General features: G+C 39.3%; 53 protein-coding genes and 1 other annotated feature (1 of these 54 cut by a window edge). Of the genes, 16 read left to right on the forward strand and 37 right to left on the reverse strand.

The features are described 5' to 3' along the window. The 7 genes from ccpC to KMHG_RS02725 all read right to left on the reverse strand — a co-directional run. A protein-coding gene (ccpC, locus tag KMHG_RS02695; RefSeq protein WP_010286670.1) for a transcriptional regulator CcpC crosses the window boundary here: on the reverse strand, nt 1-802 show its 5' portion. It extends 95 nt beyond the left edge of the window; 802 of the gene's 897 nt are visible here — the first part of the coding sequence; its start codon is at nt 800-802; its stop codon lies beyond the left edge, outside the window. Nucleotides 803-878: 76 nt separating this feature from the next. Next, entirely contained in the window at nt 879-1316 is a 438-nt protein-coding gene (cbpB, locus tag KMHG_RS02700; RefSeq protein WP_010286671.1) for a cyclic-di-AMP-binding protein CbpB, read from the reverse strand. A 180-nt stretch (nt 1317-1496) separates the two neighbouring features. Beyond that, complete coding sequence (locus KMHG_RS02705) at nt 1497-3608, reverse strand: RNA degradosome polyphosphate kinase (RefSeq protein ID WP_010286676.1); 2112 nt, start codon at nt 3606-3608, stop codon at nt 1497-1499. A gap of 2 nt (nt 3609-3610) precedes the next feature. Continuing rightward, entirely contained in the window at nt 3611-5149 is a 1539-nt protein-coding gene (locus KMHG_RS02710) for a Ppx/GppA family phosphatase (RefSeq protein ID WP_010286677.1), read from the reverse strand. Between the two features lie 194 nt (nt 5150-5343). After that, nucleotides 5344-6246 carry a chemotaxis protein gene (locus tag KMHG_RS02715; protein ID WP_010286678.1) on the reverse strand — a complete coding sequence of 301 codons (903 nt, stop codon included), beginning with the start codon at nt 6244-6246 and terminating at the stop codon, nt 5344-5346. Nucleotides 6247-6473: 227 nt separating this feature from the next. Then, nucleotides 6474-7340: an NAD(P)-dependent oxidoreductase gene (locus KMHG_RS02720; protein WP_187116261.1), complete on the reverse strand. Its 867-nt coding sequence runs from the start codon at nt 7338-7340 to the stop codon at nt 6474-6476. Between the two features lie 287 nt (nt 7341-7627). Then, complete coding sequence (locus KMHG_RS02725; RefSeq protein WP_010286680.1) at nt 7628-9019, reverse strand: YfcC family protein; 1392 nt, start codon at nt 9017-9019, stop codon at nt 7628-7630. A 158-nt stretch (nt 9020-9177) separates the two neighbouring features. Here KMHG_RS02725 and KMHG_RS02730 point away from each other — a divergent pair, with 158 nt between their 5' ends. Further along, complete coding sequence (locus KMHG_RS02730; RefSeq protein WP_010286681.1) at nt 9178-9663, forward strand: GNAT family N-acetyltransferase; 486 nt, start codon at nt 9178-9180, stop codon at nt 9661-9663. Nucleotides 9664-9748: 85 nt separating this feature from the next. On the opposite strand, the gene KMHG_RS02735 is transcribed toward KMHG_RS02730, so the two are convergent. Both KMHG_RS02735 and ykzS read right to left on the reverse strand, forming a co-directional pair. Next, nucleotides 9749-9931: an aspartyl-phosphate phosphatase Spo0E family protein gene (locus tag KMHG_RS02735; RefSeq protein ID WP_010286682.1), complete on the reverse strand. Its 183-nt coding sequence runs from the start codon at nt 9929-9931 to the stop codon at nt 9749-9751. A 111-nt stretch (nt 9932-10042) separates the two neighbouring features. Next, nucleotides 10043-10231: a protein YkzS gene (ykzS, locus tag KMHG_RS02740; RefSeq protein ID WP_010286683.1), complete on the reverse strand. Its 189-nt coding sequence runs from the start codon at nt 10229-10231 to the stop codon at nt 10043-10045. Nucleotides 10232-10334: 103 nt separating this feature from the next. On the opposite strand from ykzS, the gene KMHG_RS02745 reads away from it, so the two are divergent. Then, on the forward strand, nt 10335-10532 hold the full coding sequence (locus tag KMHG_RS02745) for a YkvS family protein (RefSeq protein ID WP_010286684.1): 198 nt from the start codon (nt 10335-10337) through the stop codon (nt 10530-10532). 169 nt (nt 10533-10701) lie between these two features. On the opposite strand, the gene KMHG_RS02750 is transcribed toward KMHG_RS02745, so the two are convergent. After that, nucleotides 10702-11151 (reverse strand): MarR family winged helix-turn-helix transcriptional regulator, encoded by a 450-nt coding sequence (locus tag KMHG_RS02750; protein WP_010286685.1) that lies wholly within the window; start codon nt 11149-11151, stop codon nt 10702-10704. Between the two features lie 134 nt (nt 11152-11285). Between KMHG_RS02750 and KMHG_RS02755 the strand changes: the two genes are divergently transcribed. Then, nucleotides 11286-13007, forward strand: a complete 1722-nt coding sequence (locus KMHG_RS02755) for a B12-binding domain-containing radical SAM protein (RefSeq protein ID WP_010286687.1) — start codon at nt 11286-11288, stop codon at nt 13005-13007. A 42-nt stretch (nt 13008-13049) separates the two neighbouring features. On the opposite strand, the gene KMHG_RS02760 is transcribed toward KMHG_RS02755, so the two are convergent. Beyond that, nucleotides 13050-14408 (reverse strand): TrkH family potassium uptake protein, encoded by a 1359-nt coding sequence (locus KMHG_RS02760; protein ID WP_010286688.1) that lies wholly within the window; start codon nt 14406-14408, stop codon nt 13050-13052. Between the two features lie 162 nt (nt 14409-14570). After that, nucleotides 14571-15341 (reverse strand): TerC family protein, encoded by a 771-nt coding sequence (locus tag KMHG_RS02765; protein WP_010286690.1) that lies wholly within the window; start codon nt 15339-15341, stop codon nt 14571-14573. Nucleotides 15342-15751: 410 nt separating this feature from the next. On the opposite strand from KMHG_RS02765, the gene KMHG_RS02770 reads away from it, so the two are divergent. Then, nucleotides 15752-16414, forward strand: coding sequence for a hypothetical protein (locus KMHG_RS02770; protein WP_010286691.1), 663 nt, complete (start codon nt 15752-15754; stop codon nt 16412-16414). Between the two features lie 17 nt (nt 16415-16431). Further along, nucleotides 16432-17784 carry a hypothetical protein gene (locus KMHG_RS02775; RefSeq protein ID WP_010286692.1) on the forward strand — a complete coding sequence of 451 codons (1353 nt, stop codon included), beginning with the start codon at nt 16432-16434 and terminating at the stop codon, nt 17782-17784. A 52-nt stretch (nt 17785-17836) separates the two neighbouring features. On the opposite strand, the gene KMHG_RS02780 is transcribed toward KMHG_RS02775, so the two are convergent. From KMHG_RS02780 to KMHG_RS02795, 4 genes are all read right to left on the reverse strand, one after another. Further along, on the reverse strand, nt 17837-19408 hold the full coding sequence (locus KMHG_RS02780) for a peptide chain release factor 3 (protein WP_010286695.1): 1572 nt from the start codon (nt 19406-19408) through the stop codon (nt 17837-17839). 173 nt (nt 19409-19581) lie between these two features. Next, complete coding sequence (locus KMHG_RS17260; protein WP_010286700.1) at nt 19582-20835, reverse strand: LysM peptidoglycan-binding domain-containing protein; 1254 nt, start codon at nt 20833-20835, stop codon at nt 19582-19584. A gap of 150 nt (nt 20836-20985) precedes the next feature. Next, complete coding sequence (locus KMHG_RS02790) at nt 20986-22458, reverse strand: UDP-N-acetylmuramoyl-L-alanyl-D-glutamate--2,6-diaminopimelate ligase (protein WP_010286701.1); 1473 nt, start codon at nt 22456-22458, stop codon at nt 20986-20988. A gap of 2 nt (nt 22459-22460) precedes the next feature. Further along, complete coding sequence (locus tag KMHG_RS02795; RefSeq protein ID WP_010286702.1) at nt 22461-23522, reverse strand: M42 family metallopeptidase; 1062 nt, start codon at nt 23520-23522, stop codon at nt 22461-22463. 128 nt (nt 23523-23650) lie between these two features. Between KMHG_RS02795 and KMHG_RS02800 the strand changes: the two genes are divergently transcribed. Then, nucleotides 23651-25243, forward strand: coding sequence for a two-component system sensor histidine kinase NtrB (locus KMHG_RS02800; protein ID WP_026021982.1), 1593 nt, complete (start codon nt 23651-23653; stop codon nt 25241-25243). Between the two features lie 36 nt (nt 25244-25279). Here the strand turns inward: KMHG_RS02800 and KMHG_RS02805 are convergent, their stop codons facing one another. Continuing rightward, entirely contained in the window at nt 25280-26656 is a 1377-nt protein-coding gene (locus KMHG_RS02805) for an aldehyde dehydrogenase (RefSeq protein WP_010286704.1), read from the reverse strand. 154 nt (nt 26657-26810) lie between these two features. Here KMHG_RS02805 and KMHG_RS02810 point away from each other — a divergent pair, with 154 nt between their 5' ends. Further along, entirely contained in the window at nt 26811-27236 is a 426-nt protein-coding gene (locus KMHG_RS02810) for an organic hydroperoxide resistance protein (protein WP_010286707.1), read from the forward strand. A gap of 232 nt (nt 27237-27468) precedes the next feature. On the opposite strand, the gene KMHG_RS02815 is transcribed toward KMHG_RS02810, so the two are convergent. The 5 genes from KMHG_RS02815 to KMHG_RS17265 all read right to left on the reverse strand — a co-directional run bounded on the left by KMHG_RS02815 (nt 27469) and on the right by KMHG_RS17265 (nt 31554). Then, a complete protein-coding gene (locus tag KMHG_RS02815; protein ID WP_010286711.1) occupies nt 27469-28473 on the reverse strand; it encodes an inorganic phosphate transporter in 1005 nt (334 codons plus the stop codon). 16 nt (nt 28474-28489) lie between these two features. Then, nucleotides 28490-29110, reverse strand: coding sequence for a DUF47 domain-containing protein (locus tag KMHG_RS02820; RefSeq protein ID WP_010286716.1), 621 nt, complete (start codon nt 29108-29110; stop codon nt 28490-28492). Nucleotides 29111-29433: 323 nt separating this feature from the next. Further along, the gene (locus tag KMHG_RS02825) at nt 29434-30006 is read right to left on the reverse strand and encodes a histidine phosphatase family protein (RefSeq protein WP_010286717.1); all 573 of its coding nucleotides are present in this window, start codon (nt 30004-30006) and stop codon (nt 29434-29436) included. A gap of 111 nt (nt 30007-30117) precedes the next feature. After that, complete coding sequence (locus tag KMHG_RS02830) at nt 30118-30945, reverse strand: thermonuclease family protein (protein ID WP_010286718.1); 828 nt, start codon at nt 30943-30945, stop codon at nt 30118-30120. Between the two features lie 63 nt (nt 30946-31008). Next, entirely contained in the window at nt 31009-31554 is a 546-nt protein-coding gene (locus KMHG_RS17265) for a phosphatidylglycerophosphatase A family protein (RefSeq protein WP_010286720.1), read from the reverse strand. Nucleotides 31555-31661: 107 nt separating this feature from the next. On the opposite strand from KMHG_RS17265, the gene KMHG_RS02840 reads away from it, so the two are divergent. From KMHG_RS02840 to KMHG_RS02850, 3 genes are all read left to right on the forward strand, one after another. Beyond that, complete coding sequence (locus KMHG_RS02840; protein ID WP_010286722.1) at nt 31662-32384, forward strand: alpha/beta hydrolase; 723 nt, start codon at nt 31662-31664, stop codon at nt 32382-32384. Between the two features lie 84 nt (nt 32385-32468). Continuing rightward, a complete protein-coding gene (locus KMHG_RS02845) occupies nt 32469-32984 on the forward strand; it encodes a YjcG family protein (protein WP_010286724.1) in 516 nt (171 codons plus the stop codon). A gap of 1 nt (nt 32985) precedes the next feature. Further along, nucleotides 32986-33432, forward strand: a complete 447-nt coding sequence (locus tag KMHG_RS02850; protein ID WP_010286727.1) for a GNAT family N-acetyltransferase — start codon at nt 32986-32988, stop codon at nt 33430-33432. A 70-nt stretch (nt 33433-33502) separates the two neighbouring features. Here KMHG_RS02850 and KMHG_RS02855 read toward each other — a convergent pair whose 3' ends face one another. From KMHG_RS02855 to KMHG_RS02880, 6 genes are all read right to left on the reverse strand, one after another. Next, complete coding sequence (locus KMHG_RS02855; protein WP_010286731.1) at nt 33503-33808, reverse strand: hypothetical protein; 306 nt, start codon at nt 33806-33808, stop codon at nt 33503-33505. 142 nt (nt 33809-33950) lie between these two features. Beyond that, entirely contained in the window at nt 33951-35327 is a 1377-nt protein-coding gene (gene mgtE / locus KMHG_RS02860) for a magnesium transporter (RefSeq protein ID WP_010286736.1), read from the reverse strand. Between the two features lie 83 nt (nt 35328-35410). Continuing rightward, nucleotides 35411-36319, reverse strand: a complete 909-nt coding sequence (locus KMHG_RS02865) for an RluA family pseudouridine synthase (protein WP_010286738.1) — start codon at nt 36317-36319, stop codon at nt 35411-35413. Between the two features lie 3 nt (nt 36320-36322). Beyond that, entirely contained in the window at nt 36323-37129 is an 807-nt protein-coding gene (locus KMHG_RS02870) for an NAD kinase (protein WP_010286740.1), read from the reverse strand. Continuing rightward, a complete protein-coding gene (gene yjbM / locus KMHG_RS02875; protein ID WP_010286743.1) occupies nt 37126-37806 on the reverse strand; it encodes a GTP diphosphokinase in 681 nt (226 codons plus the stop codon). Before yjbM ends, KMHG_RS02870 begins: the two co-directional genes overlap by 4 nt. 18 nt (nt 37807-37824) lie before the next feature. Further along, nucleotides 37825-38205, reverse strand: a complete 381-nt coding sequence (locus KMHG_RS02880; protein ID WP_010286745.1) for a UPF0738 family protein — start codon at nt 38203-38205, stop codon at nt 37825-37827. A gap of 141 nt (nt 38206-38346) precedes the next feature. On the opposite strand from KMHG_RS02880, the gene KMHG_RS02885 reads away from it, so the two are divergent. The 4 genes from KMHG_RS02885 (at nt 38347) to KMHG_RS02900 (ending at nt 41168) form a co-directional block, all read left to right on the forward strand. Further along, nucleotides 38347-38940, forward strand: a complete 594-nt coding sequence (locus tag KMHG_RS02885; RefSeq protein WP_010286748.1) for a CYTH domain-containing protein — start codon at nt 38347-38349, stop codon at nt 38938-38940. Continuing rightward, entirely contained in the window at nt 38941-39795 is an 855-nt protein-coding gene (locus tag KMHG_RS18280) for a lytic transglycosylase domain-containing protein (protein WP_010286750.1), read from the forward strand. It abuts the gene before it with no gap. A 159-nt stretch (nt 39796-39954) separates the two neighbouring features. Further along, nucleotides 39955-40350, forward strand: coding sequence for a globin domain-containing protein (locus tag KMHG_RS02895; protein ID WP_010286752.1), 396 nt, complete (start codon nt 39955-39957; stop codon nt 40348-40350). A 2-nt stretch (nt 40351-40352) separates the two neighbouring features. After that, entirely contained in the window at nt 40353-41168 is an 816-nt protein-coding gene (locus KMHG_RS02900) for a DsbA family protein (protein WP_010286753.1), read from the forward strand. Between the two features lie 511 nt (nt 41169-41679). On the opposite strand, the gene KMHG_RS02905 is transcribed toward KMHG_RS02900, so the two are convergent. The 5 genes from KMHG_RS02905 to spxA form a co-directional block, all read right to left on the reverse strand. Beyond that, nucleotides 41680-43476 (reverse strand): sensor domain-containing diguanylate cyclase, encoded by a 1797-nt coding sequence (locus tag KMHG_RS02905; RefSeq protein ID WP_010286754.1) that lies wholly within the window; start codon nt 43474-43476, stop codon nt 41680-41682. 176 nt (nt 43477-43652) lie between these two features. Continuing rightward, complete coding sequence (gene pepF, locus KMHG_RS02910) at nt 43653-45464, reverse strand: oligoendopeptidase F (protein WP_010286755.1); 1812 nt, start codon at nt 45462-45464, stop codon at nt 43653-43655. 56 nt (nt 45465-45520) lie between these two features. Beyond that, entirely contained in the window at nt 45521-46549 is a 1029-nt protein-coding gene (locus KMHG_RS02915; protein ID WP_010286758.1) for a competence protein CoiA, read from the reverse strand. Between the two features lie 83 nt (nt 46550-46632). Then, nucleotides 46633-47289 (reverse strand): adaptor protein MecA, encoded by a 657-nt coding sequence (gene mecA / locus KMHG_RS02920; protein ID WP_010286765.1) that lies wholly within the window; start codon nt 47287-47289, stop codon nt 46633-46635. Nucleotides 47290-47468: 179 nt separating this feature from the next. Beyond that, nucleotides 47469-47864 (reverse strand): transcriptional regulator SpxA, encoded by a 396-nt coding sequence (spxA, locus tag KMHG_RS02925; protein ID WP_010286768.1) that lies wholly within the window; start codon nt 47862-47864, stop codon nt 47469-47471. Between the two features lie 455 nt (nt 47865-48319). Further along, nucleotides 48320-48532 (forward strand) — a binding site (T-box leader). A 40-nt stretch (nt 48533-48572) separates the two neighbouring features. On the opposite strand from spxA, the gene trpS reads away from it, so the two are divergent. Beyond that, nucleotides 48573-49577 carry a tryptophan--tRNA ligase gene (trpS, locus tag KMHG_RS02930; RefSeq protein WP_010286770.1) on the forward strand — a complete coding sequence of 335 codons (1005 nt, stop codon included), beginning with the start codon at nt 48573-48575 and terminating at the stop codon, nt 49575-49577. Between the two features lie 95 nt (nt 49578-49672). On the opposite strand, the gene fabF is transcribed toward trpS, so the two are convergent. Continuing rightward, nucleotides 49673-50914: a beta-ketoacyl-ACP synthase II gene (gene fabF / locus KMHG_RS02935; protein ID WP_010286772.1), complete on the reverse strand. Its 1242-nt coding sequence runs from the start codon at nt 50912-50914 to the stop codon at nt 49673-49675. Between the two features lie 19 nt (nt 50915-50933). Next, complete coding sequence (locus tag KMHG_RS02940) at nt 50934-51872, reverse strand: beta-ketoacyl-ACP synthase III (protein WP_010286773.1); 939 nt, start codon at nt 51870-51872, stop codon at nt 50934-50936. 191 nt (nt 51873-52063) lie between these two features. Here KMHG_RS02940 and KMHG_RS02945 point away from each other — a divergent pair, with 191 nt between their 5' ends. Continuing rightward, nucleotides 52064-52264 carry a YjzD family protein gene (locus tag KMHG_RS02945; protein ID WP_010286775.1) on the forward strand — a complete coding sequence of 67 codons (201 nt, stop codon included), beginning with the start codon at nt 52064-52066 and terminating at the stop codon, nt 52262-52264. Nucleotides 52265-52318: 54 nt separating this feature from the next. Here the strand turns inward: KMHG_RS02945 and KMHG_RS17275 are convergent, their stop codons facing one another. Both KMHG_RS17275 and KMHG_RS17280 read right to left on the reverse strand, forming a co-directional pair. Next, entirely contained in the window at nt 52319-54457 is a 2139-nt protein-coding gene (locus KMHG_RS17275; protein ID WP_010286781.1) for an ATP-dependent Clp protease ATP-binding subunit, read from the reverse strand. A 228-nt stretch (nt 54458-54685) separates the two neighbouring features. Then, on the reverse strand, nt 54686-55166 hold a 481-nt coding region (locus tag KMHG_RS17280; RefSeq protein WP_147608064.1), incomplete at its 5' end, for an ATP-binding cassette domain-containing protein.

Below are 55166 nucleotides of genomic sequence, written 5' to 3' on the forward strand. Positions count from 1 at the left end.
AACCAATGAGCCACGTATCACGTGTCAGTTCAAAGTCTTGTGTATCTGCATTCAAATTAATTTTATGAATGTTTTCATGTCCGCTTAACGTAATCGACGGTAAGATTGCATAGCCAATCCCATTGAGCGCCATCTGTTTACACGTTTCAATTTGATCGACTAAAATTTGATGTTTCGGATTCGACGTAAAATGACGTTGCCACCATTGTTGGATTTCTTGGAAGTAGTTCGAGTCACTTTTAAATTGAATAAATGGACGTTCTGTTTCAAACACTTCTTCCAGCGTTTCAATTTCCGTATCGACTAAATAAAGCGTATCGCGGAATAAATGTTCTTTCGGACCTTTCCAGTCGGTGTTTCCACGAATAATGCCGATATGCGCTTCACCTTCATAAATCGCTTTTAAAATTTCAGAGCTCCATCCTGTAATTAAAGATACTTTCGCATCAGGATATTGCGTAACGAATTCTTTTAATACTTTCGGCAACCACGTATGACCAACGATTGATGCACAGGCGATTTTCAGCGTACCGTGTACTTTCGAATTTAATGCTTGCAACGTTTCAAATACTTCTTCGCGACGGGTAATCATTTCGTTCGCATATTGGATAACGAGTTCCCCTGCTGGCGTCGCTGTTAGTCCCTTTTGCGAACGTAAAAACAACTTCGCTCCCCAATCTTTTTCAATCGTTTGGAGGCGCTGTGATAGTGCGGGCTGTGATAAAAATAATCGCTCCGCAGCACGGCGCATATTGCCTTCTTCTGCGAGGATTTTCATAATTTCTGCTTCAGACGTAGTCATGCCATTCACTCCTTGCTTCTTACCTCTATTCTATCAGAGCATGAAAAAAGAGGCACCAATAGATGCCTCTGAATGTTTAAGATTGATATACGTATTTTTTCAACTGTTTTAAAATGACACGTCTCGTCATAATGCCGACGAATGTACCGTCGTCATCAATGACACATAAAAACGCATGGTTAATGACTAAATCTAATGCTTTTTGGAATGTTTCATGAATATTTAATGTCGCAATGTTTTCGTCCATCACGTCATTCACTTTACGGTCCGCTAATTTATCGTATTCGATACGTTCTAAGCCTAAAATGGAATCCATAATCATACGCGCACTAATGAGACCACAAAATCGGAAAGTTGGATCGAGTACGGGAATCGCCGAGTAACCACTCTTCGTGAGAACGAGTAGTGCATGTTCGACATCATTGCCGAGTTGAACGTGCGCTACTTTTTCAGCAGGAATGATAAACTCTTCTACGGGCATATCTAAAAATTCTTGTTTGCTCAAAGAAATCATATCCCTCTACCCCTTCTATCTATTTGTTAAAAATTTTGATATTGTTTTCCATTTTATCATATCATAGAAACGTACATTCTCCCTAATTAAAACGTCTCCAAATAGCATTTTCATACAAATATTAGCAAAATAATACATACGAAAAAGAACCGTAAATTGAGCGATTCCTATTTTGGTAATTTATTCTTCGTCGTTTAACACGCGGTATGCTTGCTTCAAGAAAATCGCTTGGCTATCAATTTCTTTTTCACCTTGTTTTGGCTTTTTATAATGATAGACACCATTTGCATCTTGCAAGCGTGCTTTAACGTTGTCCGATAATTCTAGTCGTACAGCGTCCATAATACGCGTTTTAATGACCTCATCAAAAATTGGGAATAAAATTTCAACGCGTTTAATCATATTGCGTGTCATCATATCGGCTGATGATAAATACAATTTGTTCGCACCGTTATGATGGAACCAATAAATGCGTGAGTGTTCTAAAAAGCGACCGACGATGCTATTTACCGTAATGTTTTCACTAATGCCTGGGATACCTGGACGCAAGCAACAAATACCGCGAATCATCAATTCAATGCGCACCCCTGCAATCGATGCTTCATACAATTTCATAATTAAATCTTTATCCGTGAGCGAGTTCATTTTTGCACGAATATAGCCATTACCAAACTGTTGTTGGAACGCAATTTCTTCGTCGATTAATTCAATAAACGCATCGCGAATATCAAACGGTGACACGACTAAATGACCGAAATCTGGTTTTTCTGTATAGCCACTTAAATAATTAAAGAAATTTGTCGCGTCGTTACCGATTTTTTTATTCGCTGTAATAATGCCCATGTCCGTATAAATTTTTGCCGTTGCATCGTTATAATTACCCGTACCGAGATGAACGAAGCGCTCGATATGTCCTTGACGTTTACGTACGACGAGGGTGATTTTCGAGTGCGTTTTTAAATTGTGCATACCGTAAATAACGAGGCAGCCCGCTTGCTCTAATTCCTTCGCCCAATGCACGTTATTTTCTTCATCAAATCGCGCTTTCAATTCAACGAGTACCGTCACTTGTTTGCCATTTTCAGCTGCTTGTTTCAATGCGTGAATAACCGGTGAATTCCCACTGACACGATAGAGCGTTTGCTTAATCGCAAGTACGTCTGGATCACTCGCCGCTTCGGTAACGAAATCGACAATCGGTTGGAACGATTCGTACGGATGGTGGAAAAATAAATCTTCTTTAAGTGCTTTCTCAAATAAATCTTCATCTGATTCAAGTGACAATGGGACTTGAGGAATGAAACTTTCATACTCTAACTGCTCGCGACCTTCTGCAATCATTTTACAAAAACCGAATAAAAATGTTAAATCCAGCGGTCCATCTAAACGGAAAATTTGCGCATCCCAATCTTCAAGTTCTTCTAATAAAAACTCCAGTACATTTTCATCCATTTCCCCTGAACGTACTTCGATGCGTGTCGTTGCACCCCATTTACGTTTTTTCAGTTCTTTTTCAATTTCGACTAATAAATCACGTGCCCCTTCTTCGTGAATCGTCAAATCGGCATTACGCGTTAAACGGAACGCTTGCACAGAACGTACTTTATAACCACGGAACATATCTTCAATGTTTTGTACGATAACTTCTTCTAACAGTACTCCGCGAATTTCGTCCGGTGTTGAAGGTACTTTAATAAAACGGTCTAATACAGAAGGCACTTGCACGATTGCCATTTTTTCACGCAACTCTTCATCTGGTTCATCTTCACGTTCTAATAGCACGATTAAATTTTGCGTTTTATTTAACAACGTCGGAAATGGACGATATGCATCGACCGCAATCGGTGTTAATACTGGGAAAATAATCTCTTCAAAATATTGTTGAACGTACTGTTTTTGCGCCTCCGTTAGTTCTGATACTTTTTGAATGTAGACGCCCTCTTTCGGCAATTGGTCTAATACAAGCTCTTTATACACATCCATTTGACGTGTAATTAATTGACGCGTACGTGCTTCAATACGTGCAAGCTGTTCTTTCGGTGTTAACCCTGATTTATTTTCCGGCTTATGAAATCCAGCTTTCACTTGGTCTTGAAGACCGGCTACGCGCACCATAAAAAACTCATCTAAATTAGAGCTGAAAATCGCCAAAAAACGAAGACGTTCTAATAACGGATTGCGTTCATCTTCCGCTTCTTCTAATACGCGCTCATTAAATGCCAACCAACTTAATTCTCGATTATTGTAATATTTCGGTAATGCAATTTCTTCTAATGTAGCTAACTTCTCCATACTTATCCTTCCTCTTCTATAAAGTGTAAATGAATCGGCTTTTTCACGACGCGCTCTAAATGTTTCGTTTGACGATTCGAACGGTATTGTTCCGCAAGTGAATTGCTGTTCGTGTAAATATGCATCTCTACAAAATCCCCTTTATCGAAAAGACGCATTTTACGTACAACATTTCGTTTCGTCGCATCTAGCGCATATGTGAATTTTAAAATCGAGCCGAGTTCTTGATACGTTTTTAATTCATCTGGTGAATACCAAGCCGTAAATGGTGAGACGTACCGTTTAAAATTATCTTTATTTTTATAAGATGCAAGCAATGCGAGTCGCAAACGTTCTTTATGATTTAATCCATCGATTGCACGGTTCGATAAAATATAGAACGTATGCTGACTTGCCGCATCTTTATCAATATATTCACCGATAAAATAAACTTTGGCAGCATCTGATAAATAGCGCATATTTTGCGGTTGCGCATCCATGAAGTTTAAGTCGGCCAATTGTTGATACAACATTTTTGCTAAATACTCATGGTGTTTAATTTGACCATCATCTTTCCCAAACTCTGCACATAAAAATTTAGCAGTCGTTGAAAAGACATCATAGCGATCAAAAGCATGTGGATGTTGCTTTAAAATGCGGTGAATGACAAGGCCTTCACGCAAACCTTTGCGACTAAATTGGAATTTTTGCGCCCCAACGACGTCCATCAATGCGTGAAATACTTCAATAACAGGGCCGATAATATCAGCGCGGTCACTTGATAAACCGTCTAATTTTTGCAATTGGCTCAAAGATAACGACGTTAGTTTATTCGCAATATCGATAAAATCTTCACGTGTAATACGATATTGATGCACACCTGATAGTGGATAATTTTTACGATGTTGATCGTATGTCGCCATGTTTCTTGCGCTCCCACCGATACCGATAACAGGCAATTGTAGATTTTTCAACCATTCAATCGCTTCAAATTGCGCACGCGCGAAATCATAAACACGTTGACGTTCTTGTTCATTCATTATTTCACCTGATACAAATTGCTGTTTTAACGATACGGAACCGAATGGTAAACTAATCGATTGCATAATTTCTTTTTCGTCAAAATACGTCAGCTCTGTACTACCGCCACCCATATCAATCGTCACTCCAGAAGGCGTTGACGTCGTATGAACGACAGCGTAATACCCATAAAAAGCTTCTTGTGTTTCTGAAAGTAATTCAATATCAACGTCTACCGCTTGTTTCATACGCATTAAAATACGTTGTCCATTTTTCGCTTGTCGAATCGAAGCTGTCGCAATCGCACGTACGTATTCAATATTGTAATCCTCTAAAATTTCGCGGAATGAACGTAAAATATTTTCAAGGCGCATAATCCCCTCTTCTGCAAGCATTCCCGTTTCATCAATGAAACTACGTAAGCGCGCAACTGCCTTTACATTTTCTATTTCTTTTAAGCCTGTACGTTGCTCGTATTGATAAATAACGAGACGCACAGTATTTGAACCGATGTCGATAATGGCTGTTTTATATGCTATCATATTGGCACGTCCTTTACTGTGTTGGCTTTACTTCTACTGTATACTTTTTACCCATCTATTTGTATTGATACTGCGATAATTCATTGACGTATTTGTGAGAAATTACAATAGTTTTTTCACACTATACATCGATTTGTACAGCAATAGGTATAGAAAAAGCCGGAAATAAATTCCGGCTTTTTTCGTTATCGTTATTATAATACGTATTCGTCAATTTTTAAAATAAGTTCAGCAATTTCCGGCTTACTAATTTGTTCTTCTGCACCGACTTCTACACCTTTATGGCGTAAATCATCTGTAATTAAACTTGAGAAGATAATGACTGGTAATTTTTGAAGTTCTGCGTCCGTTTTGATTTTTTTCGTTAAATGGTGACCGTCCATTTGAGGCATTTCGATATCTGTTACAACAAGTTGTACATAATCTGCAATGTCCCCACGTGTTGCGCTAAATGCTAAGTAATCGTACGCATCTTTACCATTTTCGAAGAAATCAATGTTCGTATAACCAGCTTCAGTAAGCGTATCGTTTAATAGTTTGCGTAATAACGGTGAATCCTCTGCAACGACGATTTTTTTATCGCTACGGCTACGTTCGCCTAGTTTTTTCACAGACTCTAAACGGATTCCTGATTCTGGGTTAATGTCGACCATAATACGTTCAAAGTCTAACAATAATAACATCGTATCTTCACGTTTAATAACACCGATAACTTGTGAACCGCCACCTTGGTACATATCTGATGGTTTTTCAATTTGATCCCATGAAATACGGTGGATTTTCGTCACGTTATCTACGTGGAAAACGACTTTTTGTTTATTGAATTCTGCGACGATATATTTTTGTTGTTCGCTATAGTTTTGGGTTGGCACGCCAAGTACTTTTTGCATATTAACGACCGGTAGTACTTCGCCACGCAACTGTACGATACCTTCCACATGCGGGTGAGCATGCGGAATAAACGTAACAGGAATTGGCTGAATAATTTCTTTTACTTTAATAACGTTAATCCCAAATTTGTTAGAAGCTACTTCAAATTCTACAATTTCAAGTTCATTCGTACCGCTTTCTAACAAAATTCCTTTGTTACTTTCCATTAAGCAATCGCCCCCTCAGGCACATTTTTGATTACGTCTATTGTATCATAGGCATACTTGACAATATAGACAATTTTCACGATATCCATACACGTCTAATGTCGTATTTCCCGTATCTTTTGACTTATTAGCCATTTTTTCACAAGTTATTTTATACACACGTTCGATGTTTAATACTTTTTTACATCGTATGATTTCATCACTTTTTAAGTGCCTAAAGCATATTTTTATTTTTCGTACCAATCAATTAACGCTTGCGTACCGTTTAAATCATAGCCACGCGTCGATAATTCATCGTACATCGCTTTTGCCATTTCAAGTCCTGGCAGTTTTAAATTCATACGTTCCGCTTCTTCCAACGCGATACCCATGTCTTTAATCATATGCATAATATAAAATCCTGGTGCCTGGTCGCCTTTTAACATGCGTGGCGCTAAATTGCTTAACGACCATGAGCCCGCAGCACCTGTTGCGATAGACGTTAGTACACTATCCATATTTAAACCTGCTGCCTTGCCATACGCAATCGATTCGCACACCCCTATCATATTCGTTGCGATGGCGATTTGATTGCACATTTTCGTATGTTGGCCACTCCCCGCCGGACCTTGTAGACGAATGTTTTGGCCAATCGTTTCAAACAATGGATACACTGCATCAAATGCGCTTTGCGTTCCGCCAACCATAATCGAAAGCGTACCGTTTTGTGCACCGATGTCACCACCAGATACCGGTGCATCAAGTGCTTGCATACCAAGTGTTTTAGCATGCGCTGCAATACGTTTTGCAAGCGCTGGCTGTGACGTCGTCATATCGACAACGATTTTCCCTGCTGTTGCCGCGGTGAAAATCCCTGTTTCACCAAAATATACTTCTTCTACATCTTTCGGATATCCGACCATCGTGAAAATAACGTCACCATGCTGACTCGCTGCTGCTGCCGTTTCATACCACTGCGCACCTCGTTCTATAAGCGTCTGCGCTTTCGCTTTCGTACGTGTATAAATATGTACAGTATGACCCGCTGCTAAAAAATGTTGAATAATCCCTTGTCCCATAACCCCTGTACCGATAAACGTGATGTTCATGCCAATTCCTCCCTTTTTTTCTTATTGTAACAAAAAAAGCGAGATTCAACATGCGCAGTCGCGTCTGTCAAACCTCTTCAAGAAAGGGGAAATGAGATTGTTGCTGTGTTCTTCTATCATATTCCCGATTCATTTGATTCAAAACATAAGAAGAGACTGGGACAAAACATTTCATTTTCCTTTTTTAACGTTCGCAACAAAAAACCGGAACCGCGCCACAGCGCGATTCCGGTTTTTCTTATGCTCATTTGAGATGATGTTTTTACACTTATGTCCCAGCCTCGTGTCATTCGTTAGAATGGTCCATAGTTTGTATAGTGTGCTACGATTAAAATAATGATACTTACAACGACTTGTGCAATGAAGAATGGGAAGTACCAACGTACCCATTTATTCCATGGAATACCTGCAACCGCAAGTGCAGCGATTAACGCACCGTTCGTTGGGAATAATAGTGCAGCGATACCGTCACCTAATTGGAATGCAAGAACTGCTGTTTGACGTGTCACATCTACAAGATCTGCAAGTGGCGCCATAATCGGCATCGTTAATGCCGCTTGACCACTTTGAGATGGTACTAAGAAGTTGATAACCATTTGGATGAACATCATCGCAACAGCTGTTAGTGCTGATGGTACACCTTCAAGCATATTACTCATGTAGTGTAACATCGTATCTAATAAACCACCGTTTTGGAAAACGACAAGGACAGCTTGTGCTAAACCGATAATTAATGCACCACCGATTAATTCACTTGCACCTTTCACGAAGTTATCAGCGATACCTGATGGACTTAAGCCACCAACGATACCCATAATAATACCTGCTAGTAAAAATAGACCTGCTAATTCTGGAATGTACCATTCGTATAATTTAACACCTAAAATTAGTACGACGAAGTTTAATAAGAACACTGTTAATACTAGTTTGTGGCGTAATGTCATTTTGACATTTGGATCTTTATCTTTCGGGCTAAATTTATCGAATTTACCGTAAATACCTAGCTCCGGATTTTTTTGTACTTTTGACGCGTGGCGATAAATGAAATATGACGCCATAATCACGAAGATGACAAAGACAACTAAACGCATTGTCATCCCTGAGAATGTTGGTAATTCTGCAATACCTTGTGCAACAGCTGTTGAGAATGGGTTTAAGAAACCTGCTGTGAAACCCATCCAAGCGCCCATCACGACGATGGCGAAACCTGTGACAGCATCAAAACCTAATGCAATTGTTAATGGAACGATTAATGCAACGTAAACCGCTACTTCATCACTCATACCCATTGTTGCACCACAAACGCCGAAGAATAATACGAACACTGGGATCATTAATTTTTCTTTGTTTTGCATTTTTTGTGCAAACGCAACGATGAACGTATCAAGTGCACCTGTTGCATTCATAATACCGAATACCCCACCGATGATTAATACGAAGAAAATCGTACCAGCACCATTGACCATACCTTCATGAATGCTCGTGAAAATATTTAAAAAGCTTACCGGTGTATTTTCAATAAATTTGAACGAGTCGGCAACGATAATGTTACGACCGTCTTTTTCAACTGTTTCATATTGACCAGCTGGTACGATATACGTCATAATCGCTGAAATCACTAACAGCGCAAAGATTAATACGTATGCATTAATACCACCAGCTAGACCTTTTTTCTCTTTTTTCATTTAAATGTAACTCCTCTATAACATGTATATTATGACTTAATTTTTCTTAGAAAACAAAAATAATTATACATACTATTAGATTTTTATACAAGCTTTTATTACGAAACATAAGCAAAGTTTTTTCGTTGCTCATATTATTACAAGAAAGGTGTATATGTATGCTACAATTTCATGATTTCACGCCCGAACGTATCGAAGAAGTTTTTTCACTATATGAAAAAAATGAAGCCTATTTCCAGTTAGCAACTGGACAAATGGCGACAATTCAAGATGTTTGGCACGACGTATCGCTACTTCCTGAAGGCGTATCGCCAACACAACATCACGTCGTATTAATCGACTTAGATGAACAATTAGTCGGTATACTTATTTATATAACTGCATATCCAACAGCGGATACGCTCTATATAGGGTTACTATTGTTAAACCCGCTTTATCAAGGGCGCGGTCTAGGCGCTACAATCGTTACACAACTCCAACAAGAACTTGCACCCCCACTGACAAAAATTAGACTCGTTGTGCTCGATGACAACGTTGCAGCTAAACGCTTTTGGATGCATCATGGATTTGTAGAAATTACACACGAAGTTATGACGCATCATCACCATACACAACGAGGAACAGTTTTACAATTTCAGAGATAAACATATATTATAGAAGAAACTCATAATACTCTTAATATTCAGCATAAGAAAAAGCCCACACAATCGTGTGGGCTTTCGTTATATATTAATCGATTTGATCATAATCTTTCGTTTCATTCGTTGTATGGAACTGGTATAAATTAAGAAGCTGGTCAAGTTTTTCACTTAGACGGATGGTTTCATCGTTCAAAAATCCTTTTTCTAGACCTGATTGAATCATTTTTTCTCTTGTGACTTCCAATTTTTTTAAAATCGTATCAGACATCATTACTCCATCCTCCTTTTCTGGGCGCAAAAAATAACGCAATTTCTCAACGTTCATTATTATACTATTATTTCCACATTTTCGGAGATGAAATTTTCGACAATATTCGACTTTCTAACTTCTACCTTCGATTGAATAAACGTAGGATACAAAACCACCCTGCTTAGCAATACCTCTAAAATGTTTAAAATCTTCTCGTTTAATCAGTACTTCTCTTATTTCATAAAATTCATTTTTATCGACATCAATTGAAGAAATGACGCCATTTTTTAAGTCATCTAGTAATTTACTATAGTCTTTCATTTACAATTACTTCCTTTTTATCAAAAATCACAGTTTTCATTTTACTTTTTATCCAAATTCATGCAAAATTGTTTACAATATTATCGATAAGGGGTTGTTGTTAATGGCTGAAAGAGCAGAATTAGGAAATATCATTGAATTTGGAGATGGACTTCAAGGGATCGTTGAAAAGGTAAATGAAAACTCTGTTATTGTTAATTTAACATATATGGACAATTTCCGTAGCCTTGATTTAGAAGAACGTACGGTCGTCAACCATCGACGTTATAAAGTAATCTCAACGCAATCCTTAAAAGCATAATTTCATATGAATATTCTAAACCGTCTATAATAGGCGGTTTTTCTTTTCTTTCTTATTATATTTCCTTTTCCCTCAATCGTTAATCGTTCACATTTTACTATTTTTTGGCACATTTTTCGTGGGATATATCTAAACAAAGAGGAACTCGGCATTGCACGAGTTCCTACTTTTAATACGATAAATTTTTAATAGATAGGCCAAGTTTCTTAAGAAGTGTAATACATTGGTCCTTTTCTTCAGGTGTGAGAGCTTCCATTAACGTATGCATTTGTGCTTCATGCGTTGGAAACAGTGTGTTCATAAAATCTGCACCTGCTTCAGTAATTTCCGCATATGTGACACGACGATCATTCGCGCATGCTTGGCGCTTCAAATAGCCTCGTTTTTCTAATTTATCAATGACATACGTAATCGAACCACTTGCAAGTAAAATTTTTTGTCCAATTTGTTGCAAAGGCTGACGACCTTTATGATGCAGCAATTCTAACACTGCGAACTCTGTCGGGTTTAAATTATTTTGTTGGAAAAATTCATTCGTTACTTCGTTAATTGCTTTCTGTGCACGCGATAACACGACATATAGCTTTAACGATTGTTTTATTTCTTCTGACGCAGTCATAAGATCATCCTTTTCATTCAATTAGACTTATTATAGCGATTTCGAAAATGCTTTGTCAAAACGAGTTTGTATAACGAAGTCTTTGTTGATACACTATTTATATCTCTCACAAAAAGTTAAAAGGAGTTTCTACATTGAAAACTGTACTCGCAACACTGAATGCCAAATATATTCATACGAATATTGCCATTCGCTATTTAAAAGCTGCCGCTAGACCGGAGTTTGATCCTGAACTAGCTGAATATACAATTAAGGACCCATCATTTAATATCGTTTCTGACTTATATCAGAAAAAGCCCGATATCGTTGGCTTTAGCTGTTATATCTGGAACATCGAAGAAACAATTCATGTCATCCGTATGCTACGTAAAGTAAGCCCTCATACGAAAATCGTTCTTGGTGGTCCAGAAGTATCGTATGACGTACACGACTGGCTACGTCGCTTAGACGGTTTAGTCGACTACATTTTAATGGGTGAAGGTGAAATTTCATTCAAAAAATTATTACAACATTTACACGGTGAAATTCCGTTAGAAGACGTTCCTGGTGTTTGCTATCTTGAAGACGGCAAAGTAAAAATTCACGCAGCTGCGCCAAAAGCAGACCTTCGTAACATGCCAAGTATTTATCGCTTTGAAGAAGATAAAAAACATATTCCAGGACGCGTCGCTTATATTGAAACAAGCCGTGGTTGTCCATTCAACTGCCAATTTTGTTTATCATCAATTGAAGTCGGCGTTCGTTACTTCAACCGCGAAAACGTCAAAGCAGACATTCGTTACTTAATGGAAAACGGTGCACGTACGATTAAATTCGTTGACCGTACGTTTAACATTAGCCGTAGTTACGCAATGGAAATGTTCCAATTTTTAATTGACGAACATAAACCAGGTGTCGTGTTCCAATTTGAAATTACAGCCGACATTATGCGTCCAGAAGTTATTGATTTCTTAAATGAAAACGCACCGAAAGGATTGTTCCGTTTCGAAATCGGCGTGCAATCGACAAATGATGAAACGAATGACCTCGTGAAGCGTCGTCAAAACTTCGAAAAGCTAAAACGTACCGTAACGATGGTGAAAGATGGCGGTAAAATCGACCAACATTTAGACTTAATCGCCGGTCTTCCTGAAGAAGATTACATGAGCTTCCGTAAAACGTTCAACGACGTATTTGCGATGCGCCCAGAAGAATTACAACTCGGTTTCTTAAAATTACTGCGCGGTACAGGATTACGTATCGACGCTGAAAAATATGGCTACGACTATATTGATTTAGCACCGTACGAAATTTTCTCAAACAACGTCTTAACGTTCGACGAAATTTTACGTATTAAACAAACTGAAGATATTTTAGAAAAATATTGGAACGACCACCGTATGAATCGTACGATTGAATATTTAGTTGAAGAAGTATTTGATTCACCATTCGACTTCTTCCAAGAATTCGGTACGTATTGGGACGAGCAAGGTTGGTCGAAAATCGGTCACCAATTAGAAGATTTATTCACACGTCTTTTAGGCTTCCTTGAAAAACGTGGTGGCGTTGATACGCGTATCGTTGAAAACTTCATGCAATTAGATTACTTCGATGCACAACGCTTCTTCCCACGTAAAGTATGGTGGACGAACGCATTATCAAAAGATGAAACACGTCCACTATACGACCAACTGTTAGCAAACGAAGATGCTTCTGTACGCTTCGGGTTAACGGCGAAAGACTTATTCAAACATACGTTAATCGTTCCTTGTCATATCGACGTAGACGCTGCGCATGACGGTAAGTTCGTTGCAAAAGAAAGTTACTTATTAACGTACTTCGAACCATCTGGCCAAACACATTTTAAAATGATTTAATGCACAAAAAAAACGCTGCCTAACAAGGTAGCGTTTTTTTGTTTATCCGATAATGACACGTTCTTTCGGATAATGATATTTTGGCTTTTCAGATTTCCCACCGAGTGAATATAAGAATGAAATCAAGCCGACACGTCCGATAAACATGAGCAACATGACGACAATTTTGCCGAATGTCGATAGTTCTTCTGTTAGGCCGAGTGACATCCCACACGTACCGAACGCAGAGGTAATTTCAAATACGATTTGAATGAGTGACGCATTTTTTTCTGTCACCGATAATACCATCGTTGAAATTAATACCATCATGCTCGCTAATAAAATAACAGCGTAAGAACGATGAACGTCGACTAAATATATTTCACGTTTGAACACTTGAATGTCTTCTTTACCACGCGCAAAATTATATAAAAATAGTGCTGCTAGTGCGAATGTCGTCGTTCGAATCCCCCCGCCGACAGAGCTTGGAGATGCTCCTATGAACATCATAAAACTTAAAAACATGTCCGTCGATTCATGGAACTGCGTAATATCAACCGTCGTTAAACCGCCTGAACGTGTCGACGCAGATTGGAACATCGCCGCAAATAACGCCTCGTGCCAACTCATTCCTTTAAATGAATGGAATGATTCAATGAATAAAATTACGATTGTCCCGCCGATGAAAAGCGCTGCATATGTAACGGTCGTAATTTTTGCAAACAACGAAAAGCGGAATACGCTATTCGGTTTACGGCGTAAAAATGCTTTTACTTCAACGAGTACTGGGAATCCAATCGCCCCAAGCGTAATGAGTAACATATTAATCACTTGAACGAAATAATCATTTTTAAAGCCAACAAGTGATTGACCTGTAATGTCAAAGCCACCATTTGTCGTCGCAGAAACGGCATTAAACACGCCATTTAATAGCGCATCCCAAAACGTCGCATAATAATCGGTAAAGTAAAAATACGTCGTTAAAATGACTGCGCCTATGATCTCAATCGTCAGTAAAATTTTAATAATTTCTTTAATTAAATGAACAACGCCAGATAAATTGTATTGGTTATGGTCGACCATAATGAGTTGACGTTCGCGTAACCCAATTTTTTTCCCAACGACAAGCCACAAAAACGTACCAGCCGACATAATGCCGATCGCGCCGAGTTGCAAAACGACGAGCAACATGAAAATGCCAAATAACGAATACGTTTCAGAAATATCGACGACTGTTAAGCCTGTTACACTCACAGCACTCACAGCCATAAATAAATTGTCGAGCCATGACACGTCTACACCTTGCTTATGTACACCAGGTAAACTTAATAACATAAACGAGACGCTCATCGCGACAAAATAATAAGAAACGATCGCTTGAAAGGGCGTGGCACGCTTTTTGACTTTTTTAATTGCTCCCATAAAATCGAGTCCTTTCAATAAAACGTCATAATAATCTATTGTAGGAGAAAAAATTAGAAAAAGAAAGACAGTGTTCCTTTAAGAAATTGTCAATATCTTATTCCCTCTTTCATTGATTAAAACCACAAAAAAACTCGATACCGTAGTACCGAGTCAAAACGATTATTGATCTGCTTTTTTTGCACCACGAACACCCATGACATAACCACCAACAGCGATAACGACTAATACTGTCCAGAAAATCGCTTTCCAAGCAAATGAATGTGGGAAATGTTCATCTAACACGCCGATATCTTTATGCGCAAGCGTCATGACCGTTAGCTTCACACCGACCCAGCCGACAATTAAAAATGCCGCTGTTTCAAGTTGTGGATATTTTTGTAATAACTTAACGAACGCTTGTGCAGCGAAACGCATAATAACAAGACCGATGACGCCACCTAAGAACATAACAGTAAATTGACCACCGTTAATGCCACCAATTTCCCAATCGCCCCAGTACGGTAATGTAACCGCTAATGCAACTGCAGCAAGCATTGAGTCGATAGCAAACGCTAAATCGGCTGCCTCTACTTTTACGACAGTCATCCAGAAGCCAGAACCTTTTTTCGCAGGTTTTCCATCTTCTGTCGGCACGTCGTCATCATCATGCCCTTTTCGTAAATCGTACAAGTTTTTCGCACTAATGAATAATAAATATGCAGCACCGATTGCTTGTACCCACCATAATTCAACGATTAACGTAATCATAAATAATGCCGCGAAACGCATAATGAATGCGCCTAATAAGCCGTAAAACAGCGCTTTCTTTTGCTGTTTGCGTGGTAAATGTTTTACCATGACAGCCATGACGACGGCATTATCGGCTGCTAATAAGCCTTCTAATGCGACAAGTACTAATAATACCCAGCCGTACTCTAACAATAATTCCATGTGTTTTCCCCCTTTTTAAACAAACAAAAAGAGACCCATGCCTAAATAAAGGCAAAGGTCTCACTAAGCAATCCAAGTTGCTCTTATAACCGATGATCTCTCAATAGATCATGTACTGACGATTATAAGTATAGGAACGCGTCCTATAGCTACTCCCCCTTGACGAATGTCAAAAGTGTATTCTGTTTGTTGTTAAATATATTATAACAATAATGCCTACATTATGTAAATAAAAATCTAAAAATAGCATGAAACATCTATAAATAGAATACGAAAAGGGTATATATACATACAGGTTTTACCGTTATACACATCGTATATACTATCTTGCGCAATCTACTTGTATTTAGTTGATGCGCGATTTCAGTTTGTTATACTTGAAATATTATTTAAATCAATGGAGGACGTTTATGCACAAGCTGCCATTACTAACACAAAACATGGATATGACATTAGAGTTTTTTTTCTCACAAAAATCGAGCCTTTACGTAATGGCTGACGAGCATTATGAGCAATTCAAAACTCAAGTATTTCAATATGCACCATTGTTGACGACGATGAATTATGAAAGCATCGAGCATATGCAAACGTGGGACATATTACGCGACCTTTATTTTATGTTAGCATGCCCGAAAGATAGTTATTTTGAAGAGCCATTGACGAATATGATTTTTAGCGTTCGTCATCTCTTATTAAAAAATGTGCGTGAAACTGTATCGTTTGAAACGATTGATGAGGCCATTCAACATCAACCAAATCGTGCCTACATCGCTGCACTTGCAATTACGCGCGTCTTAATGACATGGTTTAAAGACGTTTTTCAAGGTACCGATCTCGCCAAACAAATTAATGAAAACACTGCGATAGGTCAAATTGACATTCGCCCGTTATTCGAAGAAAAATATAGTACGATTGAGCCTGTTCCATCTGAAATTACAGCACTACAAGGAAAAATTGTTCGTCAAATGATTAAATATACGAATGAACATCCTACAAGTTTAGAAGACTATTTAAAAGAAGCGCATCGTATAGCACGCACGCAATGGAGTATGTTCGAAAAGCATCACGTTTAGACTGGAGGCGAATAACGATGAATCAACAACAATATACACAATTAATCGAACAACTTGAACAATTATGCCATATCGGCGCCTTCGAAGAGATGAGACAACTTGCTTCAACACATTATGAGCAAGCAATTGAAATGCACAATGACTTTATCGAATTACAAATGCTACGGTATATGATGATGGCAAGCGCTAACTTAGGACAATACGATCATTTACTTCACTTTTTTGAGCGCTACGAATATTTATGCCACGCCCTAAAAGATGAGCAATGTTTATTGTTTTTCAACATTTACTTAATGTTTATTTATAATTATCAAGGTTATTATCAACAGTCAATGTACGTCTTAAAACGTGCATGTCGTATGGCGCTTGAAAAAGAGAATCAGCTTGCGATTATTGACGCTTTTAGTAGCGCTTGTGCAACAGCAACGTTAATTCAACAATACGACCATGCGATTCAATACGCGCTAATTGGCATGACACATTTAGATGAAAATATGCGCGACTCGATTTTCGCATCACGTTTAGAAATGAATTTAAGTATTGCCCTGATTCATAACGGTGCATTTGATCATGCTAAAAAATATTTAGCGCGCAGTCGCCAAACGTTAGATCAATCGAAATACACGCGTTTCGTAAAAGATCATGCACACTATTACCGCGCTAAAGCGTTGCTTGCAGAGCATGAACACGATTATCTCGCTGCAAAAGTATATTTGAAGCAAGCGCTCACTTTATTACTCAAACACAATCATATTGCAGAGGTCGTTCATCTGATACGCGCCAGCATGCATTTAGCCGACGCCTTACAAGATGACTTGTACTTTACACACGCTTCTCATATTTTAGACACGCTCGTACATAGTAATGTGCAACGACAAATTGACGATATTACATTACTGAATGCGCAACGCCACGTAGCACGTGACCAGCGTGCGACGCAAACGTTTGATGAGGCAACTGGTGTTCATCGTACGAAAGGTGCTTTTAAAGTCGTCAATGACTGGTTACAGCAACAAGCGAAAGTCGACTGCGCCGTAGTGATGATTGGACAGCTAACCGACGCAGATCCTGCATTTTCAACATTCGTCCAACGCATCAACCAGTTATTAGACGACTCACGCGTCATCGTGAGCTTTAATAACCAGCAAATACTCATCTTTTGGCGCGACGTCGAAGAACGAACGGTGCAACAACATTTAGCTAGCATTGAAACACTCGTACATAGAGAGAACGAAATCATCGTGAAAGGTCATAGTCAAAGTACGGCGACGATGCGATACGCGAAAGAACTATACAATTTTGCGTATGCCCAGCTATATTATATGCGTGAACTTGATACGCAATTGACAAATCATCAATCAACGAAATAATGAACGATACAAAAAGACGAGCCGCTTTTGCGACCCGTCTTTTTGTACGTGCTTATAGTAAGCTATATAATTCGATTTCTGGGAATTTATCGTTGAACCAACGCATTGCAAACTCGTTTTCGAATAAGAATACTTTATTACCGAAACGGTCATTTACAAGAATTGAACGAGGACCTGTCATTGAATCTTTAATATCTTCTTCATTTGTAACCCAACGTGCGATTTTAGAACCGATTGGCTCCATAATGACGTCTACGTTATATTCATTTTTCATACGGTTTTCAAATACTTCAAATTGTAATTGACCGACCGCACCAAGAATGATGTCTTCTGTAAATAACGTTTTATAATATTGAATTGCACCTTCTTGTACAAGTTGGTCAATCCCTTTATGGAAGTGTTTTTGTTTCATCACGTTTTTCGCAGATACACGGACGAATAATTCCGGTGTGAATTGTGGTAATTTTTCAAATTGGAATTTCTTTTTACCGCCAACGATTGTATCGCCGATTTGGTAGTTACCTGTATCGTAAAGACCGATAATATCCCCTGCCACTGCTTCATTCGCTGTTTCACGGTCATCGGCTAAGAATGTCGTTGCTTGTGTCACTTTGAATGATTTTGCATTACGTGTCATCGTAATGTTCATACCGCGGTTAAATTTACCTGATACGATACGTACGAATGCGATACGGTCACGGTGTGCTGGGTTCATGTTTGCTTGAATTTTGAAAACGAAACCTGAAAAATCTGCATCTGTTGGTTCCACAATTGTTTCTTGTTCTGTTAAACGAGGTTGTGGACCTGGTGCGAATTTTAAGTATGTTTCAAGGAATGTTTGCACACCGAAGTTTGTTAATGCTGAACCGAAGAATACAGGAGTTAATTGACCTTTTGCAATTTTATCTTCAGAGAATTGGTTACCCGCTTCATCTAACAGCATAATGTCCTCTAACGCTTGTGTATAGTAAGACGTTTTTGTCATATCGTTTTCAACGTCGATACCACCTTCTTCATTTAACGGAATGAAGCGATCTTCTTCCTCTGTACGGAATTGTTCAATGCGACGGTTGAAGCGATCGTAAATACCTAAGAACTCTTTTCCCATACCGATTGGCCAGTTCATTGGATAAGCGTTAATGCCAAGTACTTCTTCAAGCTCTTCGATTAATTCTAATGGTTCTTTACCTTGACGGTCTAATTTGTTGATGAATGTGAAAATTGGAATACCACGCATACGACAAACTTGGAATAATTTCTTCGTTTGTGCTTCGATCCCTTTCGCTGCATCGATAACCATGACAGCACTATCAACGGCCATTAATGTACGGTACGTATCTTCAGAGAAATCTTGGTGCCCAGGTGTATCAAGGATGTTGACACGGCAACCGTCGTAATCAAATTGCATAACTGAAGATGTTACAGAGATACCACGTTGTTTTTCGATTTCCATCCAGTCAGATGTCGCGAACTTACCTGTTTTTTTACCTTTTACTGTACCAGCATCGCGAATCGCGCCACCGAAGTATAAAAGTTTTTCTGTAATTGTCGTTTTACCAGCATCGGGGTGAGAGATGATAGCAAAGGTACGACGTGAAAGAATGTCTTGTTCTAAATTCGTCATTTCGTTCTCCTTTATAATCAATCAATAGATGTTATCTATCGGAAAATTTTCAATAGTCTTTGTGTAACCTTAACTTGTCTAGTATATCAAAAATCAATGCATGAAAAAAGTACTTGCAAGCCGTCATAATAAAAAACGAGAAACCTATGGCGTCATAGGCTTCTCGTTTGACGTTATGCTTTTGTAACGTTTAATGTTTGACCGATTTTAATCGTCGATGATTTTAAACCGTTCCATTTTTTTAAGTTTGTTACTGTCGTACCGTACTTTTTCGCGATTTTGGTTAATGTATCGCCTTTTACAACTTTGTACGTTACGTTTGCTGTTGCTGTTAATTTTAATTTTTGACCGACTTTAATCGTTGAAGACGTTAAGCCGTTCCATTTTTTTAAGTTTGTTACTGTCGTACCGTACTTTTTCGCAATTTTCGTTAACGTATCACCTTTTGCGACCGTATGTATCGTTACTTTTTTAGATACCGTTGTTGTTGGTAATGTTGTATCGTTACCTGCTGGTGTCACTGTTGTATTCGTTTGAGACTTATCTTCTGTGTTCACAACAGGCGCCTTTTTAGACACGTATAATGTTTGACCAACGTAAATCGTTGTCGTTTTTAATGCATTCCAAGATGTTAAGTTCGCAACTGTTGTGCCATATTTTTTCGCGATTTTCGTTAACGTATCGCCTTTTTTCACAACGTATGTTGTCCCTTTATCTAATGTTGAATTGCTCGTTTGTGTGATCGTCGTATTTGAACTATTTGAAGACGTCGTTAACGGTGCATCGAATTGCGTTAAGTTATAGCGCTCAATTAAGCTATTTAATTTCGTATTATACTTCGTATCAGTCGCATAAGTACCTGTTAAAGCTTTTGTTGCGTCTTTATATGTTTTCGCATTTTCACGCCATGCTTTTTTGTAGTAAGAAGCGTTCCAGCTCACACCGTAACGGATTTTTTTTGCATTGTCTTCTAATGATTCTTTATATGAAGGATATTTACGGAATTTTGCATTGATTGTGTAGTATTGACCTTTACCGTTATCTTCTAACGTTTTCATCATCACGTATTGTCCGTTGTAATCGCCTTTAATGCCGAATAAGTTATAGTTTGGTGCAGAAGCTAATTCACTGCGGCCGTAACTACTTTCTAAAATTGCTTGTGCCATCATGACAGAGCCGTAAATACCATATTGTTGTGATAATGTCACAACGCTTGGTGAAATTTCTTCGATAAAGCTCTCTACAGTAGCTGTTGCACTTTTTGCTTTTGCTAATACTTTTGTATTTTCTTCAGCTGTATTCGATGTAATGTTGCTCACTGTTGTTGCTTTCTGTACAGCGGTTGTTGCCTCTGCAGCCGAAGAAAGTGACGTCGTTGTCACGATAGTAGCCATTGCTGCCGCAAGCCATTTGCTCGTTTTATTCATCTAACTAGTCCCTTCTCGTATGTCCTTTTTCTCTATATTAGTAGTCTTTTATACATTAGAATACCATTAATGAGTCAAATTGGGTACAGAACCGAAAAAATGACATAAACATCACATAATTGTAATGTTTATGTCATTTTATAAGAATAATTATTTTCCGTATTTTTTGTATGCTTCGTCTAACGCAATTTTTGCATCGCTATGTGGATATTTTGTGTTTTCGATAATTTGATAGTCTTCGTGACCTTTACCAGCGAATAAGATTAAGTCGCCTGGTTCTGACATTTGTACAGCATGACGTACCGCTTCTTCACGATCACCGATGCATGCGTAGTTATCATGTGCCATCCCTTTTTCAAGGTCGCCCATAATCGAATCATACGCTTCATAACGTGGATCATCTGTTGTTAAAATAACATATTCCGCTTTTGAAGCTTTTAACGCCATATCTGGACGTTTTGATTTGTCACGGTTACCTCCTGTACCGATAACGAAAATCATTTTATTTTTCTTGTAAGGCATCGCCGCATCAATTGCTTTTTCGATAGCATCTGGTGTGTGCGCATAATCGATGAAAATGTCGATTGGTAGATCGTCTGTTGGGACGCGCTCCATACGACCTTTAATCGCTGTTAAGCTTTCTAATTGTTCGATGACATCGTCAATTGGATAGCCTTTTGCATAAAGTGCTGCAACTGCTGCAAGCGCATTGTAAACGTTAAATTCACCGAGTAATTTTAGTTCAACGTGGCGATTACCTTCTGGTGTCACCATCGTGAATTCTGTATGTTCGTCGTGGTATGTAATGTCAATACCGCGGAAGTCAGCAGTTTCGTCCTTAACTGCATAACGCCAAATTGGGTACGGTGTTAAAGTTTCGTAATTTGCACTCCATGCATCGTCAGAGTTTAACACGACATGTTTGTCTTTCGTTAAATCTTGACCAAGTTGTGAAAATAACATCCCTTTTGCATTACCGTAGTTATCCATCGTTTTATGGAAGTCCAAATGGTCTTGTGTTAAGTTTGTGAAAATCGCAACGTCAAAATCAATCCCTGCTACGCGACCTAATACAAGACCGTGTGAGGACACTTCCATAATCATCGCACGGCAGTTTTCTGACTTCGCACGGAAGATCATTTGTTGTGTTGATAATGCATCACTTGTCGTATTTGATGATTGGTAAAGTGTACCGTTAATATCGAAACCGATTGTGCCTTTTAATGCCGATTTAATGCCTAAGCCAAGTAACATTTTTTCAATCATATTAGAAACAGTCGTTTTACCGTTCGTACCTGTCACACCGATCATCGTTAAATCTTGTGATGGGTAATCATAAAATTTTGCTGCAAGTAATCCTAATGTGCGGTCTGTACTACGAACGATCACTTGCGCAACATCACCTTTTAAGTCAAGTTCGCGCTCTGTAACGATCACTGTCGCACCGCTGTCTACAGCTTGTTGTGCGAAGTCGTGTCCATCTACGGTATAACCTTTAATACAAATAAAAATTGTTTTTTCTTCGACTAAACGAGAGTCGATCGCCATGTTGCGTACTTCTTCTGGTAAAGTACCAACGATACGTTTTTGTGCTAAACGTTGTAATAATTCTGTCGTTTGCATAATTAATCCTCCTGCTCATCGATCATAGGAGAAGTGACGTAAGCGTATAAAAGTGCCGCTGTATTGCGTAATGAGTCTACATGTGTACGTTCAAAAGCATGTGATGATTCAATGCCTGCACCGAATAATGCATGGCGCACATCAAAGCCTGCGCGAATTGCTGCCGATGCATCCGAACCATAATATGGATAAATATCGAGTTTATAATCGATATTATTGGCATTAGCAAGAGCTACTAACTGACGAGTTAATTCGTAGTGATACGGACCACTTGAATCTTTCGCACAAATTGAAACCGTATATTCATCAGATTGTTGGCCATCGCCAATTGCACCCATGTCTACTGCAATATATTCAACGGTTTCTTCTGGTACGCTGGCGTTCCCACCATAACCGATTTCTTCATTATTTGAGATATAAAAATGAGTTGTGTAAGGTAGCTCGATTTGTTCGTTTTTAATTAATTTTAATAGTTGAATTAAAAGCGTTGTGCTCGCCTTATCGTCTAAATGACGTGATTTAACAAAGCCTGATTCCGTAAACTCAAAACGGTTATCAAACGATACGAAGTCACCTACTTCGATGCCTAATGCACGTGTATCTTCCGCGTTTTTCACTTTCGCATCAATACGTACTTCTATATGCTGCTCATCACGTGGTAATTCGCCCATTTTGTTATAAACATGGACAGATGTTTCGTGCATTAATATAGTACCACGAATCTCCTCTCCTCGTGCGGTATGAATTGTACAATATTCTCCTTCTACCGCATTCCAACGAAAACCACCGACCATTGATAGTGCAAGGCGACCTGATGACTTCACTTCTTTTACCATCGCACCGAGTGTATCAGTATGGGCTGTTAATAAGCGATGACGTTGATCATTTTTCCCTTTAACTGTTGCGATGATGGCCCCTTTGTTCGTACGTGTGTAAGAAACGCCGATATTATCAAGCATACCTGCCATGACGTTCATAATCTTCGTCGTAAAACCTGACGGACTTGCTATATTTGTTAACGTTTTTAACAATTGAACAGTTTCTTTTTCATTGAAAATTTCCACTTTAAAATCCCCTTTTTTAAATATAGATAGCTTGCATCTCTATTATTCTTTCATCATATCAAAAGATGACTTTTTCCGACAACGACAAATCATGTTATGATGAATACATCAAGTATTCGAGGTGTCTTATGAAGAACTCTACTAGTTTACGTAGAAGAAATCAATTCATGCTGTTCACATATACAGCTGGAATGTTTCTATTTTGCTTTTTATGCGTCATTCGCGGACTAGATTATCCACTTACAACACCGATCGCTTGCTTTATGATAGGTGTCGTTCTGAATATAATCTTTTTCACTAAAAAAATAAATGAGCGACTCATCGCGATTACAACAGTTATATTATTAAACGTAACGGGCATATGTACGGTGGTCGCAACAAATAATCCATATTATTTAACATTTTTAATTTTAGGATTGTTTATGACTGCGATGTATTTCTCATTTTTATTAAATATTTTAATGGGTATACTCGTCATCGCAGAAATTGGTACTTTCGTCTGTATCAAGTTTCCATATTTAGCTGAACGTTTATCGAACGAGGAAATTTTTTGGATTACGATTAATGCTACATTTTTAATCGTATTTAGTATCGTACAATCGATTTATTTGTACGTATCAAACAAATCGATTGAAAAGAAAAATGATTCAATGGAAAAAGAATTCGAATCAAAAGAAGGCTATTTAAAACTATTTTTTGAAAATGCGAAAGATAGTATCGCCGTTTTCGACTTAGACGGAAAAATTATTAACGTCAATCCAGCGTTCGTAAAACTGTACGGCTGGACAATTGAAGAAAGTGTCGGCAAACATATTCCCCTCGTGCCACCTGAAAACTACGAGCTATCGCAGGAACGTATCAACGACATGATTGGCGGTATGAGTTACGATTTATTGCAAACGAAAGATATGCGAAAAGATGGCACGTTATTCGATGCGGAAATTACGCTATCTCCGATTTTAGACCAAGAAGGCAAAGTCATCGCGACTTCTGTGATTACGCGTGACGTTTCTTATCGAAAAGAAGCCGAAAAATTACGTGTTCAATCAGAAAAATTAAAAATGGCCGGCGAGATTGCAGCAGGTGTTGCTCATGAAGTACGGAATCCATTATCTGTCATCTCTGGATTTGTGCAAATGATGAACGAGGATAAAGACTCACCATACGCGTTTTATACGAATTTAATTGAAGCAGAGATTGATCGCATCAATTTAATTATCGGTGAATTTTTAGTGCTATCTAAACCACATGCACACGATACGAAGCCATTTAATTTATCAAATGTATTGCGTGATATTTTAGCGCTCCATAAGCTCGAATTAAAGGTGAAAAATATTACGTTAAATGAAAACTGGGGCGATACAGACGTTTATATTAACGGTGAATCAAACCAAATTAAACAAGTGTTTATTAACATTTTAAAAAATGCAGTCGAAGCAATTGAATCAGAAGGCCACATTGAATTCTCGATTTCAACAGATGCTGAAAATGTTCAAATTTCGATTGCTGATAATGGCATCGGTATGAAACAAGAAGTTGTGGACCATATTTTCCAACCGTTTTATACGACGAAAGAAAAAGGGACAGGCCTCGGCATGATGATTACCGAAAAAATCGTTCATGAACACGAAGGCGACATTAAAATTCATAGTACGTACGGAAAAGGAACCGAATTTATTTTAACGTTCCCACTCGCATCACCATCAGAGACGCAAGCTTAAAAAAGGAAGCCGCAAATTCGCGGCTTCCTTTTTTCATTAGCGCATAATCGTTTTAACGAGTTTCACTTTCTTTTTGTACGGTGGGAACATAATGTTCGTTGCGAGTTTTGATGAACGTTTTAAAATTGATTTTGGGTGTGTGAAACATTCAAAGCTCGCTTTCCCATGATAATTACCTGTACCCGATTCACCGACACCTCCGAACGGTAAATGTGGCGTACCGACGTGTGTAATCGTCTCATTAATACAACCACCGCCAAACGGTAAGTTTTCTAAGAAGTAATCGATGGCTTTCTCAGTTTCAGAGAATAAATACGCAGCGAGTGGTTTCGGTTTACGTTTAATTAAACGAATCGCTGCTTCTAAATCTTCATACACTAAAATCGGCATAATTGGCCCGAAAATTTCATCTTCCATAATCGGACTGTTCCATTTCACATCTTGTAAAACGGTCGGTGCGATATATAAATCTTCGCGGTCACATTGACCACCGATTAATACTTCATTTTTCGATTGTTTCAACAACGTATTTAAACGTTCAAATTGACGATCGTTAATAATGCGGCCGAAGTCTTTCGATTTTTGTGGGTCTTTGCCATAAAATTTATCGATTGTTTTCTTCACTTGGCGAAGGAATGGTACTTTTACCGATTCATGTACGAGAATGTAGTCCGGTGCCACACACGTCTGACCGGCATTCGTAAATTTACCCCATACGAGACGTTTCGCTGCGACTTCTAAGTTCGCTGTTTGGTCAACGATTGCAGGGCTCTTACCGCCTAGTTCTAGCGCATATGGCGTTAAACGCTCAGCACATGCACCTGCGACAATTTTGCCGACTTGCACACTACCGGTAAAGAAGATGAAGTCAAATGGTGCATGAATTAACGTTTGCACGACTTCTTTTTCCCCTTCTACGACTGCAACAAATTCACGGTCGAATGTTTCTTCTAAAATTTGACGCACGATCATCGTAGTATATGGTGCTGATTCAGATGGTTTAACGATTGCTGTATTACCACCCATAATGGCACCGACAAGGGGTTCCATGACAAGTTGGAACGGATAGTTAAATGGCCCGATAATACACGTCACACCATACGGCTCGCGCACGATAAAACTTTTCCCTGGTTGGAATTGAATCGGCGTTGGCACTGAAACCGGATGCATCCATTCTTCTAAATTTTTTAACGCTAAACTAATCGAATCATACAAAATACCGATTTCTGTCGCAAATGCTTCAAAATCACTTTTATGTAAATCGCGATAAAGTGCTTCCGTTACCTTTTTTTCATTCGCAACAATCGCTTGCTTCAATTTTTTTAATTGTTCTTTACGAAAAGCTAAAGATCGCGTTGCACCTGTATCAAAATAGGCACGTTGTTCTTGTAATAAACGTTCAATATGTTCCACGCTATTTCCCTCCTTGAATATCAATGTAATCGCATTGTATCACGCTAGTCGCGTGCTATTCCATTATGAACTTCTCAAAATATTCCAATTGTATGTTTAAACTACCCTTATTAAAGGAATCGTATTAGAAACAGATGAAAGAAGGGATTTTTGTATGACAGTATTTTTCACTTCTGAAGCAACAGCGAAGAATGGCCGCGATGGTCACGTTAAATCAAGCACAGGTTCAATCGACGTAAACTTAGGAAATCCAAAGCCAAATGAAACACCTGATGGCTCGAAATCAAACCCTGAGGAATTATTTGCATCAGGTTATGCAGCTTGTTATGACGGTGCACTTAATTTAATGGCGAAAAAAGCTGGTCATCAAATCGACTCAACGACAACAGCAAAAGTAAGCCTGCAATCAGACGATGAAAATGATGGTTTCAAAATTAGCGTCATTTTAGTTGTCGACATTCAAGGTGTATCGCAAGAAGTTGGTGAAGAATTAACGGCAAAAGCACACGAATTTTGCCCATATTCAAAAGCAACGCGCGGCAACATCGACGTTGAAATTATTACACAAGCTCAAAAGTAACTATTGCATTTTCTGAAAAAATGCGTATAATTTATATTTAGGTGCCAAACCTATTGCTATTCTTTTTTGATTAGCAGACTTACTCGCTCATAACAGCCGGATTGCTGGAGCGAGTTTGTTTAGTTTTACAATGTTTTACGGCGGGAAGATGAGCTCCCGCCTTTTTATTTTGTCTAAAATTATTCATTTATAGAAAAAAGCGAGTCTCCAATTGTGGAAAACTCGCTTTTTGTTATACAAATAAATCTAATAGTAAGTAGATTAAGCCTGCTAATGTTGCCGAAATCGGTAACGTAATAATCCATGTAAGTACGATCTTACGTGCGACGCCCCATTTAACACCTTTCACACGTTGCGCAGCACCAACACCCATAATCGCTGATGAAATAACATGTGTCGTTGATACTGGTAAGTGAATTAATGTTGCACCGAAAATAATTGATGCAGAAGAAAGGTCAGCTGCAACACCATTTACTGGACGGATTTTCATAATTTTACCGCCGACTGTTTTGATGATTTTATAACCACCGATTGACGTACCTAGACCCATTGCTAATGCACAGGCAAAACGTACCCAACCTTGTACTTCATCATCTGATTGTAAGCCTGCTGCAATTAAAGCCATCGTAATAATACCCATCGCTTTTTGTGCATCGTTTGTACCGTGAGTAAAAGCTTGAAGCGCTGCGGTACCGATTTGGACGGTACGGAAACCTTTATTCGTTTTATATAAGTTAAAACCTTTAAAAATCACTTTAAATAACGACATCATTAAGAAGCCGACTGCAATCGCAATAAATGGTGATAAAATTAACGCTTGGATAATTTTTGTGAATCCTTCATAGTTCAATACTTGGAAACCAGCGGCTGCAATTGCTGCACCAGCAATTGAACCGATAATCGCGTGTGATGAACTAGATGGAATACCGAAATACCACGTAATTAAATTCCATGCAATTGCTGAAATTAACGCTGCTAAAATGATGACTGTGCCGACACCTTCCCCTAATGAGAATGGATCAACAATATCTTTTGTAATTGCTTTGGCAACGCCTGTGAATGTAATCGCACCGACGAAGTTCATAACAGCAGCCATCATAACTGCTGTTTTTGGTGGTAATGCGCGCGTCGATACAGACGTCGCAATGGCATTTGCTGTATCGTGGAAACCATTGATAAAGTCAAATGCTAACGCACAAATAACGACTAAAATCGTTAACAGTATAAGAGTATCCATTTAATCAACCTGCCCTTTACGCATTTCGCATAATGATTGTTTCCATCGTATTCGCTACGTTTTGACAATCATCGGCGATATCTTCAAGCTGTTCGTAAATATCTTTATATTGAATAATACGAATCGGATCTGTTTCGTGTAAAAACAGTTGCTTGATTGATTTACGTAATACTTCATCACATTTTGATTCATAATCTTTAATTTTAATCGCATTTTCACGCATACCGACTAAATCTTTGCGTTGCAATTTTTCCATTGCTAACACGATTTCATCTGTACTTGCGACAATGTTTTGAACGAAACTATTCATTGCATCATCAGCTTCGACCAAACCAAACATATCGAAGTGTGCAATACATTCTTCCATACCATCTAATACGTCATCCATGCTGTTTGCGAGCGCTAAAATATCTTCACGTTCGATTGGCGTCATAAATGATTTGTTTAACATCACGATAATTTCATGAATTAATTTGTCACCATCTGTTTCGTATTGCTTCATTTGCTTACTAATTTCAGCTAAATCTTCTTTATTGTGAATACGGAATTCATTAGCAAAGTGTAATGACTTTTGTACATTTGCTGCAATTTCCGCTAATTTGTTAAAGAATGGATCGTCCTTTTTTCGTTTAAACATAAGTTCCTCCTAGAGCTTGTGTGGTTTCTATTTCATGTCTATATTAATAGCTTTGACCTCTGTCTCCGCTATTATTTTCAAACTTTTTCTTCCTCGTAAATCTTAACAATATTTTAGCGACTCGGCACTGAAATTTACATTACTTAATGCAACATTTACAAATCTGTAACATTACCCTTCATAATTTGGAAAAAACGCGCGAAAACCTCGCTTAAACCGGCTAGAGAAAGCGATTTCTATCGACTTATATCACTAATTTTTATTCTCGCTTCTTTTCCGATGAAAACAAACGAAAAAAAGACCACTCGAAAGTGATCTTTTTGTTAAGCCATTAAATGATGCGTTTCATTATATTTCCCTAGCCACCATTTGCCGTCTTTCGTGTACATCGTGCTAATACCACCATTTGAGAGCCTCGCATTTTGTGGGAACAAATCGTCGTTTTCAACAATTTGAAATAAATTATGAATCACTGCTCCGTGGGCCACTAAAATAACTGTATCATTCGGATATTGTTCTTCAATGAACTGAAGACCTGATTTTAACCGATCAATAAATTGCGCGAATGGTTCCTGTCCAGGATAGTTTTTTTGTGGATACGCTTTTGAACGTTCTTCATACGTCATACCTTCCGCTTTGCCGAATGTACGTTCCTTAAATGCTGGAAGTGATATAATCGGCAATTGGAAAGGCTCATTCATGATCTCTGCCGTTGCACGTGCACGTTGTAGGGGACTTGTGAAAATAGCGGTCGCTGGGTTTTCATGAAAATACTGCTGACATGCTTGCGCTTGATGAATCCCTTGCGCATTTAATGGCACATCTGTCGCACCTTGTAAGCGGCCTTGACGATTCCAATCTGTCTCGCCATGTCTTACTACATAGACCTTTGTCATCGCTTTCCCACCCCATTTAATTCGTCACTTCATAGTAACACAAAAAATGGAATCTTAGCACCTTTCCATCAAAACAAAAAAGCAGCCGGTAATCGACTGCTCTCTTACGTATTATGACGCTTTACGGAAGCCTGCTTGTTGCGCTTCTTCTTCGCTACAAAACATTTGCTCTTCTTGCACATTGTCATAGTTGTTCGTGCCTGGTAAGAAATAATTTTTATTTCCTTTAGCATTAATATTCCCTTTAATATTACAAGCACCGGTCGTTGAAGATGATGTTGATGACGATTCTGTTGATGTCGCCGTCTCATTTAACGAACCGTTCTTATCTGGATTTTGACCGACAGACCAGCCTGGAACTTTTGATTTAACGAAGCCACGATTTGTGACATAGCCGTTATATTGCCAAATGCCGCGCTTTGCTGCTTTCGCTTCGTCTTGCGCATCATAATATTGTTGTAAGTGGGTTGCTTTTTTATTATATACATAGCCGACACGTACAAGACCTTCGCGAATTAATTGTTCTTGGACACTTTTACCATCTGCATAAACGTACGCTAATAAACGACCATATTTATCTTCTTTGTCGCCACCTGTCGTATCAAATTCTAGCGATACGACTTTCGCATTGTCGATTAATTCGCGGTTACGCATTTGTGCTTGTTTCCCGAACGGTTGCTCACCTAATGTTTTATGATGCATTTCTGGTGCATCAATGAGCAAGAAGCGAACGCTCGACACTTTACCATCATATTTTACTTTCATCGTATCTCCATCAATAACGCTGACAACCTCTACTTGTTCTCCAACAATTTTTTGTGTTTCTGTCGTTTCTTCCTTCGTTGTTGAACGATCATCATTCTTCGATGCATCTAGTTCCGTACAGCCTGCTAATACGAACATCAGCGCTGCTGCAAGAAGCCATATCATTTTTTTCATGGAACCACCCTTTCGCTCCGTTTATTTTCATTCAAAAAGGACTGTCAATGCAGCCCCTTTAAGTTACACGAATTCATATTGTGCAAGCGTTTCGCCACGTTCTTCTAAATCGCGAATTTGGTGTGCCAAACGTGAAGATGCTGCCGCCGCAATACTACCAACTAAATCATCTAAAAACGTATGAACACGTCCATCTGCTTTTCCATCTAGTTTCGTAATAATACCGATTTTTTCTTTATCTAAATGACCGTATGTTGTCACTGAAATACTACCGTATGCTTGGGCAGCACCGACTGCAATCGTTTCATCGATGCCAAACAAACTTTCATCTCCAACGATTAGTTGTTGAAGTGGTTGTGAAAGCATGCCTTTTTCTGCTAATTCATCTAACTCAATACCGACAAGTACAGCATGTTGAATTTCGCGTTTTTGTAATACTTTGCGTACAGATTGTTCGCAATGTTCAATCGTTAAACCTTTGCTATATGGCGCTTGAACTGTATAGACGATATCAGCGATGTCACGAATCGTTACGCCACGTCGTTCTAATGCTGCAAATGTTGCCGCTGTCACTTCTGTAGAAGGGACTTTTAAAGCTCTATTAAACATAAAACATAAACCTCTTTCCTTCAAACTTCTTCTAAACGCTATCTATTATAACTTAATGTGTTTGTATGGTACAATTTCCCCAACATATATAAAGGAGGGTTTCCACATTGGAAACTGGTAAAATTCAAGAATTTTCTTTTTATAGTCAAGCACTAGATGAGAAGCTAAAAGTATACATTTATTTGCCCGCTTCTTATACACCGATGATGACGTATCCGGTGATGATTGCTGCGGATGGTAAAGACTATATCCAACTTGGCCGTATTTCAGGCATTATGAATGAGCTCATTGACGAAGGCGATATTGACGATGTTATTTTCGTCGCCGTTCCGTACAAAAGCGTACAAGATCGCCGCGATAAATATTTACCGAGTGGCATTAAACACGAGGCATATTTAACATTTTTAGTCGATGAGTTAGTCCCTTATTTAGACGCAAACTATTCGACGGAAGATGCACCAGAAGCGCGTACATTACTCGGTGATTCACAAGCAGCAACTGTTTCTCTACTTGCAGCACTCCGTCACCCTGAAAAATTCCATCACGTCATTATGCATTCTCCTTATGTGAATGAAGAAGTAATGGAAATTGTCCGCGACGTACATAACGTTGAAGATTATACGATTTATCATGCCATTGGCAAACTCGAAACAGAAGTCCATACGACCGATCATAAAATTAAAGATTTTTTAACACCAAACCGTGAATTGCACGCGTTAATGGTCGCGCGTGAATTTAATACGTACTATGCTGAACTTGATGGCGGGCATACGTGGAAAACGTGGCAACCTGACCTTCGACGTGCATTCATTCAAAACTTTCTGCTGTAAAAATATAGGTTTTCGCTAAATATCCCACTGTTTTTCTGTTATACTAAAAATTACGAAAACTGTTATTTCCAAGGAGGTCTTTTCATGAATTATGGTATTGTTGCTTTCCCATCAAAAGAACTACAAGATTTCGCCAACTCTTATCGTAAACGTTATGATTCGCATTACGCGCAAATCCCACCGCATATTACATTACGTGCAGCGTCTGAAGCGCCAGACAACCAAACTTTGCAACAAATTGCAGAGCAAGTGTATGAACTGACACAACAGATGAAGCCATTTGATATCCATATCGGTAAAGTAAGCTCATTTAAACCGGTCACAAACGTGATTTATTTAAAAGTTGATCCAACAGCACAATTAACTGAGATTCATGAGTCTCTTTACGCAGCACCATTCGGTGGTGAGGCACCTTATAAATTCGTACCACATATTACGCTTGCACAAGGTTTATCTGCTAGTGAACACGACGACATTTTTGGCCAACTCGGCATGAACGACATCGATTTTTCTGAAACGATTAGTCGCATTCATTTACTGTATCAACTAGATAACGGGTCTTGGTCCGTTTATGAAACATTCCGCCTACGAGGTGAGTAATGTGCAATCTGTCGTCGTCAAAATTGCACAGTCTGATGCAGAGAAAAAAGATGCTTTTTTTGTGCGTACAGAAGTGTTCGTAAAAGAACAAGGCCTCCCACTCCCACTCGAAATTGACGAACTCGATGACGTAGCGACACATATCGTGTGCTACTACGAGCAAAAGCCAATCGCTGCGAGTCGTTTAATTATCGATGAGCGTTTTGGCACCGCTAAAATCGAGCGCTTATCCGTTTTACCTGCTTTTCGACGCCAACAAATTGGCGTCAAAATGATGAAGACGATTGAATCGTTTTTATTAGACCATCACCGAGAAGTAAAGCTCATTAAAATTCATGCACAAACACATGCGGTTCCTTTCTATGAAAAGTTAGGATTTAAAGTGACGTCTCCAGAATTTATGGATAACTATATTCCGCATCGTGCCATTGAAAAACAAATTCGATAATAAAAGGTGTCATTGCATATGCAGTGACGCCTTTTTTGCACACAAAAAAACCTACAGTATACACTGTAGGTTACGCATAAGCATTAATAACAAAACCTTTTCCGACAATCTCAGCAGTCGACATCGGTTTTGGTCGATACATCACAACTTCGTCCGTTGAGGCAGCAGTAGGCATAATCGGCAATGATTTTTGCTGTGCTATTTTTTGTTCTTGCTCGAGTAAACGTTCTTGCTGGCGTCTTACTTCCACATAGAAGCGATTTTGTGCCTCTACGGCTTGAACACCTTCGATATACGTAAAACTTGGATTCTTTTGATTTAAACGATTGGCGTAATCTGCGTATTGCAACGGCGTCACAGGTAGAATATATCCCATACTGACTACCTCCTCTCTTTACTACTAAATATTCCTCTTTTGTAGAAATGACAAACTAGGTCTATGCGCCATTTTTTAAAGAAGGACTAAAATAATAAAAACCTTTCTAAAAACGGTAAAATACCGTTTCTAGAAAGGTTTCTTATATCAATTTATCTATGAATAAAGTTGCAATACCTAAATAAATAAGCACACTCGTAATATCATTTAACGTCGTAATAAACGGTCCTGATGCAACGGCAGGGTCAATTTTTAAGCGATGCATGAGCAACGGAATGAGCGTACCGGCAACAGTTGCGACCATAATCGAACAACCGATGGCAACGCCGACTAAAATGCCGAGCATTAACTCGTGCTGCCAGAAAAATACGATGCCAAATGCGATAATGCCACACGTAATCCCCATAATTAAACTCGTTAAAAATTCACGCATCACGAGTTTCATTTTGCTTTCTTCCTCAACGTCCCCTGTCGCAATCCCACGAACCGCAACGGCAAGTGCTTGTGTCCCACTATTCCCAGACGTACCGCCAATGAGTGGAATAAATGCTGCAAGTAGAGCAACTTGCGCTAACGTATCGGTAAACAGGTCAATTAAATTCGCGGTAATCATCCCTAAAAATAGTAAACAAACGAGCCATGGCAAACGTTTTTTCGCTGCTGTAAATGGACTTTTATCGAACGTTTCCATATCAGAGACACCGGCTAATTTCGAATAGTCTTCGCCAGCCTCTTCATCGATAACGTCGATAATATCATCGACGGTAATAATACCGAGCATTTCATCGCGCGAATTGACAACTGGTAATGCGACGAAGTTATAGTCACGCATCACTTGTGCGACGTCTTCTTGGTCATCTGTTACTTTTGCGCTGACGACACGCTCATTTTGAATGTCGCGAATAAGCGTGTCATCGTTGGCGATAATTAAATCACGTAACGAAATAACACCCGTCAACCGACTTTTATCGTCAATGACGAAAATATAATAAATCGTTTCAGCATCAGGTGCTTCATTCCGTAAAATCGTCATTGCTGAGCGAACGTTTGAATTTTCCGGAACGGCGACGTATTCTGTCGTCATTAACGCACCTGCTGTATCTTCTTCATAATGTAATAATTCTCGAATATCTTGTGCAGAATCCGAATCCATCATTTTTAAAAAATGACTCGTTTGATCTTGGTCGAGTTCATTTAAAACGTCAACCGCGTCATCGGCATACATTTCCGACAACATTTCCGCTGCGTAGCTCGGTTCCATTTCTGCAATAAATAATGGATATTCTTCATCATCTAACTCGATGGCCTCAAAAATGTCTGCGAGTTCTTTTGGGGACAAATATTGATAGATGACCTGTCGTATATCAGGCTCCACCTTTTCATAAAACTGGCCTTGATCATATGGGTGAAGGTCTAAAAATTGCGTGCGAAACTGTTTAATGTTCCCTTCATTCAGCGCCGCCATTAAATTGGCCTCATCATACGCTTCATCGTGACGATCTTTCACTTCTTCTGACATATTGTCCCCTCCTCTCGTCTTATTCATCGTTGAACAAAGCTAATACTAACATATTTCAATCTACAAAAAAACAGCATAGAAAATTACTCTACGCTGCCTTCTCGTAATAACTGTTGTAAGTCTTGTGGCAAATCGACTTTCCATGTCATCACGTCATGTGTCAATGGATGATACAAATGTAAATAAACGCAATGTAATGCCTGACGGTCTATGACATCGCGACGCCCACCGTATAACGTGTCACCAATTAACGGATGACCGAGGTGGCTCATATGCACGCGAATTTGATGCGTTCGTCCAGTATGCAATCGCAAGCGAACATGCGTCATCGGTTCACCTTCGTACGTAAAACGTTTTAAGACGCGGTAGTCGGTATGCGCAAATTGCCCGTCTTCGCGTACGGTGCGTTCGATAATACTACCGTCTTTACGACCGATTGGTGCAATGACCGACGCTTCATCCGCTTCGATATGACCGTGAACGATTGCTTCGTACTCACGGTAAATATCGTGTGCCTTTTGTTGTTCACTTAATACGTGGTGCACGTGGCGATGTTTCGCAATGCACATTAATCCAGACGTATCGCGGTCTAGGCGATTCACGACATGAACGGTCGATGGGATGTTGTGTCGTTGGAAATAACCAGCGACAATGCCTGCAACACTACCTTCTAAATGAACATGTGACGGAATCGAACTTTGATACGGTGGTTTGTTCAGTACGAGTATTTCCGCATCTTCGTAGACGATGTTTAACGGACCATCTTCTGGCTGTAGACCGTCGCTTACTTCTTCTCGCGGAAATTTCACGACGACCGTATCGCCTGCACTTAACCGATGACGGACGGTTTGTTCAACGCCATTGACGGTAATTTCGCCACCACGAAATTTAATAGCCGTTAGCGCCTTTTTTGAAATGCCGTAGCTTTGTAGCGCACTTCTAAGTAGTACAGGTGCGTCTACGTGAAACGTAATTGTATAACGATTGTCCATTGTTTAATCCTTTAAATCACTATCGACAAATGAATCGTGCACGCGGCGCCAGAATGGGAACGCTTTATAACGCGCAAAGCGGACTTTTTCTTTCGCAACGCGGTACTCGATTGATTTAACGTTTTTGTGTAATAACTGCACGTGATCGACCGTTACCATAAAGTCCTCTGCTTTTACAGGCTTTAATAGGCAATGGTGATGTGATGGCAAAACGAGCGACGAACCGACTGTACGGAATACGCGGTTGTTGATCGACGCCATTTCAGTAATTTGCAGCGCTTCAAGCGACGGGTGTAAAATCGCACCGCCTAACGCTTTATTGTATGCGGTACTACCAGAAGGCGTCGATACGCATAAGCCGTCACCACGGAAGCGCTCGAAACGACGTCCGTTTAACATGACGTCCATCACAAGTGTCACTTCCGACGATTTGACCGTTGATTCATTGAGCGCTAAATACGTAAAGCTTTCTTCTGAATCACGATAGTTAACCGTCACTTCTAATAGTGGATACTCGCTAATGCGGTACTCACCTTTTGCGATTGAAATGACTAATTTTTCAATTTCGCTCGGTTGCCAGTCCGCATAAAAGCCTAAGTGTCCTGTATGAATACCGACAAAAGCAACTTCCGACAACATATGTGTATAGCGATGGAACGCGTGTAATAGCGTTCCGTCTCCTCCGATTGATAACACGATATCTGGTTTTTCCTCATCTAACTCTAACCCAAAGTCTGTTAAGTAACCGATCGCGCGCTCCATTAATTCATTTGATTGCGGATCGTTGCGTGATTGTACGGCAAACTTCATACATTTTCCCCCTTCTCATTGCCTCCCTTGTCGCGCACGACTGGATTCGAGGCTTCCTTATACTCCGTAAAATAAGCTTGTGCTTCATGAATTTCATCGCGAATTTGAGACATTTCTTCGTCTAAGCGGAAAGCCGCTTCAGCCGCACTTTGTAGACGCTCTGAAATTTCGGATGGAAAAACACCTTTATATTTATAGTTTAATGAATGTTCAATCGACGCCCAGAAATTCATCGCAAGTGTACGAATTTGGATTTCTGCCAAAATCGTCATCTCTCCTTGAATCGTCGCCACTGGGTATTCGACTACGACATGATATGATCGGTAGCCACTCGTTTTCGCATTCGTAATATAATCTTTTTCTTCAACGATTTTTAAATCATGACGTTGACGTAGTAGTTCAAGTACGGTCGGAATATCATCGACAAATTGACACATAATACGCACGCCAGCAATGTCTTGCAGCTCGTGAGCTAAGCGCTCTGATGGCTCAAACACTAAGCCTTTTGATAACGATTTATCATAAATACTCGCAAGTGGTTTCACACGTCCTGTCACAAATTCAATTGGTGACGTTTCATTGTTGCGTTGAAATTGCGTGCGAATCCCTTTTAGCTTAATTTTCAACTCATCAACGGCTTGTTTATAGGGCTGTAAAAATCGATCCCATTGTCCCATGACAAGTCCCCCTAATTCTTAGGCCTCGCTTAAAATGCTAGCAAAGGCTTCCTCCACTGCTTGTGAAAAAGCTTCACCATAATTCGAGTTACCTTCAATATTGTATACTAATCCTTCTAATTCATCGCGGAAGTCGATAAGGACCACTTGCTGATCGCCCCAATGTAGCACGGGATCTTCCGATTTGAGTACGTCAACGAGATATTGCCATACATCTTGTTCGAATAATACGTAGCTATAATGTTCACCATTATCCATTAAATAAATAAACGCATTATTGTCTGAATCTGTAATGATTTGACCAGCAGGTGTAAACGTTCCCTCTGGCAAAGTGTCTAAACGAAATTGTACAACTGACTGTTCTGTCGTTTCATAAGTAGCCTTTAATAAGTTACGCAATGCCTATCTTCCCTTCCATGAATATCCTAATTTATTTTACCATACTCTTCTTGCGTTTTTCACAACAAAGACGGCCTTTTGGCATTTTCCAACGTCGAAAAACAACGTATAATAAAGTTTATGATGAAAGGATGATCTCAAATGTCAAAACAATTAGAAATTGAATTTAAAAACATGCTGTCAAAAGAACATTTTGATGCATTAACGAAAGCCTTTCAATTAACGGACGATGATTTCCATACACAAGCAAATCATTATTTTGATACAGCTGACTTTGCGTTAAAGCAACAAAAATGTGGCTTGCGCATTCGTGAAGTCGCAAACCGCTTTGAATGTACGCTAAAAGAACCCGCGTCAGGCATCGGACTGTTAGAAACGACCGATTTATTAGACGAACAACACGTACGTGACGTCTTAGAAAACAGCGCAACACTTCATGCACCGGAAGTACATGCCCGTCTTGAAGCACGTGGCATTGCCGAAGAAAATTTACAACTGCTAGGTACACTTTCAACGACACGTGCCGAAATAAACTATAAAGGCGGTTTACTCGTACTCGATCATTCTGTTTATGCAGATATTGAAGATTATGAGCTTGAATACGAAGTACCGGACGAACAAGCCTTTGAATCTATTTTCTTAGCATTATTAACGCAATTCCATATTCCGCTACAACCAGCGCAAAAAAAAGTCGCGCGTTTTGTAGCAGCAATGAATCGAAAGCGAGGGATTTAATTGTTAGATATTTCTTCATTACAATCGATGTTGGCGTTACAAACAGGTAATAACTTATCTGATACGACGAGCACAACATCACCATCATTAGACTTTTCATCAATGCTCTCACAAGCATTATCGTCTAATACAGGCTACAACGCGTCACAAACACTTGGATTAACAAGTGGCTTAGCAAGTTTAACGAATACGCCGACGACTTCGAGTACAGCAGGCGCAACAAATTTAACGACTGCCTTCAATCAACTGATGAGCGCTGCGAGCACATTCGCTACATCAGCACAACAATCTGGCATCGACTTATCTTCTATTGCAAATGTGCTAGGCGCGACGAGTGCCCTTTATAACGGGACGACATCGGCTTACACGCCAGCATCTGTTCAATCAAGCGCTTCAGCGACAACACCGACGACTTCGAGTACAACGACGGCAGCGACACCAAGTGCTAGCGATTCAGTTGCTTCAACGTCTTCTGGTCCGACAACACAATATGACGCAATCATTAAAAAAGCTTCTGTCACATATGGCATTCCCGAAAAAATGATTAAAGCGGTCATTAAACAAGAATCAAACTTTAATAACAACGTCACAAGTTCTGTTGGTGCTTCTGGTTTAATGCAATTAATGCCAGCGACAGCATCTTACCTTGGCGTTACAAATCGGAATGACCCAGAACAAAACATTATGGGTGGTACGAAATATTTAAAACAAATGCTCGATAAATACGGCGATTATAAGTTAATGTTAGCGGCTTACAACGCCGGTCCCGGCAACGTTTCGAAGTATGGCGGCGTGCCTCCATTCAAAGAAACACAAAATTACGTGTCAAAAATCATGGCAACATACAACGCCTAAAAACGAAGGAAAATCTACACTATCGTGGATTTTCCTTCGTTTTTTCTTTTATTTCTTCAATGGACAAATGTACGTCCTCCGCATAAAATACCATTTGTTTGAGAAATTGCGAAGCTGTTGCTAAAATGTAGTTACAGCTAAAGCAAAGGAGCATCTTACATGACTCAAAAACCGATTATTCCATTCGAGGAAATTGGTGCCGAAAAACTTTCGGATTTAATCGATTCTTTTTATTCGAAAGTAGCGAAAAATCCAAAGCTAAAGCCTATTTTCCCAGATGATTTAACAGAAACTGCCCGCAAGCAAAAACAATTCCAGACACAATATTTAGGCGGGCCGAATATATATACAGAAGAGCATGGACATCCGATGCTACGCGCACGTCACATGCCTTTCAAAATTACGCCAGAACGCGCGCAAGCATGGCTTGAATGTATGTACGAAGCAATGGACGAAGTCGGACTAGACGGTAAATTCCGTGAAATTTACTACAAACGTCTCGTACTGACTGCACACCATATGATTAATGCTGAGGATCCAGACGAGGAGGTATAATAGTGACAAATGCACAATTTGTGACCGATCAAGTAGCCGTAACAACTACTTCCCTCAATAAGCCAATCGAACTTTATGTATTTGTAGATTTGCTACACCCAGGTAGCTGGCAGCTTCAGTCAACGATCCGCCGTCTACAAGTGCGTTATGGACATTATTTTACATTACGTTTCATTTTAAGTACGGAACTTACATCGCTAAATACCGCTTGCCAAAAATTAAGCAACTTACCGAATGAAGCAGACTTAGTCGACGTATCACACCCGGTCTTACCTTCTATCGCTGTCAAAGCTGCTGAATTGCAAGGTAAAAAGGCAGGTTACCGTTTCTTAATGAAACTACAAGAATATGCGCTCATCAATGAAAAAAACGTGTGCGCATGCTCTACATTAAATGAAATTGCAGAACACTGTCATCTAGATATGACAGAATTCCAATCAGACTTCCGATCAATGGAAGCGACACGCGCTTTCCAAAGTGATTTATGTGTAACGCGTGAAATGGAAGTAAACGAAGTGCCTAGTTTTGTTTTCTTTAATGAAAACATTGAAGATGAAGGATTAAAAGTGTCTGGCACGTATGACTTCGACGTCTATGAGCATATTTTAGAAGAAATGCTTGATGAACGATTAATGCCAAGTACACCACCGACATTAGAAAAACTATTCACATGCTATCCGACGCTTTCGACACAAGACGTCGCAGCGATCTATGATATTTCGGAAAAAACAGCAGAACGTGAACTAAAAAAACGCATGCTACAGCAAAAGGTACGACGTCTTAGCTGTGATAGTATTGCTTTATGGCAAATGAAATAAAAAGACTCGAGCGCACATACGCTCGAGTCTTTTTGTATATTTTCATAACATTTTTTTAACAAAAAATAAAATGAGTGCTCTACGAGAGTCACTCATTTTCACAAAGGGGATGGGAGAAATGTTCACGTTCAAACAAAGGGGTGTATGTTTGTTGTGATTTATTTCACGAGTATTACTTTAGCATTTAATCGTTGATATAGCAACGTTTTTAGGACATGTTCACAATTAAGACATAAAGTAAACGCTTACATTACATCGGCATTCAACTTTGATTACTTCTATAAATCATTTATATTTTAAATGCACATTATTTATACATAAATCTGTTAATGATTGATTTTTCTAAATTTTCTTTAACATTTTTTTGACGCCAAAAAAATGAAAATAAAAGTGTAAACTGTTATATTTTTTATGCTTTTTCATATTATACAGTTTTCTTTTTACTATACCCGATATAAAAAGGACAAATCACTTTTGAGGTGATTTGTCCTTTTTAAGAGCGTATTCTTTTTTACGAAACACGAATTACACATTGATTTTTGCCGGTATTTTTTGCTTCATACAATGCTTCATCTGCTTTATGAATAAATGATTGAACTTGTACAAAATCATCTGAATCGTCCATTAAGTAACCACCTATACTGAGCGTCACAATTTGATGTTCATTGCGTACATGCTCAATATGCGCTTCAGCAATAGAAGCGACGAGATGATTCCCTAATCGCTCTAACGCCTTTATAGTCGTTTTAGGCCAAATAATGGAAAACTCTTCCCCACCGTATCGTGCAAAAATTGAATCGCTCGGCACATTTTTTTTCATTTCATCCACGACACGTTGTAATAGTTGGTCTCCTTTTACGTGACCGTAGTAATCGTTATACTTTTTAAAGCTGTCTAAATCAATCATTAATAAACCGAGTGGCAATCGTTTTTCTTTCGCTTCATCAAAATAAGCTTGGATTTGAATATCGAACGTGTGACGATTCGCAATACCTGTCAAAGCATCACGCCATGCGAGCTTTTCTAGTTGCTCGTTTGCTACACGTAACGCATCGGTACGATCTTGAATTTTTTGATCGAGTGACAAATTTAAGAGCATTAATTCATTGTGTAATTGAAGCGTTTTTTCAAAGTTATAGCGATATTTCCAACTAAGTACAAACACACCGAATAATGCGTATAGCGCCATAATAATTTGTAAAAGCATCGGTCGGTCTAATACGAAATAAACGACAATCATATCGTGTAAGCCTGCTACAAGCAATAGTACGATGCCGATTAAATGTGCAAAACGACTTTTGCGTAATTGTAGTCGTTTTCGAATCCCCTGAATAATAAACGAGATAATCGTTAAGAAAAAGATACTAATCGGTACTAAAAATGTATATTGATAAATCGCTGGATCTGTCGTTAAAATGATGACCGTTTGAACCGCAAACATTACGTAAATGAGTCCGCTAAGGAATTTTACCCGCTTCGGTTGAATGATCATTTTTAATAAAATAAATACGAAGAAAAATGAAAAGATCGAACCTAGTGATTCAATTTTAGAGGCGACAAGCCACGGCACGTCGATAACGGTTTCTGCATAGTTAAACGGTCGGCCGAAGAAAGCGCGAATCCCAATTGTAAAACATAATAACGCAAATGGGAAAGCTGTTCCTCGCGTTCGTTTAAACGAACCGATCAACAACGAAAAAATCCCAACAGCACAAATGGCACCGCTAAGGAAGAAGTGGAATAACACCGTCGTATAATGTCGCTTCAACATTTCTTCTGCAGGGCCTACTTGAATTTTTTGCGTAAAGCCCCCGCGCTTCGAATGATAATTCGACAGTTGCATCACGATATAAATTTCTTTTTCATGAAAAGTACGCGAGCTTAATGATGGAATGATAACAGGCTTCTGTTTTTCTTTTGATGTTTCAACCTTCCCGTTTTCAATCAATAATTCGTCATTCACGTAGAAACGATAATTGCCATATTCAAATGGAATGAAAAAAGCGATTTTCTTTCCGATAAGTTCATCGGGAATTGTCAGTTTTGAAATATATGTACCGTACGTTTTTTCTGTTCCGTAACGATCTTCGAAAACATCTGGTATCGTAACAGGCGTACCCTTTTTATATGTTTCAGCCGCATGTTGTGGCTCAATTAATTGTTTGTTTACATATGTCCATTGCAGCGTCGTATCTAATTGATCAATAGATGTGCCATATTTAGAAGTGACAAGAAACGGATTTTTCCACAATACGATACTAATAACAATTAAAATGACCGTACATAGTGCAATCATCTGTTTTTTCATCTAAAATACATCTCCTTATTTTACAACGCAAATTTACTGAATTATTATAGCACTCCCCCAAAACAAATAATATTTTCATGCTTCATTACGACATTTAAGCACACAAACTATCTTTTTCTATAATGGATGAAGCAACAAAAAAGGCCTCTTTTGCAAGAGACCCCTTTTGTCGTCATTTATTTTGTTAGTAATTGTTCTAGTTCAGCTAAACGTTCTTCGAATAAATCGAACGCTGCTTGGATTGGTGCTGACGATTCCATATCGACACCTGCTGCACGTAATACGTTAATTGGCGTATCTGAGCAACCGGCTTTTAAGAAGTTGTTAATGTAGCGTTCAACGGCTACATCGCCTTCTTCTAAAATTTGTTTGCTTAATGCAATCGCTGCTGATTTACCAGTCGCATATTGATATACGTAGTAGTTGTAGTAGAAATGTGGAATACGTGCCCATTCGCGACCGATTTCTTCATCGACTACCATATCTTCACCGAAGTATTGTTTGTTTAATTCATAATAAACATTTGTCATCGCTTCAGCTGTTAATGCTTCACCGCGTGCGTCCATTTCATGAATTTTATGTTCAAACTCAGCAAACATTGCTTGACGAACAATCGTACCACGAACACCTTCTAACCAGTGGTTTAACACGTAAATACGGATTTTTTCGTCTTCAATTGTTTTTAATAAGTACTCTGTTAATAATTCTTCGTTACAAGTTGAGGCAACTTCAGCAACGAAAATTGAGTAATCGCCGTATACGAACGGTTGGTTGTTGCGTGTGAAATAGCTGTGTACACTATGACCGAACTCATGCACAAGTGTGTACAAGTTGTCTAAGTTGTTTTGCCAGTTCATTAAAATGTAAGGGTTTGTACCGTATGTGCCTGAAGAATAAGCACCACTACGTTTCCCTTTCGTTTCGACAACGTCTACCCAACGGTTGTCACGCGCTTCTTTTAAAACGTCCGTATATTGCGTCCCCATCGTACCGAGCGCTTGGACCATCGTATCGAATGCATCATCGTATTCGATTTCATATTTTGCTTCTTTGACAAGTGGTGTGTAAATGTCCCACATATGTAGTTCATCGACGCCTAATACTTGTTTACGTAAGCTAATGTATTTGTGTAAAGTCGGTAAATTTTTGTGGACGGTATCTAATAATTGATCGTACACTTTTTCAGGAATTTGATTATTGCTTAACGCTGAATGACGCGCTGAATTATATTTACGAATACGCGCTGACACGTTATGTTTTTTCACATTCCCTGTTAATGTCGTTGCGAACGTATTAATGAATTTACCGTATGTGTCGTACATCGCACGGAAAGCACGTTCACGTGTTGCACGGTCTGCACTTTCTAAAAAGTGCACGTAATTGCCGTGTGTCAGTTGTACTTTCTCGCCATTTTCATCTTCAATGACCGGGAATTCTAAGTCAGCATTATTCAACATACCGAACGTATTTGAAGAAGCACCTGTCACTTCGCTCATTTGCGCAAGTAATGCTTCTTGTTCTGCTGGTAAGACGTGTGCGCGTTGTTGTTTTAATTCATCTAATTCTACTTTGTAAAGACGTAGCGCTTCGTTTTCAGCTAAATAGCCGTCTACTGTTGCTTCATCTAATGATAAAATTTCAGGCGTTAAATATGAAATGCTCGTTGAAGCTTTCGCAAGAAGCGTTTTCGCACGGCTATCCATCGCTTGATACACACTGTTTGTCGTATCTTGGTCATAGCGCATATGTGAATACGCATACAAACGGCTTAAGCGTTCGTATAATTCATCACGGTATTGTAACGCTTTTAACATCGCGTCCGCACCGTCTTTTAACGTACCTTCATATTCACTTGCCGTCGTGCTTAATGCTTCTACTGCTTCATACTCTGCATCCCACGCTTCATCTGTTGCGAAAATATCTTCTAAGCGCCACGTTTTTTCAACGGGTACTTCTTCACGTGTAGGAATTTTCTTTGTCTCTGTCATTATAAAATCCTCCTATTATTTCGCATTCCTAAATAATTTTAGTTAACGTTATTTTCTCAATTTTCACGTTTAATTGCAACAAATTGGGCATATAACAAGTCGTTTTGTGTTTCTTTTTTCATATGCAATTTTTTTAAAAACGTATGATAAGCTCGTACTTTCGTTTCAGCGACTGGATAATGCGCTAAAAATGCTGTCATACGGTTTGGATAATACGCATAGTAATAAACCATTTGCCATTCGAGCGCAAAATCATGTTCATGTTGAAAATCGGTCGGTACGCCGATAAACGGTGGTAATTGTGTTAACGTAAGTCGATGATCATACGCAAATTTCAATAGTGAATCTTGAACGCCTCGCCTATAGCGAACGTAATGTTGAATCGTCCGCGTGCGGTACGCTTGCCAAATGTCCATATATCGTTGGAACTCTTCATACGTCAGTAGCTGTGGCTTACGAAATGGCCACGTTTGAAGCGTAAGTGGTAATGTCGCGATTTTCGCTAAAAATGTCGTCTTTGACATGTGGACGAGAGATGTATAGTACATAAATCGTTGGGTCTCTGGATGATACGCGATGAGTGTATCATTCTTAATATATTTTTGAACATCATAACAGAGCGAAATACGTTGAATACCATTTGGCTTTGGCGTACGATATGGAATCCATAACGGGTTCAGACCGATTGTCGCATAGCCTGCATTGCGTTCGTCAAACCGTTGTTGCGAGAGACGGCTATATTGAAATTCAATGGCGATATCGTCATATAAAATATCTGGACGTTGTTGAATCGTCGGAATGTAAGCTTCTAATTGTGGATTGCCGATGCGTTGTAGCCAATGAAAGAGTTGGCTTTTCCCGATTAAATGTGTCGCACTTTCACGTTCAGAAAATGCACTATGACACGCTACATCACGCATATGGGCAAAGTGAGGAATATTTTTCGTACCAATTTTGAGGTGGACGGGTGATCGGCACGCTGGGCAAAAAAACTGTTTTTGCTTACGTAATTGTTTTAATGCATGTCGATCATCGTTGAGGGATAATTGAATTAATTGCTTGTCGTTCGTCAATGCGACGAGCATATACATCACCTCAATGATATTGTAAAAATATGGTGCATTTTACGCAACAAAAAAGCAGTTAAGTTCCCCTTAACTGCTCTCCATTAAAAGTATTTACGTACTGTGTTAAACGCATCTTCTGCGATAATGACATTCGCGTATTCTTCTAATACGTGAATCGTCGTATTCGCTTCTTTTGCACATTCTGTTACGACGCTTAAAAGATCTAGGCGTTCATCTTTGTCGCCGTCTTCTTCAAAGCCGATATATAAATAATATTGATTGTCTTGTTCGAATACAATGCTTTCAACGTTATCTGTATGTGGTAAGCGTTCCGCAATATGAATTAAATCATCGAATTCTTTTAATTCGAATACAAATTCAAATTGTGATTCGCCGAAGTTTTCTTCTAAGAAATCGTCCAGTTCTTTTGTGTTATGTTGGTCTAAATCGAATAAGCCTGGTAGGCCTGGTGGCAATTTTCCTGGTCCAAATGGTAAGTCCTCTAAGCCTTCTTGTGTTAGTTTAGCAGTCGTTACTGTCATTTCAAGACCGATCTCTTTCGCTACAACTTGAATCCAAAGAGGTCCATCAATTTCAAATTGGTCCTCTTCGCTAATCTCGTCCATCATAACCCAAAAGAGTTCCTCACCTTTATCGCGGTTATACCAGATGTCATCCTTCGTAAAACCTCGATCTTCAATATCATTATATGAAATGAAAAGTTTCAGTGTGTTTTCGTTAATACGTTCAATATCCATATTACACAACTCCTTTCGGTTACTCCTTATAGAAGATGGGGCGTCAAGTATCCGTCTTCGAAGTATAATTATCTCTATTGTAATTCGTTTTCCTTAAAAAAGAAAAGAAAAAGTTTCAGAAGCTACAAGAAACAAAAAGCAGCTAGGAGGAATACCCCTAGCTGCTGAAAAGGCGTTTTTTAGTTGACCATTTTTTGTGCTTCTTGTAATTGGTAAGCACGTACTTTACGAGGTAAGAAACGACGAATTTCGTCCTCATTGTAGCCAACTTGCAAGCGTTTTTCATCTAAAATAATCGGACGACGTAATAGTCCCGGATTTTCTTGAATTAGTTCGTATAATTGATTTAACGGTAATGTTTCTAAATCAACGTTTAGTTTTTGGAAGATTTTTGAGCGTGTAGAAATGATTTCATCCGTACCATCTTCTGTCATACGTAAAATTTCTTTAATTTCACTAATGCTTAGAGGTTCCGCAAAAATGTTGCGTTCTGTATATGGAATATCATGTTCTTCTAACCATGCTTTAGCTTTACGACATGAAGTACAACTTGGTGATGTAAATAATGTTACCATCATGTTCAAACACATCCTTTCAAAATGTGTAACCGAATTATTAAATTAGAATTAATCTAATCAAGAGGTCTAACCTCATTATACAACAACTTTAATACTTTGAATATAGGATATTTTAAATTATTTTATTTTTAATGTTAAAAGTATTTAAATACTGAAAAAAGTTTCATTTTACCATTTTTTAGTGGAATTAAAAAATCCCTACGCTACTATTGTTCCCTTTCTGATAAGCCTTTAAACCTAATTAATTGATTTTTTAATTCTCAATTAGAACATGAACAATGAAAAATTTCTAACTTTTTATTGCTACTTATCATACGTTTTCTAAATAAGAATTGTTTCATTTTTTTCGAAGTTGCTTCTTTTTACTCATTGTAGCACCATTCATACGTTGATGAATCGGTCAAATGAATGATGTTGTGTTTTAAAAATAGCTGTATTATAATGAAGGCAATATTGAAACGAAGACGAAGAGTAGTATACGTAGTTCGCATGTTCAGAGAGTCTGTGGTTGGTGGAAACAGATCTTGCCCTACGTAGAATGGACTTCCGAGTTAGCTTAGTGAACTAGAGTACCTAAGCTCGTTCCTCACGTTAAGAGGTTGAGTGGTCGATTTATCGACAAGCTTGGGTGGTACCGCGGATTACAAACATCATTCGTCCCTATTATAGGGAGCATGATGTTTTTTTATTTGAGGAGGAAATTTCATGGCAAAACGTATTTTTTCTGGTGTACAACCAACTGGCGTCATCACATTAGGCAACTACATCGGCGCAATCAAACAATTCCCAGCACTACAAGATGAAGGTGAAGCAATTTACTGTATCGTTGACCAACACGCAATTACAATTCAACAAGATCCGAAAGAGCTTCGCGAAAACATTCGTAGCTTAGCAGCAATGTATATCGCTGTCGGCATCGACCCTGAAAAATCAATTTTATTTATCCAATCAGAAGTACCTGCCCACGCACAAGCTGGCTGGATGTTACAATGTGTGGCGTCTATCGGTGAATTAGAACGTATGACACAATTCAAAGATAAATCAGCAAAAGCAGCTGGCACGAACGAAACAGTGCTTGCAGCGCTATTAACATATCCACCGCTAATGGCAGGCGACATTTTACTATATAACACGTCTATCGTTCCTGTTGGCGAAGACCAAAAACAACATATCGAATTAACACGTGACCTTGCTGAGCGCTTCAACAAACGTTACAAAAAAACGTTCAAAATTCCAGAAATCGCGCTTCCTAAAGCCGGTAAACGTATTAAATCACTGCAAGACCCTACGAAAAAAATGTCTAAATCAGATACGAATACGAAAGCAACGATTCGCCTATTAGACACACCAAAACAAATCGAGAAAAAAATCAAATCTGCAGTGACAGATTCTGAAGGTATCGTTCGCTACGATAAAGAAAACAAACCAGGCGTTTCGAACTTAATTGATATCGAAGTCGCATTATCAGGCAAAACGACAGAGGAAGTCGTTGCGAAATATGAAGGCAAAGGCTACGGCGACTTTAAAGCTGGCGTTGCACAAGTTGTCATCGATCATTTAACACCGATTCAAGAACGCTACTACGCGTTAATCGATTCTGAAGAATTAGATCGCATTTTAGACGAAGGTGCTGCAAAAGCAAACGCGATCGCTAATGAAACAATTCAACGTATGGAAGACGCAATGGGCTTAGGCCGCGGCCGTCGCTAATACATCGAGAAGTCTACAATATGTAGGCTTCTTTTTTTTGCAAAAAAAGAAGCACTGCGGCGGGCAGTACTTCTTCGAAGAGTAAGGGTTGTTCATTATGCTTCGTATTTTTTAAACAGTAATGTCGCGTTATGACCACCGAAGCCAAACGAGTTGCTTAACGCATAGTTCACGTTCATATGACGTGCTTCATTTGGTACGTAATCAAGGTCACATTCTTCTGCTTGGTTTACAAGATTCATCGTTGGTGGTACGATACTTTCTTGAATCGCAAGCGCAGAGAAAATCGCTTCGATACCACCAGCAGCACCGAGCATATGACCTGTCATTGATTTCGTTGAACTTACAGCTAGTTTCTCAGCGTGTTCACCGAATACTTGATGAATCGCTAACGTTTCGAGCATATCGTTATAATATGTACTCGTGCCGTGCGCATTAATATAGTCAACTTGATCTGGTGTAATGCCTGCATCACGCAATGCTTGTTCCATTGAACGAATCGCGCCACTACCATCTTGTGCCGGTGCTGTAATATGATACGCATCACCTGACGCACCGTAACCGACGATTTCCGCGTAAATGTGTGCGCCACGAGCTAACGCAAATTCTAGTTCTTCAAGAACGAGCACGCCAGCGCCTTCTCCGATGACGAAACCATCGCGGTCTTTATCGAACGGACGGCTCGCTGTTGTCGGGTCATCATTCGTTGAAAGTGCCGTATTCGAGCAAAAACCAGCGACTGCAAGCTCGGTGATTGGTGCTTCTGCCCCGCCAGTAATCATTGCGACCGCATCGCCACGTTCAATCACTTTGAACGCGTCACCGATTGAGTTCGTCCCTGTTGCACATGCGGTTACCGTACAAGAGTTAATTCCTTTTGCGCCAAGGAAAATTGATACTTGTCCCGCTGCCATATCTGGAATCATCATCGGTACGAAAAATGGACTGACACGACGAGGACCTTTTTCTGTTAAGTTTTTATATTGTTGTTCAAATGTTTCCATACCACCGATACCTGAACCGAGCCATACACCGATGTCTGCTGCGTTGTCATCGTTAATGTCTAACTTCGCATCTTCAACAGCTTGCTTTGCTGCGGCAATCGCATAATGTGTAAAGCGGTCCATTTTACGCGCATCTTTTTTCGGAATGTACGCTTCGATATCGAAGTCTTTCACTTCCGCAGCTACTTTCGCATTGAATTTTTCACGGTCAATGCGTGTCAGTGGGCCAACACCTGATTGCCCATTGATCACCGCTTGCCAACTATCTTGTACGCTATTGCCGACAGGTGTTATAGCACCCATCCCTGTAATTACGACACGTTTCTTCATCATTTCGTTCCCCACTTTCACGTTATTTCCCCCATCTCATTGCAATGGCACCCCACGTTAAGCCGCCACCAAAGCCGACTAACACGAGTAAATCATCATCATGAATATTGCCATTTTCTAATTCTTCTACGAGCGCATTACCGATTGATGCAGCAGACGTATTGCCATATTTCGCAATGACTGACGACATTTTTTCTTCCGGTAATCCAAGTCGTTCACGCGATGCATTCATAATACGTATGTTCGCTTGGTGCGGAATGAGTAAGTCGACATCTTCTTTTTGAAGACCTGCTTTTTCGACAACTGTGAGCGCAGATTCCCCCATTTGACGTACTGCAAACTTAAACACTTCACGACCATTCATAATAATGTGACCGTTGTCATCTTCGTATAAATGTTTGCCGCCAGCACCTTTTGCACCGAGGTCGAATGCTAAAATACCACGACCGTCTGACACTTTACTCATGACAGCTGCACAGGCCCCATCTCCGAATAAAACGGCTGTATTTCGGTCTGACCAGTCAGTAATTTTCGATAGTTTTTCAACACCAATTACTAACACATAGTCATATGTATGTGTCGCGATAAATTGCTGTGCCGTTACAGCGCCGTACATAAAACCTGCACATGCAGCCGAAATATCCATTGCAGCAGCATTCGTCGCGCCGAGTTTATCTTGTAGTATCGTTGCTACCGATGGAAAAGGTCGGTCGGGCGTCACCGTTGCGACGAGGATTAAGCCTAACTGCTCGGGTGAAATCCCCGCATGTTCAATTGCTTGCTTTGCTGCCTCGTATGCCATATCTGACGTATCTACATCATCCGCGGCAATATGACGCTCCTCAATTCCTGTACGTGTACGAATCCACTCATCATTCGTATCAACCATTTGCTCTAAGTCAAAGTTCGTCAATACTTTTTCTGGTACGTAGCGTCCTACACCGATAAACCCTACATTCATATCATAACCACCTTTATCATCATATATTAGTACTTGGTCATAATTATAGATAATAATTTCATAAATTGCAACTACTGTTCAAAAGCACTCACAAAATTGCTTCTTTTAATTCAAAAACGCTATTTCAATGCGTCAGTTAGATATGGTATGATAATACAGATAGAATAGTAACTAGAGGTGAAAACAAAATCATGAGATACATTTTCTTAGTAATCTGGTCTGTTATTTTAGTATCTGTATTGAACTACGTCGTTAGTGCAATCAACAACGCTGAAACAATCGATTGGACTCAAGGCTTAATCATGTCATTAGTATTCGCTGTATTATTAATCATTGTTGACACAGTGATTCCAAGCAAATCACCAAAAGCAATCGGTCACGACGAACACTAATACATGAAATAAAAAAGACCTTTCCACATGTGGAAAGGTCTTTTTTGTGTTGATTTATTGAACACGCACGTTAGCCACGTCACCATCCATATAGACGGTCATCGTAGCACCCGGTAACGTATCACCACGTAGTAATTCTCGTGCAACGACTGTTTCGATATGACGTTGAATAAATCGACGAAGTGGTCGTGCCCCGAATGCCGGGTCTACCCCTTCTTTAGCGATCCATGCTAACACGTCTGGTTCAATCGTTAACGTAATTTCTTGTGCTGCTAAGCGATTCGTTAATGATGCTAAATATTTTTCTGCGATTTTCACGAAGTGTTCACTCGTTAACGAATGGAACATAATGATGTCGTCTAGACGGTTTAATAGCTCTGGTTTGAAATGTTGTTTTAACTCAGCCATCACTAAATCTTCCGTCGCATGCTCATTTGATTCATTCATTTCAAGTAAATAATGTGAGCCTAAGTTCGACGTCATAATGACAACGGTGTTCGTAAAGTTCACCGTACGTCCTTGACCGTCTGTAATGCGGCCATCATCTAAAATTTGTAGTAAAATGTTGGCAACATCTGGATGTGCTTTTTCAATTTCATCTAACAATACGACTGCATATGGGTTACGGCGAATTTGCTCCGTTAACTGGCCACCTTCTTCGTAACCGACATAGCCTGGAGGTGCCCCGACTAAACGAGAGACGCTATGTTTTTCCATATACTCACTCATATCAATACGGATAAAATGATCTTCCGAATCGAATAATTGCTCTGCGAGTGCTTTCGCTAATTCTGTTTTACCGACACCTGTTGGGCCGAGGAATAAGAACGAGCCAATCGGTTTATTCGGATCTTGAATCCCCGCACGCGCACGCCATACCGCTTCCGTCACAAGTTTGACCGCATCATCTTGACCGATGACACGTTTGTGTAAAATGTCGCCTAAAGCGAGTAATTTTTCGCGTTCACTTTGCAACATTTTCGTCACCGGTACACCCGTCCAACGTGAAACAATCGTTGCGATTTCATCTGATGTTACATCTTCACGTAGTAAACGTGTTTCGCCTGTTGCGGTTAATTGTTGCTCTAGCGCTTCTAATTCTTTTTTCAATTGTGGAATTTCACCGTGGCGTAAAACAGCTGCTTTGTTTAAATCATACTCGGCTTCTGCTTTTTCAAGTTCGTTACGTTTTTGGTCTAACAATTCACGTTTTGCTTGAATGTTTTGCAGCGCTTGTTTTTCTTGTGTCCATTGATCTTTCATTGATTGTGACGATGATTTTAATTCGTTTAATTCTTTACGTAAGTTTTCTAAACGTTTTTCCGATGCGGCATCTGTTTCTTTCATCAATGCTTGTTCTTCAATTTCTAGCTGCATTTGACGACGTGTCACTTCATCTAGCTCTTGTGGCATCGAGTCAATTTCTGTACGAATCATTGCGCACGCTTCGTCAATTAAGTCAATCGCTTTGTCTGGTAAAAAACGTTCTGTTAAATAGCGATTTGATAGCTCTGCTGCCGCAACGATAGCACGGTCATGAATTTTTACAGCGTGGTGTAATTCAAAACGTTCTTTTAAGCCACGTAAAATCGAAATCGTATCTTCGACAGACGGCTCACGCACGAGCACTTGTTGGAAACGACGTTCAAGCGCTGGGTCTTTTTCGATATTCGTACGGTATTCGTCTAACGTTGTCGCACCGATACAATGTAATTCACCGCGCGCAAGCATCGGTTTCAACATGTTGCCTGCGTCCATCGAACCTTCCGTTTTACCCGCACCGACGATTGTATGAATTTCATCGATGAATAAAATGATACGACCGTCCGCTTCTTTTACTTGTTTTAACACACCTTGTAAACGTTCCTCAAACTGACCACGGTAGCTTGCACCTGCAATTAATGCACTCATATCAAGCTCATAAATTTCATGGTCTTTTAACCCTTCCGGAACATCTCCTTTAACGATACGTTGTGCTAATCCTTCAACGATAGCCGTTTTACCGACACCTGGTTCACCGATTAATACCGGATTATTTTTCGTTTTACGAGACAAAATACGAATGACGTTACGAATTTCTTCATCACGACCGATGACCGGGTCTAACTTGCCTGCTTTTACTGTTTCATTTAAATTACGACCGTAAGCTTCTAACGGATTTTTATCTTGTTCATTGTTCATTTTCATTTGCATAAATAAGTCCAACTCCTTTGTCGGATAAGTGTCTTGATAGTTTGACTATCTTTGACCTTTGATTGATTTCATTATAGTACCGCTTTTTCAGAAATTCAAGCGATACGTTTGACCTTTTTTGATCTTTACTCACTCGCTATATCATACGTTTAATGACGAGAGAAGTTTCACTTTTCTATTCCCTATTCCATACAAAAAAGACGCACCAATATGGCACGCCTTTATTATTTATGATTTGATCGTATGAAATTTTTTATTTTTCAGTTCAAGGACGACATCACATGCATTCGCGATATCTCGTTCATGCGTAATAACGATCACACATTTTTGTTGTTCATGTGCTAGCTCCGCAAACAACTGAATCATTTCTTTTGAATTTTGTTCATCTAAATTCCCTGTCGGTTCATCGGCAACGACGAGTTTCGCATCACAACACATCGCACGAACGATAGCGACACGTTGCTGTTGCCCACCTGATAAATGTTGGACGTTCTTTTTCGCCATTTCTTCAAAAATACCGACACGCGCTAACATTTCAAGCGCGTACGCTTTACGGTCCGTACGTTTTGATTTCGTAATTTCTAGCGCTGTGACGATATTATCGACCGCAGACATGTACGGTATTGAACTACCCCCACTTAGCCGTCCTTCGAACATTGCTTGAAGTGGGAGATTCCTACGAACAGTGCTTGCTTGTTTCCACTTATCC

The organism is Kurthia massiliensis (genome assembly GCF_000285555.1).
Classification (GTDB): domain Bacteria; phylum Bacillota; class Bacilli; order Bacillales_A; family Planococcaceae; genus Kurthia; species Kurthia massiliensis.

Coding starts and splice junctions, on each gene's coding strand:
- cbpB (WP_010286671.1), bottom strand. CDS start 1,316: ATGATTTCTTTGAGCAAACAAGAATTTTTAGATATGCCCGTAGAAGAG.
- KMHG_RS02705 (WP_010286676.1), bottom strand. CDS start 3,608: ATGGAGAAGTTAGCTACATTAGAAGAAATTGCATTACCGAAATATTAC.
- KMHG_RS02710 (WP_010286677.1), bottom strand. CDS start 5,149: ATGATAGCATATAAAACAGCCATTATCGACATCGGTTCAAATACTGTG.
- KMHG_RS02715 (WP_010286678.1), bottom strand. CDS start 6,246: ATGGAAAGTAACAAAGGAATTTTGTTAGAAAGCGGTACGAATGAACTT.
- KMHG_RS02725 (WP_010286680.1), bottom strand. CDS start 9,019: ATGAAAAAAGAGAAAAAAGGTCTAGCTGGTGGTATTAATGCATACGTA.
- KMHG_RS02730 (WP_010286681.1), top strand. CDS start 9,178: ATGCTACAATTTCATGATTTCACGCCCGAACGTATCGAAGAAGTTTTT.
- KMHG_RS02735 (WP_010286682.1), bottom strand. CDS start 9,931: ATGATGTCTGATACGATTTTAAAAAAATTGGAAGTCACAAGAGAAAAA.
- ykzS (WP_010286683.1), bottom strand. CDS start 10,231: ATGAAAGACTATAGTAAATTACTAGATGACTTAAAAAATGGCGTCATT.
- KMHG_RS02745 (WP_010286684.1), top strand. CDS start 10,335: ATGGCTGAAAGAGCAGAATTAGGAAATATCATTGAATTTGGAGATGGA.
- KMHG_RS02750 (WP_010286685.1), bottom strand. CDS start 11,151: ATGACTGCGTCAGAAGAAATAAAACAATCGTTAAAGCTATATGTCGTG.
- KMHG_RS02760 (WP_010286688.1), bottom strand. CDS start 14,408: ATGGGAGCAATTAAAAAAGTCAAAAAGCGTGCCACGCCCTTTCAAGCG.
- KMHG_RS02765 (WP_010286690.1), bottom strand. CDS start 15,341: ATGGAATTATTGTTAGAGTACGGCTGGGTATTATTAGTACTTGTCGCA.
- KMHG_RS02770 (WP_010286691.1), top strand. CDS start 15,752: ATGCACAAGCTGCCATTACTAACACAAAACATGGATATGACATTAGAG.
- KMHG_RS02775 (WP_010286692.1), top strand. CDS start 16,432: ATGAATCAACAACAATATACACAATTAATCGAACAACTTGAACAATTA.
- KMHG_RS02780 (WP_010286695.1), bottom strand. CDS start 19,408: ATGACGAATTTAGAACAAGACATTCTTTCACGTCGTACCTTTGCTATC.
- KMHG_RS17260 (WP_010286700.1), bottom strand. CDS start 20,835: ATGAATAAAACGAGCAAATGGCTTGCGGCAGCAATGGCTACTATCGTG.
- KMHG_RS02790 (WP_010286701.1), bottom strand. CDS start 22,458: ATGCAAACGACAGAATTATTACAACGTTTAGCACAAAAACGTATCGTT.
- KMHG_RS02800 (WP_026021982.1), top strand. CDS start 23,651: ATGAAGAACTCTACTAGTTTACGTAGAAGAAATCAATTCATGCTGTTC.
- KMHG_RS02810 (WP_010286707.1), top strand. CDS start 26,811: ATGACAGTATTTTTCACTTCTGAAGCAACAGCGAAGAATGGCCGCGAT.
- KMHG_RS02815 (WP_010286711.1), bottom strand. CDS start 28,473: ATGGATACTCTTATACTGTTAACGATTTTAGTCGTTATTTGTGCGTTA.
- KMHG_RS02820 (WP_010286716.1), bottom strand. CDS start 29,110: ATGTTTAAACGAAAAAAGGACGATCCATTCTTTAACAAATTAGCGGAA.
- KMHG_RS02825 (WP_010286717.1), bottom strand. CDS start 30,006: ATGACAAAGGTCTATGTAGTAAGACATGGCGAGACAGATTGGAATCGT.
- KMHG_RS02830 (WP_010286718.1), bottom strand. CDS start 30,945: ATGAAAAAAATGATATGGCTTCTTGCAGCAGCGCTGATGTTCGTATTA.
- KMHG_RS17265 (WP_010286720.1), bottom strand. CDS start 31,554: ATGTTTAATAGAGCTTTAAAAGTCCCTTCTACAGAAGTGACAGCGGCA.
- KMHG_RS02845 (WP_010286724.1), top strand. CDS start 32,469: ATGAATTATGGTATTGTTGCTTTCCCATCAAAAGAACTACAAGATTTC.
- KMHG_RS02855 (WP_010286731.1), bottom strand. CDS start 33,808: ATGGGATATATTCTACCTGTGACGCCGTTGCAATACGCAGATTACGCC.
- mgtE (WP_010286736.1), bottom strand. CDS start 35,327: ATGTCAGAAGAAGTGAAAGATCGTCACGATGAAGCGTATGATGAGGCC.
- KMHG_RS02865 (WP_010286738.1), bottom strand. CDS start 36,319: ATGGACAATCGTTATACAATTACGTTTCACGTAGACGCACCTGTACTA.
- KMHG_RS02870 (WP_010286740.1), bottom strand. CDS start 37,129: ATGAAGTTTGCCGTACAATCACGCAACGATCCGCAATCAAATGAATTA.
- yjbM (WP_010286743.1), bottom strand. CDS start 37,806: ATGGGACAATGGGATCGATTTTTACAGCCCTATAAACAAGCCGTTGAT.
- KMHG_RS02885 (WP_010286748.1), top strand. CDS start 38,347: ATGTCAAAACAATTAGAAATTGAATTTAAAAACATGCTGTCAAAAGAA.
- KMHG_RS02895 (WP_010286752.1), top strand. CDS start 39,955: ATGACTCAAAAACCGATTATTCCATTCGAGGAAATTGGTGCCGAAAAA.
- KMHG_RS02905 (WP_010286754.1), bottom strand. CDS start 43,476: ATGAAAAAACAGATGATTGCACTATGTACGGTCATTTTAATTGTTATT.
- pepF (WP_010286755.1), bottom strand. CDS start 45,464: ATGACAGAGACAAAGAAAATTCCTACACGTGAAGAAGTACCCGTTGAA.
- KMHG_RS02915 (WP_010286758.1), bottom strand. CDS start 46,549: ATGCTCGTCGCATTGACGAACGACAAGCAATTAATTCAATTATCCCTC.
- mecA (WP_010286765.1), bottom strand. CDS start 47,289: ATGGATATTGAACGTATTAACGAAAACACACTGAAACTTTTCATTTCA.
- spxA (WP_010286768.1), bottom strand. CDS start 47,864: ATGGTAACATTATTTACATCACCAAGTTGTACTTCATGTCGTAAAGCT.
- trpS (WP_010286770.1), top strand. CDS start 48,573: ATGGCAAAACGTATTTTTTCTGGTGTACAACCAACTGGCGTCATCACA.
- fabF (WP_010286772.1), bottom strand. CDS start 50,914: ATGATGAAGAAACGTGTCGTAATTACAGGGATGGGTGCTATAACACCT.
- KMHG_RS02940 (WP_010286773.1), bottom strand. CDS start 51,872: ATGAATGTAGGGTTTATCGGTGTAGGACGCTACGTACCAGAAAAAGTA.
- KMHG_RS02945 (WP_010286775.1), top strand. CDS start 52,064: ATGAGATACATTTTCTTAGTAATCTGGTCTGTTATTTTAGTATCTGTA.
- KMHG_RS17275 (WP_010286781.1), bottom strand. CDS start 54,457: ATGCAAATGAAAATGAACAATGAACAAGATAAAAATCCGTTAGAAGCT.